Below are 57671 nucleotides of genomic sequence, written 5' to 3'. Positions count from 1 at the left end.
TTTGCAGCCGTTACAAAAACCTGCTCTTCTACTGCCCCTGGCAGTAGTTTTTTCTCGTAGACCAATGTGGTGGCTAGGCCGTCTGTCGATGTTGGACGTTTGGCGATAGACCATTGTTCAAATCCGCCATTTAGGATAGAGACATTACTGTATTTCCAAAACGATAAGATTTCGTAGGCTTCAATGGCCTCGTCTGCGTCGTTAGTGTCAGCGATGATGGTGATCGGCGCTTTTTTGTCGCGAAGGCCTAGCAGCAATCGTTTTGACACGTCAAACTTTTCACTGTTCCACGTCTCGTGCTGATCAGCCAGTTGTTTCACCGGCATGTGGACTGCACCTTGAACGCTTGCAGTCGGATTTTCGCGCACATCTAAGATAACGTGGTGAATGTCTAGGTTGCTTTCAAGCCAAGTTTGATTGACATGGGTTGGGTAGACGTCGCCTTTCCATGCAGGGTAGCCTTCAACGTACGCTTTAACATTGGTATAGCCTTCAGCAGTAGCTATTTTGAGTGCTTTGGGGCTAAGAGGGCAGGTGACTCCACCACAATAGAATACGACTAAAGTATCTTTGTCTTTTGGTAGCCACTGTAAGTTGGCAGCCAACTTGTCGGCAGGCGTCGCAATAGACGTGGGGATATGGCCAACGTCATATACTGAGGTTGGACGGGCATCACCAATAAACACCGTTTCGCCGTCATCGAGTAAATCGGCCAAGGTGTCAGTCTCTATGATTTGTTCATCAGGAAGTTTTACTAACACACGTTTGATTTGGGTGGCGACGTTGTCTTGGTTGAGGATGGCCTTAAACTTAGTATTGACCGTTAGCTCTTTAAACGAACTGGCTTCGAGTAAGGTTGTTTCATCACTGTACTTGAGTACTTGAACCTCTTTAGTAGCGGGGTTCAGGTACTGAATCACTTTGGATGAATAAACGATAGATTGGATCTTACCGGTGATTTCTTCCGCGGCATTACTGACCATAGAAATGGTCAATAGTGACGCTGAAAGCAACACACCGATGGTGCGATTTAGAGTTAACATAGTGATCTTCCTTGTGTTACTAAATGTGGCGCTGTTACTTAGTCACAGGCTGCCAACTCACCACTGTCTGCGGCGTATTTCATGGCGAAATCTGCTATATCTGGCGCTATTTCTTGGAACTGGTCGCTGTTCAAAAATTCTTGTGCTTGTGGGTGTTTGTCACTAAATTTTTTGATAAAACGCTCGGCGTCCTTTTTAAAGAAACGCTTCCACTCAACTTTCAAGTGCAGGCTCGCAAACTCTTGACCGTTGTATCCAAATAGAGGCCTTAAGTACTCAAGATAGGCCTCTTGGCCTTTTGCGGCATCCGCTTGAGCACCAAACGTGCATAGCGTGAGCGCTATTCCAGCTAGTAGCTTTTTCATAAACCTTTCCTCTTATTTCTTTGTGACTAAACTCATTATTCTTTTCCGGTGATCATCGCTTTCATATGGCTTGTGAGTTTTTTACCTAGCGTGATCAAATAGAGATGGACAATCAAAAACGCAATCACGCTGTACGCACAAAAGGTATGCAAAACCGCAATAAACTCGACGCTGCTTAGTATGCCGTTCGCTCTAAGCTCGGGATAAAAGAACAACGCGAGACCGGATAAAATTTGTAATGGCACTAATCCAAACAGCACTAAGATGTAGGCGAGACGCTGCAAAGGGTTGAATTTGTCTTTTGGTGTCATTTGGTGCGGGTGAGGGTCACCTTTAAAAATGCCAAACAGATAGAACTGAATGACAGAATCGATCCCTTGGCGCTTAGGAATAAATTGTCGCCATGCATCTGTGGTAAAGATCCAAGTAAAAATCATCACCACCAGTGCCCCCCATATAAATCCTGCCCAGTGATGGAGCGAAGAAGACTCGCCCCAACCAAACAGAGTTATGGAGCCGTGCAGCTCAAGTCCTGTTACGATAAGCAGCAACACCAACAGTGCTTGCAGCCAATGCCATAAGCGTTCAAAGCGTTTAAAAAGTACGGCTGATTTACTCATGAAATTCCCCTTATAGCCCTATTTCGTTGCGCGCTTTTTTACGGCGTGAAATGGTCACCAAGCGAAGCAAAATATGGATAGCAATACCAAAAAGGCCGCCGCCAATAGCAAGCACACCAAACCACTCCACAAATCCACTTCTATCGCGCCCAACGAGGTAGAAATCATTTAGCCCTTCAAGACGACTTTGCTGGCTATGGCATTGTGCACAGTCAACCGAGTCTTCAGCCGGTGCAACCATGTGTTTGATGGGCCAATACCCTAGGGTTTCGACAAAGTCATAGTGACCACTAAAGTCCACTTGGTTTAACTCAGCACCCGCTTGCAATGCTTTTGGCCAATCAAACTCAGTCCAAAATGCACCGCTTCCTTCTCGGCCATACAGTTTGATTGGGAGCATGGTGTTGTTCTCGGTATCGAACGGCTGTTTACCCTGATGGATCTTAAATGGCCATATACGCGCATCGGGATCGTTGTAATCTCCGCTTGGAGGATTGATCGAGATAGGGGCGTTTGTTGGGTCAAAGGTATCTTGGAAGGTCATTTGCTTGAGTTCACCTTTGTACCAACGGTATTCTGGTACAACATTTTTACCCCAAGTAAATGTGCCTTTTTTGCTGACATATGCATGATGCTCTACGCCATCAAACACTTCATCAATAACATAAGGCTTACCATCTTTTAAATCGCCTGCTGTTGACCAGTCCCAAGATAGCTTGGTCAAGTATGGGCCGCGGGCCATTTCAGGAACGTGACAGGATGTACAAGCGACTTTTGCGGTGTGATTGTCGATGGCTCGAGTATTATGTGGCGTAGGCCCATGACAGCTTTCACATGAGACGTTGTTGCCGATACGTTCTTGTTGACCCATATCCAATTCGTGATCAATAAATGCTGCACGATCGTTATAACGGCCAGAGATTCGATGGTCGTTGGTGGTGTGACAGTCCTGACACGCAAAGTCGAGCTTGTCTGGACTCATGTGTACATCGAGTTCAAAACTAGGATCAATCAAAGATAAATCGGTATCACCATGTTTTACGCCATTACCACCGCCACCAAGAGCGTGACAGGCTAAGCAGTTGTCTCTATTTGGGCTGCCAACATTTTGTGCGACAAAAGCTAAATCGACCGCCTTCTGAACTGTGCCGCCAACAACAGTATCTTCGTAGTACGGGTGACCAGACGATGCTGCCGATTTTTTGTACGTGCCTGTGGTGTCATGGCAAACCAAGCAGTCGACGTTTTCTTCTGCGTCAAACTCAAAGTCGTCATTTCGCCAGCCATAACCGGTATGACATTGAGTGCAGCTTTGATTCCCTCTGGCGGATACGCAGTAGTTGTTAAACGCATTTTCACCTTTACCCACCATCTTGTCGTCGACTTCTTTGGCCCAGTTCCAATGGAATGTCTCATGCATCTGTTTTGAGGCTTCGGTATGGCATTCGAGACAGGCTTCGGTGACATCAGGGGCGTAATCGAACTCTTGACTCAGAGAGTCAAACATCGCGTGATTGGCGGTGCTCGCGATGGTTTGCACATGTTCGCTGACTGGCATTGCATTCGTCGCGTCGTCACTTGCAAGCACATTAACTGTGCACAACGAACTTAGGCCAAGTATCAAAAACACTAATCTATCCATAAAGCATACCTACTAAAGATTTTTCCATTATCAATTTGAGGCAGTGTTGCCGCGACATGTGCGTTTTTCTTATTCATTGCTCAGGCAAACAATGCATGCTTTCTCTATAACTTTGTATTTAAGCATTTGCTAATGTAAATATAGGCTCATTAAATATTGATGATAAGAGCGGATTTTAGCTGACGTTTGATTCATTGATTCACATCAAGGATACCTCTAAAGAGTTAGTGACTGCGGTTGCAAAATCGGTGATTTTTTGTCCATATAAAAACAGTGGATGCCGCGATTCAAATCTGATTTCTGATAGAGCATTAACTTATTCGGCTCTTTGTTTGAGTAGGCGTTATCGTACGGTGATACGCTATTGTTCGCTGAGTAATCTAAGCATTGTCTTTGGGAAAGCCTAATTTGGTAAATAAGCAAACCAATCATAAATTGTGTGGGTTGGGTTTGACTGACGTTGCACGCGAGAATATAAACTCACTGGATAAAGGCATGAGATTTATCCTGTACTGAATTAGCTTTCCACTACAACAAAGCTAGCTTTCCATTTATTCGGCTTAACTGAACAACAGAGTGAAATACATTAGGAAAAACCATCAAATTGGTTCACAATTGGCTTTTTACTACGTCATCTCGCGCAATGTTTAATCTCTGGCAACATCTTCAGCACATAAAACACTACTACTATGTCTCTACACCTGGGCCAGAGTCTGTTATGGGTTGGAAAGGCACGGGAGAAGGAGACGTAACAACAAGTTATCCTCGTGAATCGGAGAATAGTGCGGGTGAAAAGCTTTATTTTCACGAGTCGGGGACCTTTGTGTTGGCCGCAAATCAATATCGCCTCGACACTAACAATGAGTTCATTTGGCAGCGTATCGATGATGGGCGGGTCCGTCTATTTCACAGCCGTTTTGGCAGGGATAATCAAGTCGAGCTGTTTGATCTTATTCCACAACCCTCAACAAATCAGTGGGTGAGTGAAGCCTCTCATCTATGCGGTGATGACCTGTATAGTGGCTCTGTATCGCTCGTTGAAGGCCAGCTTGAGTTTATCTGGCAAATTACCGGTCCGCGTAAGGACGAACATCTACATTATATTTACAAGGAGTAAATGGATTTTGGGTTATTTAGTTTTTACCACCTTACTTTGGTCGCTTTCTTTTAGTTTGATTGGAGTCTATTTAGCGGGTCAGGTGGACTCTTATGTGTCGGTATTGGTGCGTGTCGCCCTTGCCGCGTTGGTGTTTTTACCCTTTTTACGGCCCTCACGCTTGAGCCGCAGTGAGATTACGCAGTTGCTGGTGATTGGTGGCGTACAGCTAGGGCTGATGTACATTTTTTACTATCAGTCTTTTTTACTGCTTACGGTTCCCGAAGTGCTGGTGTTTACGGTGTTTACGCCAATTTACGTGACGTTAATTAACGATGCGTTGAATCGACAGTTTAACCCTTGGTATTTACTCAGTGCGCTGATAGCCGTGTTTGGGGCGCTAGTGATCCGTTATGACAGCCTTAGCCAAAACTTCTTATTAGGCTTTTTAGTCGTTCAGTGCTCCAACCTTTGTTTTGCCTTTGGACAGGTCGCCTATAAGCACTTTAAAAAATCGAGACCCAACTTAAATCAGCGTGACATTTTTGGCTGGTTTTATATTGGTGCCATGATGGTTGCGATAATAGCATGGATGATATGGGGTAAAGCTGAACTGCCTACAGGCTCGGTGCAAATTGGAGTGTTGTTGTGGTTGGGTATTGTGGCTTCTGGGCTTGGGTATTTTTTATGGAATAGAGGTGCAAGCCAAGTAGATGCAGGTTATTTAGCCATTATGAATAACGCTCTGATCCCTGCTGGCTTGATTGTAAATGTCGCTATTTGGAATCGCGAAGAAGATCTGCTTCGACTGAGTATTGGTGGTGTGATTATATTGCTGGCCCTTGTGGTACACGCAAAAGTTAAGCAAAGGTCCTCTCAACAAGCTATTGTACAATAGCTGTTTACGATTTAGCGGCTACGCTTTTGGCCCTATACTATACCTGTAACGCGCTTTGTCTAAAACGCATTATGCCTGTAACTCAATAGTGAGTTACAGGCATAATGAATGCTCTGGATAGAGACCTATCTTAGTTACACATCATTAGCAGTGATTGCCTCAACTGCCTCTTCGTCTTTACGATAAGAATATGTGTCCTCAAATCGAGAAAGTATCCAGTCGCCCGCGGTAATGAGTGGATACCCACCGAGCCCATAGGTTTCTTCTAAACATGATTTTAAGGTGGTGACAGGTGTGTCAAAGTCGGGTTCGACAAAAAACGGCATTGAGAATCGACTAGCACCTGATGTTGGACTGGTTACCCTGTGCTTTGTTGAGCGATAGAGATCGTTGGTCCACCGCTGCATTAAGTCTCCTATGTTCACCACAAAGCTTCCAGCAACGGGCGGCGCGTCCATCCATTCATCTTGTTTATTGAGTACTTGTAAGCCTCCACTGTTGTCTTGATACAATAAGGTAATGCAGCCGTAGTCGCTATGAGCGCCTGCACCATTGGTCGTGTCGGTTTGACTGGGGTAGTGGAGCATACGCAACACCGACACGGGTAGATTAAAATGACGCGTAAAGCGATCTTCAGGCTCATTCAGCGCCAAAGCCATTGCCTTTAGTAATCTAAGCCCAACATCTAAAGTCAGTGAGTAATGCTGGTTCACCGCTTGTGTAAAACCCGAAATATCGGGATATTGATTAGGGCCGTATAACTGTGGGCAGCGAGCAACTTGTGAGTGAAAAGGGGAAAGGTCCAACGCCATATCGAACGATTCTTTGCAGTCAAGCTCACCAGCTGGATCAAGTTTTTCTGCGCTAAGGCGCCCCCAGCCGCGGTGATTATTGCTTAATTCTATGGAGATAGCCTGCTTGTCGTGTATTGGCAAACTAAACAGCGAACTGGCCATTGACTCAATGTGGTCAAATTGCTGCTGAGGAATTCCGTGCCCTGTGACGTAAAAAAATCCGAGCTCTCGACAAGCGTTGTTAATCTGCTCTATAACAGGCTGCCACTGCTTACGATCATCAGAAGACAGGGGGGAGATATCAATAATTGGTAGAGACATTGCAGTTCCTTCGCATCTTTACCAACAGTACAGACGCTCCTCTTTAGCGAGTGTACCGTTGGAATTAGTTGGTGATTGTGTATTGATGGTGCTCAAAATGACGCATTTAATTAAGTGGGTGCCGGTGTTCTACCGGTGCTAAAAATTGGCCGATAGCCGATATCGTAAATATTCTGCCGCTGTCATAGACTCATACTTATCGAGAGCACTTTCTATGAGCTGATCTTTATTTGCCTGACAGAAAAAGGCCATGCTGTAGCGCGCAGGATGTGCGCCTATTTGCTGAGGCATCATGACTCTGTGTAGCGTTGACTTTAGCTTGTCATCGCTCCAGCGCATTAGCATGTCTCCGATGTTACAAGTGATCACGTCATCGTACGCAGGTACCTCTGTCCAGCTTTGTTTGTGGTGGGCGTCTTTACCTGGGCAGACCTGAAGGCCGTCTTGACCGGTGCGCTGAAACACCATGGTCAGACAATCAAAGTCCGAGTGAGCTCCTGCGCGCCAAATCCCCGGTTGTGGTATGTAGCTTTTGTTCAAGGGTAAGTAGTGCAAAAGGCGCAACGTCGATTGATATTCGCCGGAGGCTCTATCATGCGCATCGGTGAAAAAGTCACTAGGTTTGCCTAACTTCTCCGCAAAGCAAGACAGAATAGCCATACCGAGCTGCCAAGCCTGATGCTCCATGTCCAACAGTTGCGCTTTAAAATCAGGGAGCTGCTGTTGGCTTGGCCATAAGCCTTCCATTTTAGGAAGCGTTATTTGGTAAGATTCTTTTTGGTCAGCCGTTCCAGTGGATGGACGAACTTGGTTTTTGTACTCCCAACCGGCATTTTGCCCATCGAGCAGCGAAAACGTTGCTTTCTCGTCACTTGTTAAGGAAAAAAGCCGCTCTGAGTGTGCAAAAGCCGCATCAATTAACGCCATTGGAATTGGGTGGTTATGAATTTGAAAAAAGCCCACCTGTGTGGCCGCATCCCACAGTGCCTCTTTAATTTCTTCGCGTCTATTTTCAAAATCTGAAAAGTCGATGACTGGAATTGCGCGACTGTTGTCCAGTACGCCAGTTTGACCTAGCGTACTTTCTAAGTTGAGTTCGTCGAGTTGGTATGTCATAGGGTCTCCAATTACGGTTGGGTAATGGAGCAATGCCAATCGTTTCGATTTGCCGCTTCTACTCCTGTTAAATAATTTAGGCTATCGGTTCAAACTCCAACTAAAGAAGGTCTTTTGAATGAGTTTGATACTGTGAAATAGCGACAGGCTGATCACCGACAAGACAAACAATGACGCAAATGCCTGCGGGATCTTGAAGTATGAGGTCGAAAACTGAATAAAGTAGCCCAAACCCTCTTCGGCGGCGACAAACTCGGCGATCACCGCGCCAATTATAGCCAGTGTGATGGCGACTTTAAGACCGCTGAAAATGTAGGGAATGGCGTAGGGCAGTCTTATTTGCCAAATCTCGCGACTGGGTTTCGCCCTGAGTGACTGTGACAATTCAATTAACTCCTTAGGTGTGGCTTGCATTCCGGTCGTTGCTGCAACAACCAGCGGGAAAAAAGTAATTAAAAAGGTGATGGCTAAACGAGGTGCATCGCCAGTACCAAGGATCACGATGAGAAGCGGCGCAATAGCGACCACGGGTGTTGATTGGATCACCACTAATGCCGGGTAGATCGTCTTGTTTAGGTATTCGGAACGGATCATCGCGACGGCAATTGGAATGCTGACCACCACCGAAATAATGAATCCAACAATAGCGATGTAAAGCGTAGCCCATAGATGCTTGAGCCAGCGGCTTGCATCGACAGTGAAAAACGCCTCAATGATGTCTGATGGTGCCGGCAGTATATAGGGTGGGATTTTTCCCACTAAACATACTAACTCCCAAAACGGGATGATCATAACTAAGGTGAGTATGGGTAAGAATCGTTTGAACGATAGAATCATAGTTGTTCCTAGGCCACTGTTTTGAGTGCCGCTTTTGAGTCGGTTGCTGCTTTAACAGCCTGCGGCTGATAGATCTGTTTTCTGATGCGATTGGTGTAGTTTGCAAATGTCGGGTGATGAATGGTCTCGATGGTGCGGGGACGAGGCAGTTCAATCGGGATCTCTTCGACAATAGTGCCTGGCCGCTGACTCATAATCAGCACTTTGTCTGCGAGCAGCACCGCTTCAGAGATGGAGTGCGTAATAAACAACACGGTTTTGGGTTTCTTTTGCCAAATGCTTTGTAGCTCGAAGCCCATTTCCTCACGTGTCAGCGCGTCCAACGCAGAGAAAGGCTCGTCCATGATCAATATGTCGGGATCGAGCAGTAGTGCTCGGGCAATACCGATTCGCTGCTGCATCCCTCCCGATAGTTCGTCCGGCCTTTGAGACATAAAGTCCGATAGTCCGACCATGTCGATGAGCGATTCGGCGAGAGCCTTGTCTTTTGCCGACACATAATTGTATTTGTGCTTAAGTGGAAATAGTACGTTATCAATAATACTTAACCACGGCAGTAAAGTGGGTTTTTGAAAAACGATCCCAATGTCGTCTCGCGGCTCGGTAACCGCGTGACCGAAAACCGATACATTTCCAGCTGTAGGCTGTAGTAATCCTGACAGCAACCGAAGCAATGTCGATTTACCGCAGCCGGACGGGCCGACGACAGCAATAAACTGATTCTTTTGAATGGTAAAATTGACCTCTTTGAGGGCTTGGACTTCAGCCCCTTTATCAGTGACGTATGTGTGTGACACGTCGCGTAACTCTACAAAGGTGCTCATTATTTTGCCTCCGGCAAAAAGTCTCTGTTGAGTGCCAATTCTGGGTCGAAACTTGTTGTTTCAATGCCTTGTGCCGCTGAGGTCCATTTCCAGGTGAGTGCTAAGTGATTTTTATCGAACTGACCAACACTGCTCGCCTCGCTCACTGGGTTGTATACCAGGTTGTAAATTGAATTGATGGTGTCGGTAGCTTCTTTCACGTCCACTTCTGGCACGATACTATTAATTGCTTGTGCGCTCTGCGTTGGGTTAGCCCAGGTATACTCAATAGCTTCAGCAAAGGCTTGAATAAAGCGTTTAGCAACCTCTGGTCGCTCAGCCAAGAATTTATCGCTAGCGATCAGTGACGTGGCGTACTGTTCGAGCCCAGCTTCGTGCCATGGCATGACTTTTAAGGTTTTACCTGCTTGTTTTGCTTGTCCTTTTAGACGCTCGGTACTGGTTACCCATGAAATCAACACATCGGTATTCTCGGTGGCTAGCATAGGGCCGAGTGCACCAGGATCCGCTTTAGTCAGTGTGATGTCCTCTTGTGAAAAACCGTTTTGTTCAAGCACCAGTGGAAGGTATAGGTTGGAAGAAGTGAACGGTGATGTTGCTACCCGCTTACCTTTAATTTCGCTTATGGAGTTGATTTCGCCATTGTCCACCACAAAAAACGCGTGTGGCGCTTGGCTGAAAATCGAGTACACCGCAGATACCGGTACATCATCTGATGCCTTAGCAACCAGCAGTGCTGAAATGTCAGCAATACCCACGTCAGAGATGCCAGTCGCCAATTTAGTGATTGCTTCTGTTGAGCCTCTTCCTTGATTAATGGTGACTTCTAGGTCGTATTTTTCAAAAATGCCTGTGGTAATACCCACATAGACTGGGGCTTTATCACCTCCAGGTAGCCAATCGAGTTGAAAGTTTACTTTGTCAGCGGCAAGTGACGAGAAGCTGCAAGTAATTAGAAGCAGAGTTGAGTGAAGTCTTTTAAGCATATTGGAGTTCCTTTCCTATCCGATTACGGTTTGGAAAAGCGTCTTTAAGTGAGCAAAAATGAGCCATAACGCTACTGAGACACCTTTTCCGGATGTAACGAGCAATGTCTCTATCTCTATCTGACTTACGCTGTGTTCAGATAGGACAAACGCTTCTACTCTTTTGACTGATTGTTGTTAGTGTATTGGTGCGCGAATTACCTTTGTAACCTCATGTTGAGGATGGTTTACTGGGTAGTTTTGCAAGTCACATGCCAGTTAGTTTACATTTCGTTTTCATTTCAATAACCATAAGTCCCACCTAGGTTAACCGGCATTAACGCCACCGTTTCACGCTAGTCACAATTGTGTCTTCGTAGTGCATTTCAATAGAATCTGTGCACTCTACTGGTGCGAAAAGCCTCTCCAAAAGCGAAACCGGTGGCACATTTTACGGCGATGAATAGACCACCAATGAACGTAAACCATTGGCTTGATCCTTGCTGTAATCCAAAGAACACAGACATTTAGGAGTAGAAGCGGTTAGGGATTCCCCGGGACATTGCTCTTTAGCCAAAGGAGCACTTAATGAGTTATCTCATCAAAAATTCATACGCCATCGTGGGTCCACATAAAACCAGACAAGGCGACATCCGCATATCAAACGGCGTAATTAGCGAAATAGGCCAAAACCTCGTGGCGAACGGCGAGCAAATCATAGACGCTAAAGGGTGTGTTATTTATCCCGGATTTGTAAACACGCATCACCATTTAGCACAATCAATATTAAAAGGCGTTCCCGCGGGACTTAACAAAGGGCTAGGTGAGTGGTTAGCTGCGGTCCCATATCGGTTTTGGCCCAAAATCCCACCAAAACTGATGTACCTTGCAGCCAAGCTTGGGATCTACGAGTTACAACGCTCGGGCGCTACCACCTGCGCGGATCATCATTACCTGTATCATCAGTCGACCAGTCACGAAATGGAGCTGGCGGTGTGGCAAGCGGCAGAAGAGATGGGTATGCGCTTTGTTTTGTGTCGTGGCAGTGCAACACGCGTAGGCAGTCATAAAGGCATGAAAAGTATGCAGCTTGAGCCAGAGACTCCCGAATTAGTCATGCGTCGTATGGAGCGAAGCCTTCAGTTTCACGATAACAATCCACTGTCGATGAGCCGCTTGTGTATGGCGCCAACCAGTCTCATTCATTCCTGTGAACCGGCGCATCTCAAAGAATTTGCGCAATTTGCACGGCAGCATCAGCTCAAAATGCATTCGCATTTGCTCGAAGTTCAATACGACGAGCAACAAGCGCAGAGCCAATACGCAATGAGTGCCGTTGAATACGCGCAAAGCTGTGATTGGCTTGGCGCCGATGTGTGGTTCGCCCATTTGGTGAAAACCGATCAACAATCGCGAGAGTTGCTTGCTGGCACCGGTACTGGAATAGCGCATTGTCCAACATCAAATTGCCGTTTGGGCAGCGGTATAGCAGCAGCCGTCGAGATGCAAGCTCTGGGAATGCCAGTGACCATAGGGGTTGATGGCTCGGCGTCATCAGAGTCAGGCTCGATGCTCCAAGAGCTAAATCTAGCTTGGTTACTGCAACGTGCACAAAATGGTGCCGATTCATTGCAGCCGCAACAAGTATTGCAATGGGCGAGCCAAAATGGCGCAGAGTTGCTCGGGTTCAAAAGCGGGCAGATTGAAGTAGGATTTGCTGCTGATCTTGTAGCCTATCGCATCGACTCTCCTCGAATGGCAACGGTACACTCTCTTGAGCTTGCTCCATTGCTGTGTGGTGAGCCAGCAGACATTGAATACAGTTTTATTAATGGGCGAATGGTGATAGACAACCAGCGAAGTACAGTGGTCGATGTGGCTGAACTGATGTCACAAATACATCATGAGATGACGGCGTTTATGCGTACAGTTGTGTGATTGTGGACACCGCAATACGACAATAAGAATAACACTTAGACTAACAAAGTTTGGCATGACCGGTTTATCACTACCTAGAAGTCAGTTTCAAATGCTGATTACTACTGAGTGACAACCACTGTATGTCAAAAAGGCACCGCAAAAACGCCACAATTCCTTCAAGTTGGTTGCCGGTACTGTATGCAACAGGTGTAGGACTAGAATTGTCCCTGGTCGCAAGGTTTGAGATGAAGACTGGGGGTCAGAGTCGATTGACTCTACCCCCCCCAGTTTTCATCCTGCAACATAGTTAGTAGAGCAATTAGTGACGCTTAGATATTAGGGTAAATTTATAGTCACTATTAGTGAAATAATTACGACTATACTCAAACACCTTATCACCTTGTAAATACCCGCGAGTACGTTTTTCTATAATGGGCGCAGAGGGGCTAATGCCAAGATGCTGAGCAATCTCTTCTGTTGGAAGTATTGGCACTAACTCTTGTTCACTTCTGTCTATGACCAACCCTTTTTGCTTCTCAATATATTCATACTTCGAACCCTGCATCACCTGATAAGTGAGATCTGGAAACATTTCAACTGGCATCCAAGTCTCTTCAACTGTGATCGGGTGATCATCCAGGAAGCGCACACGCTTTACGTAAAAAATACGCTCGCCTTCGCGGACATCGAGTTGTTCAGCGATGATGAGTGATGCTGCTTGAATCTCAAACGCAATCACGTCGCTATAGGTAACACCCCCTAAATGACTCCACTTTTCTGCAAAGCTACTCTGTTGGTCGATGTCGTAGTTGATCTTGTTTTCTTTTACGTAGGTCCCACTGCCTTGAATACTTTCTAATTCATCATTTTCGACCAGTAGTTTTAGCGCTTGTCGAACGGTCACTCGACTGGCAGAAAATTCTTTGCAAAGTTGAGCCTCGGTAGGGAGTGCTTCTCCCACTTTGTAAACTTTACTGCTAATTTTTTCTCTAATGGCATCAGCTATTTTGCGATACAGGGGCAGTCTTGCCATGAAAACCTCGAAAGTAAACCAGGAACGTTAGATGATACAATTTTGCGGTCACTGATAGAAGTTTGTCGATACGAATTCGAGTGTTGAATACAAAAAAGTGCAAAATTTTGGTCTTAACTATTAGTGCATAAACCACATAATTAGCGCTTCATTTTAAATTTAGAGACTACGAGAATTGTTATCAATTTGAGTTTGAGGTCAATGATACGATAGGCCTTAACATGGCTAGTTTCAGACTTAATACAGATAGCTTATAAGAGTGACATACCGTAGCGCGTAATAACTATCAGTAAAACAGGGTTCATCAAAAAGTCAGGAAGTCTTCTATCTGACTTTTTATTTATTGAATAGGCGCGTTGTCACAGTATTGGTAATACTTTCCATATGTCTGGTTTGAAAATGAGAATCAATCAAAACAGGCCAGTTGATAGCTTGTAGTGTGAGGCGCTTTAGTCATACTTGGGCGACTTAAAATAACAGCTAAATCAAAGGAATGAGGATGTCACTTAAAACTACAACGGTTGCAATGACGGGGTTACTTACACTGACGGCGTGTCAATCAGATTCAATGGATGGGAACGACACTGTACCTACTGCTGGAAGCGAGACACGCCAAGTGTGCCAGCTTGGTGAGGATGGTGAGCTTAGTACTAGTCACACTATAGATGTTTCAACGACGGCAGTTTTAATCCAAAGCGCAACGGCCGCTGCAGGTGATATCGATATTGACTCTTTGCCGCAAGAAAATCAAATTGCAGCGGTTTTCGCTTTAACCGCCTTTCTCGCCCCTTCTTTTGCCGATACGGTTTCAGGGTTTACCATGGTCTACGCTTGTACAGATGAAATGTACGAGCTGAATCAATGTAACTGGCAGGAGGGTTATGGTAGTGATGGTGAAATGGTCGTTGACACAATTATTGGCGCTGGGAACTCCTACACCTCTGTTATAAAAATCAGTGAATCCGCGAGTGCGCAACTACAAACGTCCTATGAAATCCAAGGAACAATTGGCGATTTGGGCAATGTGACTGTCAAATATTATGAGGAAGGGCAGTTATCGGCAACGCGCGTATCCACCTTGTCGGCCAGCGGTGCGGAATCAGTCAGATGGACATCTGAACTGACAAACTGGTTTGCCGAAGAGTCCGCAAATTGTTCAGGTTCGTTAACCTACGAAGATATTCAAGAAGCCCAAACTGTTTCTGCAAACGCCGAGTGGTCGTTTGGAGGCAGCAGCACCGCAGGTGAGCTGACCGTTGTGTTTGACGATGACACTCCTGAAACGGTTACACTTAACTGGTAACTGGTAACTGGTAACTGGTAACTGGTAACTGGTAACTGGTCTAAATCTAGAGCGGTTTTTAATAAAACACTCGCAGTGAAGTGTGGCCAGTTAGTAGCTTTGGTGCTACCGATTGGTTACTGGGGTTAAATCAACGCATAAAAAAAACTCCAAGCGGGGGATACTTGGAGTTTTTGGAGCGTTGTTAGTTTAAGTACGGTTTATGCTTTAGCGGTAGCTAGCTTCTTTTCTTTGTTTTGCGCGACCATTTTTAAACCTATAGTCAGTGCCATCGAGACTGCAATACCAATGACGAAGTACGCAAGCCATGCCATAGGGTTACCAATAACTGGAAGCATGAATACTGCGCCACCTGCGACGGTACCAATAGTGATCTTTGAAGAAAGAATCAAAGCAGCTGCAACACCACCACCAATCATGTGTGCTGGGATGATACGCATAGGATCTTTTACAGCGTAAGGGATTGCGCCTTCAGTAATACCACAGAAACCTAAGATGGCTGTAGAGGGGCCTGCCAAGCGGTCTTCTTCGTCAAAGAAGCGCTTGAAGACTACCGACATAATACCAAGAGACATACCAGGGATACATTTAGCCGCAGTAAAGGCTGCATAGAAGATAGATGCATCGCCTGCGAAATCACCACTTGTACCAACACCAATACAGAATAGGTAAGCGGCTTTGTTGACTGGGCCACCCATATCGAAACACGCCATCGCACCAAGAATGAAACCAAGAACCAGTAGGTTGCCTGTACCCATTGAAGTTAGCCAATCCACTAGGCCAGTGTTCAGCATTGCGAAGAACTTACCAGGACCTGCGTACATGAAGAGTAGAGTTGCAATACCTGCCAATAGTGGGGTAATGATGATCATCTTCACCGATTCAAGCACTTGCGGGACTTTGATTTGTCGCACCAACATGACAAACAGAGCTGCTGCAGCACCTGCGACCAAGCCACCGAGGAAACCGCCAGTTACGATGGAAATTTTACCAAAGCTACCACCGACAGCAACGAAACCACCGACAAAACCAGGGGCCAGTCCAGGCTTACCCACCATACCGTAGGCAGTAAACGCAGCCAGCACACAGATTAGCAATGGATTGAATGCTTTTAACGTACTGTAGTAAAGGAAGTGAGCAATGCCTTGGAACGAAGACTCAAATTGTGCCTTGGCCTCAGGCTCCGCAATGGCGGCATATACTTCGTCTTTGATAGCACTTATTTCACTGTTGGCTAAGCCTTCTGCCGCATTAATAATGCCAAGATCTGCATAGGTTTTACCTGTGTACTCGACCAGTATCGCTTCATCATAAAGGTGGGTGTAATCGTAGCCAAAGAATAGGTTAAGTAGACCTACACAAAGACCGCCAATTATAACAAGAGGGATGATGTGCGATACGCCTGATAGAGCGCCTTTGTACCAAAGTTTTAAAAAGCTAACGATCATGTTGTCGTTGCTTTCTTCTTTTTCTGCAAATTTGTTTGCATTAGCACTCACTTTTGCTTTAGAGCCACCAGCTTTAATTTTCTCTTCTAGGGCATCCAGCATGTCATCAGCAGCCTTAATGCCGTCTTTGACTTTACCTTGTACCGACGTTAAACCTTCAAAACGCTCGGCTTCGACTACGCCAACATCTACCGCATAGATGATGCCATCCGCTTCAGCAACGTCTTGTGCTGTGATTTTTCCATCAAGGCCATTTGCGCCTTGTTTTTCTACTTTAATTTCCCAACCGCGAGCGATTGCTTTTTTCTCTAAATTTTTGGCTGCCATATAGGTGTGGGCTACACCGGCAGTACATGCTGTTATCGCTAAGATTTTCATCTGATGCTCCTTTGCGTCGTCTCTAGTCATTTGAGCACCATATGGTCCGCTCAATGATTATATTCTCGCCCAATTTGTTTTGCTTAGCTGTGACAAAAATCACAAGTTGTATTATTTGTATCTAATTGGTGTTATTTTTTTATAATAACAAATCAATACAAAATTAGACGAGAAGACTAGCTAGTTGAAAATAAATGACTAATTTTGATGACCAATGTATTAAGTTTAGTCGCTATTTTTGGGTTAGATAACCGCTAGTCCCGCTTTGGCGTTTAGACGTGAGCGTAAATCTGTAGTTGTTGGTGGTGAAAAAGTTTCGACTGTATTCAAAAATGGTATCGTCGTGGAGATAACCGCGCGTGCGTTTTTCAATGACTGGCATTTCTGGATCGATGCCAAGTAGTGCAGCGACGTCTTCTGCTGCTAATACCGGAACAATTTCTTGTTCACTTCTATCTATCACCAATCCTTTTTGTTGCTCAATATAGGTGTACTTTGAACCTTGCATGACTTGGTAACTAAGATCAGGAAACAGCCTGGTTGGCATCCAAGTCTCTTCAACCGCAATAGCAATATCGTCAAGAAAGCGAACACGCTTTACATAGAAAACCTGCTCTCCCTCTTTAATGTCTAACTGTTCTGCCATCGTTAACGAAGCGGATTGAATCTGAAACGTCAGTACATCGCTGTGGGTAACGCCTTCTAGGTGCGCCCATTTCTCGGCAAAACTACTTTGTTGGTACATGTTGTAGTTGATTTTGCTTTCTTTAACGTAAGTACCACTCCCTTGAATGCTCTCAAGCTCTTCATTTTCAGTTAACAACTTTATAGCTTGGCGCACGGTAACACGGCTGACCGAAAATTCTGCTCGAAGTTGAGCCTCAGTGGGTAGGGCTTCACCGACCTTATAAATTCCGTTGCTGATCTTTGCTCTGATCGCATCGGCAATTTTTCGATACATGGGTAATCTTGTCATCATATCCTCACCAGGTTACATGGCTTTACTAAGCTAAAAGGGCCGTTATTGCCGAGCATTTGCTCATAAGCATTACAATCGATGATACGAATTTTTACGCAGATAACAATTCAATGAAGATACAAATGGGGTAATTTAACCCCTTTGTAATACATATTGTGATATTTATGAGACATTGATCATGGTTTATTTGTATTTGATTGGTATTATTGGTGGCAACTAAACAGACAATACAGATCAATGTGAACACGGGGCGAACATTATGAATCTTACAACTCTTACAAACGCATCACTCATCAACCTTCAAACAACCTTTGAAAGCCGAGACGCGGCTATCGAAACTCTGGCTGAGCAATTGCATCAACAGGGTAAGCTGCACGACAAGGCGGAGTATCTGCAAGCCGTATTTGCCCGCGAAGAGCATGGCGCTACCGCCCTCGGCGAAGGCCTTGCTGTCCCTCATGGTAAAACCGATGCAGTAAAAGAAGCTGCATTTGCAGTTGCAACGCTTACCAAAGACCTTAAATGGCAAGGTATTGATGAAGAAGAGGATGTAAACCTAATCTTCTTGATCGCGATTCCAAACGCAGAGGCGGGTTCAACTCACATGCAGCTGCTGACCGAACTAACCAGCACCTTAGTTGATGATGACGTACGTGAAGCGGTTCTAAAGGCAACCACGGTTGAAGAAATCTTTGCATTACTGAGTGACGAGCAAGCGCCAGAAGCTCAGCCAGAGCCAGTCGTACAACAACCAGTTGTTGAAGAAACAGCCCCAGAGAAAAAAGGGTTCTTGAGCTCGCTTATGTCCAAAGTATTTGGCTAGCAAACAGCCGGGTTACTACAAAGCACTCAATCAATTTAGCTCGCACAGCCAACCGTCTTTAAAGGTAAAAAATAATGATTACATCACGCGTTCATATCACGCCACATATGCATTGGGATCGTGAATGGTATTTCACAACGGAAGAGTCTCGCATTCTACTTGTAAACAATATGGAAGAGATCATGCAACGTCTGGAGAGCGATCCAGACTACAAATACTACGTTCTTGATGGTCAGACAGCCGTTCTTGAAGATTACTTCGCCATCAAGCCAGAGAATAAAAAGCGCGTACAAGCATTGGCTGAAGCAGGTAAATTGATTGTGGGTCCTTGGTATTCGCAAACGGACACTATGCAAGTGTCCGGTGAGTCTATCGTTCGTAATATGATGTATGGCCTTCGAGACTGTCTTGAGTTAGGTGAACCAATGAAAATTGGCTATCTGCCAGACTCGTTTTCCATGAGCTCGCAACTGCCGATGATTTATAATGGTTTCGGCATCGATACCACGATGTTTTGGCGTGGATGCTCTGAGCGTCATGGAACAGATAAAACCGAATTTGTCTGGCAATCCAATGATGGTTCCGAAGTATTGGCGCAAGTACTGCCTTTAGGTTACGCCATTGGTAAATACTTACCTCAAGATGAAGCAGGATTACGAGCTCGACTCGACAAATATTTCCCCGTATTAGAAAAACCGTCTGTTACCAAAGACATTCTGTTACCCAACGGTCACGATCAGATGCCTATTCAAAAGGACATCTTCGAGGTAATGGATAAGCTACGAGACATTTACCCAGAGCGTGAATTTACTATGAGCCGCTTTGAGGAAGTGTTTGATCGTGTTCGTGAAGAGCGTGACAACCTTGATACGATCAAGGGTGAATTCAATGACGGGAAATACATGCGTGTCCACCGCACCATATCTTCTACACGGATGGACATTAAATTGATCCACGCTGAAGTAGAAAACAAGATAGTAAATATCCTTGAACCGCTGGCATCGATTGCATGGTCATTAGGTTTTGAGTATCACCACGGGCTAATTGAAAAGATGTGGAAAGAGAGCATGAAGAACCATGCTCATGATTCTATCGGCTGCTGCTGTAGCGATAAGGTTCATGCCGAAATACTCAACCGCTATATCCTAGCGGACGATATGGCAACCAACTTGATTAACTTCTACAAACGTAAAATCGTTGACCACATGCCCGCGCGAGAAGGCTGTGACAAACTTGCTTTCTTTAACCTCTCTCCGTATGAGCGTGAAGAGGTTATTAACACCACCATTACGATCCGTGCTGAGCAATTTAACCTGTTTGATGACAACGGCAATGCTGTTGAGTACTTCATCCAAGATCAGCGCATCATCGACCCAGGTAAGATAGACCGTCAAATTGTCCATTATGGTAATTATGACCCGTTCATTGAGTACGACATTCAAATTAAGCGTTCTGTACCGGCAATGGGCTTCACGACATTGCACGTTCAAGGTAATGAAAAAGGCGCTGTTAAAGTGGCCTATCAAAAAGAGTACCTGTTAGAGAACGAGTTCTACCGCATTAATGTCAATGATAACGGCACCCTGACTGTGTTTGATAAAGACACCGAGATGACGTTTGATCAAGTATTGCGAGTTGAAGATGGTTCGGACGATGGTGATGAGTATGACTACTCTCCGTCTCGTCAAGAGTGGCTGCTTTACTCCGATGAGTTTAAAGCGCAGACAGAAATTAAACATGAAGGATTTCAGTCGGTTGCTCATATTTCACTGCGTATGAACGTACCTGCCAACCTGCAAGAGCGCGAAGAACGCTCGGGCCAAAATGGCTTTGTCGATGTAGATTGTCAAGTCGTGCTTAAGCAAGGCTCGCGCCGCATTGAAGTTCGTATGGAGCTCGATAACCAAGCCGACGACCACCGTTTACGTGTTCTGGTACCAACTCCATTCGTGTCTGAAAATGTTGTCGCGGATAACCAGTTTGGTCTAATTACTCGTCCAACTAACGATCCAGCGATGGCCGTTTGGGAAGAGGAAAAATGGAAAGAAGCACCAGTACCTGTGTATCAGCTAATGAACTTTGCTGCGGTTGAAAATCAAACTGGTGGTATGGCATTAATGACCAATGGTTTGCGCGAGTTTGAAGTGATTTCATCAAAGCAAAATGAAGAGCGAGACACTTTTGCTCTTACGCTACTGCGCGGTGTCGGGGTGTTGGGTAAAGAGAATCTGCTTCTTCGTCCGGGTCGTCCGTCGGGTATTAAGATCCCAACGCCAGACTCTCAGACTCGTGGCAAAATTGTCTGTGAATTTGCGTTATTTGGTTTTGCAGGCAATCACATTGACGCCAATATTATGGCTGAGGCACGTGACAATGTAACGCCTATCCAATGCTACAACAAGATCCCGTACAATGCGATGAAGCTCAATGTTGGGGAGCAAAATAAGCCGCTGACTTACTCGCTACTCAAGAAACAGCAAAAAGGCGCTGTACTCAGCGTACTTAAGAAAGCCGAAGATGACGATGCGCTGATCGTACGCGTCTATAATCCGGCAGAGCAGGGCGATATTGAAGATGGCATTGAATTTGCTCAAACAATCACGGCGTGGGAAAAAGTAACGATGGATGAGCGCACTTTAGAAACAGTCGAAAGTTCACAATCCTTTGGTACACTAAAACCTTGCCAAGCAAAATCGTTCCAAATTAAGTTTTAATTAACGTATCCGCCCGCATTGTCGGGCGGTTCAGGTAACTGACGATGAAGATTGTAATAGCGCCCGATTCATTTAAAGAATCACTGTCTGCTAAACAAGTGTGTGAGTGTATTGAGGCCGGTTTTTCGGACGTTTTTCCTCATGCTGATTATGTCCACTTACCCCTTGCTGATGGCGGTGAAGGTACCGTTGACGTCTTGCTACAAGGGCTGGATGGCGAGGTTCGACATTCTCAAGTTACAGGTCCTTTAGGCGAGCCAGTCAACGCTCAGTGGGCGCTGTTGGACGAGGGTCAAACTGCGCTCATCGAATTTGCCGCGGCGTCCGGATTAGATCTCATATCTCCCGAGCAACGTAACCCAGCCATAACCACAAGCTATGGAACGGGCGAGTTGATCAAAGAAGCATTGGACCAGGGCGTCAATAAGGTTCTGCTTGGGCTAGGAGGTAGTGCAACCAATGACGCAGGGGCAGGTATTGCACAAGCTATGGGCGCAAAACTGCTCGACCAGCATGGTAATGAGCTTCCCTTTGGTGGTGCAGCTTTGTCTGATATCGCGCAGATCGATTTGTCGAGTATTCACCCTCGAAGCAAAGAGGTGGAGTTTATCGTTGCGTGCGATGTGGCAAATCCACTTATTGGTGAAAATGGTGCCAGCCATGTTTTTGGACCGCAAAAAGGCGCGTCGCCAGATTTAGTCAAAACACTGGATAACGCCATTGCGCACTTTGCGGCCGTAAGTGCTAAGCAAACCACTATCAATCAAACACTGTCACCAGGATTTGGCGCCGCTGGTGGTACGCCTATGGGGCTGTCACTGATATTTAATATTCACATCAAGCAAGGCATAGAGATGGTGCTAGACGCCCTTAACGCAGACACTGTGTTGGATGGCGCGAACCTTGTGGTAACGGGTGAAGGTCAAATGGATAATCAAACCTTACAAGGTAAAACCCCATTTGGAATAGCCAAAAGAGCGCAATCTAAAGGCATTCCAACCATTGGTATAGCAGGATCGCTAGGTCAAGAAATCGATGAACTGTATGGCACTATCGTCAGTACTTTTGGAACGGTTCGTTCGCCACAACCACTACAACAAGTATTAGAAGAAGCGAATAATAATCTTACTCGCACAGCTCGTAACATCGCTGCCACGCTAAAGCTTGGCGCAAAAATTTTAGATTAAGGTGAGAAATAGCAATGTCTCTTTTTAAGCTCGATAATGTCATTCAAAACTACGCTTGGGGCAGCATAGACTCTATCCAAACACTGTTTGGCATTGCCAACCCTAACAATCAGCCACAAGCTGAGATATGGATGGGTGCACACCCTAATGGATGCTCCAAACTGAGTGAATCGGGAGAGCTGCTTTCGCATTTAATAGACGACAACAAAACTGAAGTTCTGGGCGAGTATACCGCAGCACGGTTTGGTGAATTACCCTTCTTGTTTAAAGTACTGGCTGCCGAAACTCCATTGTCCATTCAAGTTCACCCAAACAAGCAAAACTCAGAGCTGGGCTTTGAACGTGAGAATGCCCAAGGAATTGCGCTAAATGCGTCCAACCGTAATTACAAAGATCCAAATCATAAGCCTGAGTTGGTCTATGCATTGACGTTCTACAAGGCGATGAATGGATTTCGCCCAATTGCTGACATTATTGCGCTGTTTGAAGAAGTTCAAATTTCTTCGTTGGCTAGTGCATTAAGCACGCTTAAAGCTCATGCAGATAGCAACGCGCTTAAAGCTTTTTTCACCACCATTATGTCGTTGGAAGGCGAGCATAAAAAAACGGCTTTGGAAGAGTTATACGCAGCATTTGAGAAGCCAGCCAAAACCGCAATGGGACGAGAAGCCATGCAATACAGCATGGATTTCAAAAAGCACTACCCAGGCGACATCGGCCTTTTTGCACCGTTTCTGCTAAACACTGTTGAACTTGCACCAGGTGAAGCGATGTTTTTGTTTGCGGAAACTCCTCATGCGTATGTGCAAGGCACTGGCCTTGAGATCATGGCCAACTCAGACAATGTGCTTCGGGCAGGACTCACACCAAAACACATTGATGTGCAGGAACTGATCGACAACACAATATTTGAACCAATAAAACCAGAGGATATTCGTCTTAAGCCTGTGCTAAAAGAGGGCAAGAAGAGTTATCCAATTCCTGTTGATGATTTTGGTTTCGATATTTTATCGGCAGCTCAAGAGAGTAAGGCACAATACCTGCGCAGTGCAGAAATCCTTTTTTGTGTTGATGGCGAAGTCACGGTAACCGCTGGCGGCAAAAGCATTATTTTGTCAGCGGGTGAGTCTGTCTTTATCAGTTGTCATTCAGGTCAATACCACTATAAAGGCAACGGCACTGTAGCGCGCGCATACAATTAGTCTCGTAGTGGTGTTGTTAAATCGAGTCGCCCTTTAGCGGGGGCGACTGACCAACAACTTAAAAGTAATGATGAAGTCATCCAAATAGAAGCACTGAATTCAACCATCACGACCAAGTAGCGCTTCGCCCCTTGATCGCTGCGACTGACCCTTGACACGCTTCGCATATCAACACGGTTGCCACCATCTACCACTATCACATCATCCATAAACGCGAACACCACAGTTCGAGCAATGGCTTCAAACCTAAGTTAGATACGACTTTCGCGCATTATCACTGTGATCTTGAGGTGATGGAGGTAAGTTGCGTTCTGTGTTAGAGCGGAAATGACTGCAGGCGACATTTTCAACCGTAGATCGCGCCTGCTGATATCAATAGAACCAAGAACTACCGTCTTCGTTATGCCTGCTGACGAAGTTGGCTTAAATATGTTATCCAGCTTTGCGCATGGGGCGTTGGCTTAATGGTATTAGCAAGCTTTGCCTCAACAATGGCGTTATCGAACTGTCCAAGCTTGTAGAAGGCGCGAGTTTTGGCAAGAGCAACGTGTTCGTCTCTACCTTCGACAAGGTTTAAGGTCGCTAATGCTTCATTGAAGTGTCCTTGCTGAAGTAAAAGTTGCGATACTTCCCAGTGATACGCGGGATCTAGCCGCGCAGCTTTTTGCCAAATATCGATGGCGAACTGCCACTCTTTTGCCATTTGCCAATACGTCGCTTGCTCTACCAGCAAATGAACATCAGTCAGCGCATCGTTAAGCTCACTGATTTGCAGTGCAGCGCGCTCAGGGATCCCACGTTTAACATAGAGCTGCGCCATTAGTCGCTTATCTGACTCGGTGAGAGCTATTTCATTGAGCTTAGCCAACGTAAGAGTATCAAGCGCCTCATCATGACGATTGGTTTGCATTTGTAAGCCAGACAGTTGGCGCCACCATTCCACTTTGTGGGGCTCTTGAACTATTAATTGGTTGAGAGTGTTGATTGCTCCGTCCCAATCTTTCAGGTGCATCTGGGCGCCTAGCGTAAGTGACAACGATGGGGTGAGCTCCAAAGGCGTGGTTGCTAAATGTTTCTTCGATGCTGGGATCACTTTCTCCCACTCAGCAATTTGGTAATGCGCTTGAGCAATTCTAAACCAAATATCACCCACAGTTTGTGTTTCGGGAATGGCCTCTAAGAGCGAGTAATAGTGTTGCGGCGCCTCAGTAAACTGTTGTTTTGATAAGTAGATGTCCGCCAACATGCGCTGAGTAACCCAAGCATTTTCATCTTGTAATAGCCCGCTAGACACGGCGGATTCTAGGTTTTCTGTCGCGAGCGCCACTTGGCCATTTTGCCAATATAGAACGCCCAACATTCTAGCCACAAAGGCTTTGTCGTATGCGTTGCTGGACGATACTGACGTAAGGTTTTGGATTGCTTCGGTGTGTTGCTCATTTTGCATAAGTGATTGCGCTTTTTGCACACGAACAGCGGTGTAGTGGGTGAGCTGCTGCGCAATCGCATTACTTGAGAACAATAATAAGCTGAGAGTGAACCAAGTTTTGATCATTGTGCCATCTTAAATTCTAGTTTTACGGTTTGACCGTATTGGGGAACAGCTTTTCCAGCGTCAGTTTTTGGTTGATATTTCCATTTTGCCAATGCACGCGCAGCCTCTCGGTCAAAGACATTTTTGGGGTTGGACTCTACCAATGTAATGTCAGTGGGCTTGCCCGTAGCATCGATGGTGAAGGTCATAACAACGTAGCCTTCAATACCTCGATCTAATGCGCGAGAAGGATAGCGAGGCTCTACGCGATAAAGCGGCATAACTTGTTGATTAACCTCAAAGTCGCCAAATGAAGGCGTGCTAATGGCTAGCCCATCTATCCCTGTATTTAAGTTGAGACTGGGCAACTCTATCGCCGAAAGTTGCGTTTGAGGCGTGTCCACTTGCGCGGTGGGCATTTGTTCAGGAAGTTGGGGCGTCTTTGGCTGCTCAGGTACGGTTCGTTTTCGGCGCTGAACGTCTTGCTCGTTGTTTGCCATTATCATGTCAAACCGAACTGCATCGCTGGCTTCAGGGGTTCGTCGATGACTGGTATCGACCATCCAAGCCATAAAGCTAAATAGAAGCAGCGCGCACCCCAATGCAAAAGGGGCGGCAACGAATAACCGAATCACCGTGTTTTCTCCGCAGCCAATGCGATATGTTGAACGCCAGCCCCTTTGGCAGCATCCATAACGTTTACCACCGTACCATTGTAAGAGTGCTCATCAGCTTGGATAACCAGTGACGCTTCGGGATTATCCAATAAAAGATGCTCTAACGTGGCTTGAACGCGTTCCACATCAACCATGCGTTTGTCGATGTAAATATCATTAGAAGAGGTGATGGCGATGAATATCCCAGCCTCTTTTTGACTTACAGCGTTAGAAGCCTGAGGGCGATTTACCTCTACCCCTGACTCACGCACAAAAGAGCTCGTGACAATGAAAAAGATCAACATAATGAACACGATGTCTAACATCGATGTTAAATCGACTTGCGCTTCTTCGGTTTTGTGATGACGCCGCCCCAATCTCATTGGTGACTCCTTAACTGTTTTTCGAGTTCAATTTCTTTACCATGACATGCCTTTACTAAACGCGCGTGGAAAAACATGCCGCTAAGTGCCGCGACCATTCCAGCCATAGTGGGAAGGGTTGCGAGCGAAATCCCTGACGCCATTAGCTGGGGATTGCTGCTGCCTTGATTAGCCATTACGTCAAACACCGAGATCATGCCTGTAACTGTGCCGAGCAATCCAAGCATTGGGCATATGGCCACCAGTACTTTGATTAAATTAACGTTTTGGGTGAGTTGGCGCCTTGCATCACTCAGCCACCCATCTCGAATTGCTAGGGCGTACCATGAATGGTGATCAGTCCGATCTTGCCAGGTGTTTGCCCAGCGACTTCGCAGCTTAGGAAAATGCACTAATAAAAAAATCACGCGCTCAATGATGAGTAGCCAAGTGATCGCCACAACAGCCGCTAACCACCACAGAACTTGGCCGCCTTGCTGCATAAAACGTTGTAAGGCAACCAGTCCTTCACTATTGAGTAGGCTACTGGGCAACAGTGCTAGCAAATCGCTCATTAAGCCGCCTGCTCAGTAGGCAAAGCATTATTGTGTTGGTTGTGCGCGCTGGTGTCTTTTTCTGCTTGCTGTGCAACCAATGCAATGCCTTGTTTTTCTAAAATGGTGCGAATGTGTTCGGCTTGTGAACTTAAAATATTGTGCGCAAGCAGCAATGGCATAGCGGCGATCAGCCCCAATACCGTGGTCACTAGAGCCATAGAGATACCGCCGGCCATCACTTTTGGATCGCCATTACCAAATTGGGTAATCACTTGGAATGTTTCAATCATGCCGGTCACTGTACCGAGCAAACCTAGCATTGGTGCCAAGGCCGCGAGTAGTTTAAGCATTGACAAGCCGCGCTCTAAGCTCGCTTGCTCGTCGACAACCGCTTCTAATAAACGAAGCTCTAACGCTTCAACACTGCGCGTTTTTGCTGGGTCGTAAACTGCGAGAATACGGCCTAGTGGATTATGACCAGGCTTTGAAGGCTGTTTTAACTGTGAGCGAATCTTGTGACCTGTAACTAGCAAAGTGACACCGCGAACTAGGGCGATCAATAGACCTATAGCTAACAAACTTAAAATGATTTTACCGACAACCCCACCAGCCTTTATACGATCGCTAAGACTTGGCGTTAGTGCTAGTTGTTCTAGCATTACCCCGCGAGAAGGGTCAACAACGGTTGGTAGAGTTTGACCGTTAAGTAGTGGGGTCAGAGTCGAGTAGGTAGGACCTAGATCCGGCTGTTTTAGGTAAGCTCGGGCTTCTTGTTTCAGCGCATTCCAGCTCAGGTAACCGTGTTCAGAGACAAGTCCGAATGAACCGAGTCGAATTGCCTCAACGTGTTGAGTTTCCCCAGCACCATTAATGAAGGGTACCGTAGTAGGAGATATTTGACCTGACGCTTTGATTTGCTCGTCTAATGCATGCCATAAAGTCGTGAGCTGAGCCATAGAGGGCAGAGCCGTAGCTGCTGTGATGTCTGCTATTGTCTGGTTATAAGACTGCGCTCCCGCTGAGGTCACTGAGTTTTCTAGTTCGCCTTGAAGTTCTTTAGCGTTTTGTCGAACTACGCCAAATACTTCTCCTAAGCTGCCAGTTTCGAGGCGCAATTTTTCTTCTAAATGAGCGAGTGCATCTTCATTGCGACTAAAGGTGCCAGCTAAAGAATCATTGTGCTTTTTCAGTTCGTCACGCTGCTGAGCCAGTGACGCTTTTAAGACTTTTAGCTCGTCTTCTGTTTGAGTAAAACCGGATTCACGAGCCAGGTTGTGGCTGTGTTGAGTTTGGTTTTCATACAGCGCTTTTTCGGTAAGCGCTGTTTGGGCAGCAATTGAGTGCGAAAAGGTCAACATCAACGCTAATAGGGCATGCGGGTATGGGAAATAGTTCATGTTATTGGCCCTGCTCTGTATTTGATACCATCTTGGAGTTCGACACCAGGGACAGGGACAATGGAAGAGTAATCATGCTCGGCGCTATTTGCTGCGACGCAATGCTGTAAGCCTTGTCGATTTCAGTTTTCATTGAGAGATCGAGAGGTTGCCACTCCTTGTTATTGGTATCCCAGGACCAGTAGTTCTGCCCATTAAGACTCCGTGCAACTAATGAAAGTCGTCCAAGGTGCAAAACATCGACTTCAAGTTGCTGGTCGCCCGTGAGGATTTGTCCCTGATACAGGCCCAACTTTACGCCATACTCAAGCTCGATTTGGTACGCTTCTAATATACGGCGATACTTTTCTGCGTCACTGATGTCGGCGCGCGGCATCATGTTTTCCAGTCTGGCAATGCGCTGTTGACGCGCAGTGGGGTTAAGTGGAATATCTTGCTCAAGGTGCTGCTTAAGAGCTGCAATCATTTTATACATTAAAGGAACCACGCCTTGTCGAGTGGCATTAATTTGGTCTAATTGTCCTTCAAGGTTTGCCATCTCTAGAGTCTGGCTTTGTACCAGCGCGTTTAAATAACCTTGATAAACCTGCAAGTTATCGACTTCTTGTTGAAGCAGCTCAATCTCGGCGCTGAGTTGAATAGCTCGCTGAGCACTAGTATCAATACGTTGCTGGCTGGTCGCCGCTGCGGTATTGGTTTTACTCTGAACGAATTTAGCTTCATCGAGATCCGAAGCGCTGCTGGCTGTAGGAAATGCAATTAATAAGCTCAACGCAATCCGTAAGTTCACTGATAAAGGCGTCTTAAACATAAGTCTCTGTCTTGTTTTGGGGTTGTTACTACCCCAGAGTTAAACGATAAAAGCCCACATAATATTCATTGAGTGGGCGATAAGAATTCGTGCGTTTAGAAGTCCGCAGTCATACCGACATAGTAGGTACGAGGCGCTTCAACGTAGCCAAGGTATTCAAGCTTTGATGAAACGGATTCGTCGGTGACGTTGGTGATCCCAGCGCGAATACGTACATCGTCACTGACGTAATACACGGTGCCGATGTCTAACGTGGTGTAAGGGTCTTGCGTGATATCACTATCGATCTTACGCTCGCCACGGTATCGGGCACTGACAAAGGTGTTCAAGTCGTAGGTTGGATTCCAATTTAGCTTCATTAGGCCTGAATGCTTATAGCGTTCTAGAAGCTCTTCACCGGTGGATTTGTCTTCAGTATCTAGGTAGGTATAGTTACCAGACAGGTCCCACTGCTGAGAAATTTGGAATTTACCCGTAAGCTCTACACCTTGAATAATCGCTTCCGAAACGTTTATGTAGGTTTTCTCACCATGGCCACCGGTTGGGTTACCACTTGAGTCTTCACACTGGCGAGCGCTTTCGTTCCAGTCACCACCCATTGGGCAGTATCCATCACTGCGTTCAATCAGATCTTGAACTTCGTTACGGAACAGAGCACCTTCAATATTCCAACGAGGTTGAGAATAGAGCGCAGCTAATTCATAGTTCCAACTTGTTTCAGGTTTCAGGTCAGGGTTGCCTACGAGGTCACAACCACCTTTACAACTTGCCACAACGTAGTCTGGTTGGTTTTGGGTAAGTGTTGGCGCTTTAAACGCTTTACCAACACCGCCTTTGATCACCAGATCATTAGTGGTTTGGTGAACCAAATATACCCTTGGGCTGAACGCTTCACCATACTGTTCGTGCTTATCCAATCGGCCGCCAAGTGTTGCAGTAAGCTTATCGGTCATTACCCACTGGTCTTGAACAAAAATGGCTCCTTGATAAGCAGAGGAGGTGCCATTCACCAAGTTTTCGTGGTTATCCAACTCACTGTACTGGTAATCAACGCCAAAGGTTAATGTATGGCTGTCGCCTAAATATGTGGTGGCAGATGCTTCAAAAATTTGGGTTAACTCTTCGATGTCACGAGACGAGCTACCAAGATCTGCGGCGTTCTTATCGACGACGTTTTCACGTGAATACCGTACTTGTGTATCACCCCATGCCCAAAACCCACTATGAGTAAGAGCTTGACTGTTTCGCTTAACTTTAGAATTTGAGTAGTTTACGCCTGTGGCAAACTCTGCTGCACTGTCACGTTGGTCATCGCTGTAACCAAGGTCAAGATCCAGAGTTTGGTTTTCAGCGGCTTGCCAACTTAGAGTACCAAAAAGGCTGATCGAGTCACGACCTTCAAGGGCTGTAACATCGTCTCGTTCATGACCATTAGGGTGTTCCCCTGTGTAGGGCTGCCATGCATCACGACTGGTTTGGTTAACAGAAAAGCGCGCAAACAGTTCATCTTCAAACAGAGCTCCAGAGGTAGTAAGACCTACGGAGTGTTGTTGACCACCATTACCGTCGTTAGGTGTGGCAATGTCTGTACTTAGGGATGAACGCCACTCATTAGTTGGCGCTTTGGTAATGATATTAATCGTACCACCCATGCCATCAGAGCCATACAACGCTGACATTGGACCGCGAATGATCTCAACGCGCTCTATAGAGTCTGCAGGGATAGTATTGAGGTCAAAATCATTGCCGCGAATGATGGCGCTTGCCGAGCTAAGACGGCGACCATTCACCATAACAAGGGTGTAATCCGAATCCATACCACGGATAGAGATCGTTTGGCGACCTGCGCGTGTACTGTCTAAATTTGATTCAACACTGGTGGCTTGGGCCACGATATCCGCAACGGTAATGCCTGGGCTGTTTTCGATCTCTTGCGCAGTGATAACAGACATTGAAGCTGGGGCTTCTTTGAGTGTTAGTTCAGTACGAGTCGCGGTGACAACCATTTGCTCATCAGTGTTAATGTGAGCGGAATCTGCTTGAACGTGAAAGATTGCAGATGAGCAAATTACCGCAACAGCGGTAACAAGCGGTTTACGAGTGAAGGTGGGAGTCCCTAGCATATCGGTATTCTTAATGTGAATGTTAATGAGAATGGTTTGCATTAGATAGCTAACGACAGGGTAGTTCAAGCTGAGTTTCATTCTCATTTGGCATCATTGCTATTCAATTAATGAATACGTAACCGATTATGTATTTATGTTATGAAATATGGGTGATTGTTCCTGTGAATTAACGAGCAGGTTGTTGTGGATAGAGGCCCTTAAAGACATCGCGTATCCAGCGACACATAGGATCATTGTGAAAGCGCTTGTGCCAGTAAAGGTGAACATCTCTTTCTGGGTGGCGCAAAGGCGCTGGGACGCGTTTGCAAACTAGGTCTCTATGATGACAGGCTTTTGTCGCAAAAGGTGTAGGAAGATGGAAGATTATGTCTGTGGTTTCGGCAATGTCGGGAGCCACGTTAAAATTTGACAACTGCACGGGAACGCTTAGCTTACGTTCTTTACTAAGTAGCCCGAGTTCGACAAAGCGTGACTCAATAGACAGTCGTTTGTCTCCCTGTATTGAGATCTGCCCAAAGTGTGCATTAAGCATATCGTCAACAGTAATTTCTTTGTTTGCCAGAGGGTGATCGTTACGCATTAGCAGTCGATAATCTCTGCTTGTTACCAGCATTCTATACAGGTTTTGCTCTGACGCCGTTGGCTCTTGTGTCGCGAGCACAAAATGGACGTCACCGTTTAATAGGGGCTCGAATGGGCGTTTAGGGATAGAGTCAATGTCGACCACCATATTGGGTGCTTGTTGGCGAATATGACTCATTACAGCAGGCATAAGGTGCGCTATTTGAGGCACCAAACCAAAAAAGCGTACAGTGCTATCACTTTCGGCTGGAGTAAACGCATCACCGTGAACCAACTTTTCAAGCCCTGTGAGCACAGAGTTTAGATCTTGCTTGATAGACTCAGCTTTTGGTGTCAATTCATAGCCGTAGGTAGATTTAACCAGCAGCTCATCATTAAACACGGCACGAAGTTTTTGCAGTGAACGACTCACTGTTGGTTGGCTCATACCGAGCGCAAGTGCGGTGTTAGAGACATGCTTTTCTTCAAGCAGTTGTTTTAAAACGATCAGCAGATTGAGATCGATTTGGCCTAAATTCATTTTGTGAATATTCACTATGTCAAAAGTGCTGTTGACGCATATTGGCTGCATGATAGTGTAAATGCAATTAATAACTATTCTTATTTTGATCTAGATCAAAATAACCAATCACATGGATCCGATAATGCTACGCAAAAATAGTCTTAAGCTGCTGCTTGGCGCAACACTAGTTGCGGTGAGTACTTCACCCGTTTTGGCGAAAACCTACCAACACAGTATGGGTACGGTCGATATTGACGGGGTGCCACAACGGGTTGTCGTACTTGGTTACGGCAGCCTAGACTTTGTCGACGCATTGGGTGTTGACCCAATAGCAATGCCTAAAGCGCTATTACCTGAAAACCTTAAAAAGTTTGATACAGAGGCTTATACCAATAGCGGCAGCATGCAAGAAGTGAATTACGAAACGTTATTTACATTGAAACCCGATTTAATCATTGCCGAAGGTCGCATGGCGACGATCTACGACGATCTCAAGGCGATTGCCCCTGTTTATATGTATCGTATTGATACCACTAACTATTGGGAAACGACGCAACAGCACTGGACCAATTTGAGTGAAATCTTTGATCAGCAAGCTAAAGGTGACGCGTTGATTGCTGATATTCAACAGCAAATTGACGCTTTAAATGATACTAACAGTCTAGTGTCTAAAAAAGCGCTAACAGTGATGAGCAACGGTGGCAATATTACCTCATTCGCACCAGTAAGCCGTTTCTCATTCGTGTATCACGAAGCTGGGTTTGAAGTGTCGACCTCGGTTAATGTTGATGTGGAATCAAATACACATGGAGATTTGATTTCGTTTGAGTACATTGCCGATGCAAAACCGGACGTCCTTTTAATTCTTGATCGTGACCAAGCGATTGGCAACGCAACTGGCAACGCAAAAGAGTTGTTTGCGAATCAGTTGGTAGAGTCAACACCAGCCGCTAAAAATGACCACGTTGTGTATCTAGATGGCGCAGCGTGGTACTTGTCTGCCGGTGGATACCAATCGACACAAGTGATGATTGACGATCTAAATCGCGCCATCCGCTAGCGGAATTATTATTCAAATAGCCTGATGCGCTTATTTCCTAGACCAACGTTTTGGAGTAAGCACATCAGGTTTTCTACTTTATAACGACTATGAAACCTGCACATTTTATTGCTTTTTTTGTCCTGATACTTTTAGCCGCGACATCGCTTTCAGTAGGCGTTGCTAACTTTACTATTTCTGATCTGCTATCAGGTGAAAGCCACGCGACGACCATATTGTTTACTAGCCGCTTACCAAGATTGCTCGCCATTGTATTGGCGGGAGCTGGGCTGAGTATTGCAGGACTGATCATGCAACAGATCGTGCAGAACCGTTTTGCTGCGCCTTCAACCACTGGCACCATCGACTGGGCGATGTTTGGCTATATGATGGCGCTTATTTTGTTTGCGGACATGGGGGGGTGGGTGCACCTGATCACCATTTTTGGTTTTTCTGTGTTTGGTACCGTGGTTTTTGTTCGATTTCTTCAAAGATTAAAATTCAAGAATACGGTGATGGTGCCGCTGATTGGCATTATGTACGGCAATGTTGTATCGGCTATGACGACCTTTATTGCTTACAAGTATGATCTTGTTCAGGCACTTGGATCGTGGACAGTCGCGAATTTTGCGTCGGTGCTTCGAGGTAACTACGAGTTTCTATACATCGCTTTACCAGTATCCATTCTCGCTTATGGCTACGCCAATAAATTTAGCGCAGCTAGTGTCGGTGAGGCCTTTGCTAAAAACATCGGTCTTAATTACCAACGTATTGTCATGATTGGCGTCATTCTGGTAGCGATATTGTCTTCGTCAGTGGTGATGATTGTAGGCATGATCCCTTTTCTTGGCCTAATAGTGCCTAATATTGTCTCACTGTTTTTAGGTGACAATATGCGCCGCAATCTTCCTTGGACTGCCTATACCGGAGTTATTCTGGTACTGCTGTGCGACATCCTTGGCCGTTTGATCATTTTCCCCTATGAAGTCCCCATTTCGATGATTATTAGTATCTTAGGCGGTGCGGTGTTTATTACTTTAATTTTGCGAGATAAGTCGAATGCTTAGTTTAACGCTCCCGCGACCGCTAAAAACGAAAAATGTCAGCAGAGATAATTTATTACTTTTTGCCTTTTCTGTCATTGCGCTAATGATATGCGCACTGTTTATAGGCAAAGGGCTCACTGTCGATAACTACCAATTTTTTCTGTCACGTCGGATCCCTAAGGTATTAGCGATTGTGTTGGCGGCCATCGCTATTGCGTCATCGTCGTTAGTTTTTCAAACCATTACCGCTAATCGAATTCTTACCCCGTCAATTCTCGGGTTTGATTCGCTCTACGTGATGATTCAAGTGATTTTGGTTGCGACGTTTGGTGGTTTTAGTGTGTTGGTCATTGACAGTAAAATCAATTTTGTATTGTCGACGGCAGTCATGATTGCGTGTGCCATGACCTTGTTCCATTTTTACTTTCGAGGCCGGCAGCGCAACATATTTACGCTGCTTCTCATTGGTGTGGTTTTAAGCAGTTTGTTTAGCAGCGTGACTGGATTTTTCACTATGGTCATTGATCCTGACGAGTTCACTTATATTCAGGGATCAATGTTCGCCAGTTTCAACAACATTAATTCTGAGCTGGTGTATTGGTGTACGTTGCCTATGCTGATGTGCTTTGCTGCACTTTTTAGGCTAGCCAATAAGCTCGACGTCATGTGGTTAGGGCAAGAAAACGCAAAAAGCTTAGGTGTCGACACACACAAGCTCACTATGCAGGTGATGTTCATTATTACTTTGATGGTCTCAATGTCGACGGCATTGATTGGTCCAGTGCTGTTTTTTGGACTTATTGTCGTCGCGTTAACGCGTCAGATATTTGCACGCTTCCAACACCGATTTTTGCTATTAGCTTGTGCGGCGATGTCAGTGGTGCTGCTAGCGGGAGGGCAGTGGGCAGTTGAGAACTTATTTGACTTCTCGACCACTCTTAGCGTGATCATCAACTTCCTTGGCGGTGGTTATTTCCTATATCTACTGATGAAACATAAATTCGATTAAAGGTCTGCCCAAGTGATTAAAATTCGTAGCTTAAGCAAAAAATACAATGATAAGTTTGTGGTAAAGGATGCCGATGCGCTTTTTCCACAAGGAAAATTGACCAGCATTATCGGGCCAAATGGTGCAGGGAAGAGCACATTACTGTCAATGGCGAGTCGATTGACTGATAGCGATGCAGGACAAGTGCTGATTGGCGATAAACCTCTCGAGCACTGGGACAGTGCCGAATTGGCAAAACGATTGTCAGTACTTCGCCAGTCAAACAATATCAACATGCGCTTTACGGTTCGCGAGTTAGTCGCATTTGGGCGCTTTCCCTATACTCAGGGTCGTCTCACCGAATACGATAACCAAATTATTGACCGAGCACTGTATCATCTCGATATTGAACATTTGCAAGAACGGTATATAGACCAGTTGTCAGGTGGCCAGCGTCAAATGGCGTTTATTGCGATGGTTGTCGCACAAGATACCGACTACATTTTCCTTGATGAGCCGCTTAACAATCTCGACATTAAGCATTCGGTCGACATTATGGCAACCCTAAAAAAACTGGCCGAAAAACATAACAAGGCGGTAGTCATAGTGATACACGATATTAATTTTGCGTCTTGTTACTCAGACAACATAGTGGCGATGAAACAGGGGGAAGTGATCAAAAGCGGCACGGTTGATGAAGTGATTCAGGAGTCAGTATTAAGTGAAATCTATGAGATCCCATTTAAAGTTCAACATAGCGATGGGCATCGGATTTCACTGTATTACCGCCGTTAGCCCTGTTAGCGTCTAGCACCACTCGCAACAAGCGCCGCGAATCGAATAAAGCCACTATAAATCAATGGCCTATGCGCTGCTGTTTTTGCTTAGGTAAGCAACGTAGGTTGTTTTTCGTTTGGTGTTTTATTTGGTTCAATTTCTCATACGTTAGCGCCCAAAAACTGATTATAGCTTGAGCGCACAATGGCGCAGGATCACGATGTTGATGAAGATCATTTTTGTGAAATGTACAATACCGTGGTGAGGCTTTCACCGTTAACTGAGCCAAAAATAAAGGTAATGTATCATATGGATAGGGCCTTTTTTATATCAGAACAAAGGACTTTAGGAGGCCAGATATATTCATCAACGGTTAGCAGGAGATCTGGTTACGACCATTGTCTTTGGATTGATACAGTAATTTGTCTGCGGCCAAAATTTTGCTTTCTAATTGATCGCCAAGATTAGATACGCCAATACTTATAGTGACCGATATAGATTGACCATTATGGTGAACCGTGAGCGTCTCTATTTTTTGTCGAGCTATCTCCAGCGCTGTGTAAAAGCTGTCTGAGTCGGCCTGATCGTACACACAAAACTCTTCACCACCAAAGCGAACAACGGTTGAATTTGGTAAGCTCTCTGCTAAAACTTCTGCAACAGCAATGAGCACAGCATCACCACCGTCATGGCCATAGGTATCGTTGACCTTCTTAAAAAAATCGATGTCCATCATAGCGATATTGTCATCCGAGGTGCAACGAACGTTATCAAAAAGGTAACGACGATTCCAAAGACCGGTCAACGGGTCTTGATTGGCCAAGTTATATAGCTCTTGTGCCGACTCTTTAAGGTTGAGGGTTTGATGTACACGACAATAAAACTCTTCCTGATTAAACGGCTTATTTAAGAAGTCGTTGGCACCAGCCTTCAAAAATTGAGCGGTTAGGGTAGGGTCATCACTTCCCGACAGCCCAAGAATCGGTGTTGTATCATTAGCAGTATTTGAGCGAATGGACTTAATCATTGCGATGCCATCTTTGATCGGCATATTGTGATCAGTAATAATAAATGTAATGTCGGAATGAAGCGCCAGTTTCTTCAAACCATCTTGGCCATCTTTTGCTTGCGTCGTCGTAATGTATTGGTGCTCAAGCAGACCTGCAATATAGTGACGAATAGCACTGGAGTCATCGACGATCAAGGCGTGGTGATGTTGGTTCTTTAGTAGTCGTTCGACCAACTTAACCGCGTATTTTATTGAGCTGATGCTGTCTTTTAGGATGTAGTCTAGGATCTGTTTTTCAATAAACGACGCCCTAATGTCTTTATCAAAATTACCCGTTATGACGATCACTCGTTGTTGCTTTGAAATTGCAAAGTCGATGGCCTCACCAAAGGGGGCGTCTGGTAGGCAGTAATCTGAGACGACACAAAAGAAGTCTTGTTGGAACTCGAAGATCTCAGTGGTTTCTTCGAGTGATGCCGCGGTGACCACGTCAAACCCTAACCGGCGAAACTCGCGCTCCAAGAATGAGCGAAAAGCCTTGCTGTCTTCAATGACTAAAATACACTTATTCAAACAAATTCTTCTCATGGATGTAACGAATAATTAATAATACCGAATAATTGTAATTTTACGAGTACAACAGAGGCGAAGATATATAACTTCTTTGTTAGCTCCGAGCACAACGTGCATATATGGAACATCGGACACTAAGTTTACGGTTAAAACCGGGTTATTCCTTAATCGCGGCCTCAGTGCTGGTGAGGTTTCTGTTGCAATAAAACATAATATTAAGTTTGAAGAAAATCTGTACAAAAAGACAACGAAACAGTGTCATATCTCACTATTTGGCAAAATCGTGAAATTAACAGAACACCATATTGTTAGTTTTACGGTTTTCTGAGATACTGCAGTTGCTGCAGAGTTCCCCTTTTGGGCTACTCTATTATGTTGTACGGGTACCTACTTTTTCAGGTACCCGTTTTTTTTTATGCCGCTATAATAGATTTTTTCATCGATTCGGACTGGTTTTATGCGAGTGTTTGTAGCGCTTATTCTATGGCTACCATTAATGGCTTTTGGAAATACTGCGCCATGGTTGATTCCGTTTACACAACCCGCAGATAAGGGCTGGCCCGCGAGTGAGTTGGATGTCCAGAGCGATCTGTTTGATTGCAGCTTGGAAGAAGAGTTGGAAGACTTTTGTGCCAGTCACGCAAAATATTACGAAACGCGTGTTGAAGCTGAGATTAAAGTGATCGAAGGTGAGGCAGCTAAAATGGTGCTAACCACTAAGTTCGATATTACCAGTGCCAACAATTTACAACTTGCGCTGCGACGAGATGGCTTTCAGATCGCACACATTTTTGTCGAAGAGCACCATTTAGATGTGGCCAAATCGCTGTCGTTAATGGATGTTGAACAAGTGAATCGCGATGCTTATTTTTTGCTCAATGACCAGCGGTTTAGGCAGAAACCCAAAACCATTAAATGGGTGAAACAGGCATTACAGAATGGAATCGAATACCGATCGGATGTCACCTATACAGCCAACGCAAACGTCATAACCATCGAGTTTGTTCGGTCACAAGAACGATTATTGTAGTCCAAATGATAACCATCATTTAATTTGTTAAAGTCACTTACTAGGTTAAATCGTCTAAATGCTTGCCCGCTACTGATCTCAGGAGCTACTCTAACGTATAACTGTCTTGGTTAGTGAATGAAGGGAACGTATTGAATGGACTCAGTAATAAAGTGGCGCTGGATATGGGTAGCACTATTGGCATTAGCCTTGACGGGCTGTGCGACAAAGCTGTTATACCGTAATCTAGACTGGTTCATTGTCGAATACATAGACGATTATGTATCACTAGATCGTGAACAACAAAAAATCGTTAAGCTGCAATTAAAAAAGCTCATTGATTGGCACCAAAAAAATGAGTTGAGTCAATACATCGCTCAAATAGAAGAGCTCTCCACACTGTCGTTACCCTCGCTTACTGATGAAGACCTTATATACCATGCCGACCAAATGACCAACCACATCTACCGTTTAGCTCAACGTGTTGCTCCAGATATATATGCGCTCAGTCAACTTGCGTCAGATGAGCAGCTGTCCGAGTTTTTAGATAACTACGAGCAAAAAGGAGAAGAGCGACAAAAAGACTATGCAGCGAAAGACGCGCAGCAGCGTTTTGAAGATAGCCTTGAAACCATGACCGAATCCGTCGAACGATGGTTTGGCTCGGTCAATGAGCAGCAGCTTTTAATCCTCGAGGAGTGGGCAATGAACCGCATTGACACGCGTCCTTTGTGGCATCGCCATAGAGTGTCTATGGGAGATAAAATGAAAACGATGTTTGCTCGTCGTTACGATCTGATCAGCTATCAAAACCAAATGATGGCGATGTTGACCGAGCCAGACAGTTTCTATAGCGTCGAATTGGACGACAAATTGGAACAATCCCGTGTTTTGAACCGTGAATACCTGCTTAGACTCGCACACCTCTCCACAGTCAAACAGCAACAGCACTTTAAAGACGAACTCAGTGAATGGACAAGTATCCTCAACAATTTGAGTGAAGAATAGCCAAAACATGTCAAAATTAGAAATAGCAAACACTTAATATTCGCGTGGTGGGTGTTTTGTTACACTTAGGACAACAAGTTGATAATACTCGGACATATTAACCGATTAATATCGTAGCCTGAGCTATCCTTTTTAGACAGACTATCAAGGCAACTCTATTCTGAATTGTAGTGAATGGAAACATGATGAAAAAACGTATATTTTTGCCGTTATTTGTGACGGTTGCTCTCCTTGGTTGTGGCGAAAAGAAAGCTGCTGTACCTCAAATGTTACCTGTAGTAAAAGCCGAGCAAGTGACGTCTACCGCTTTCTATCCTAGCAAAACGTATGTGGGTCGAATCGAAGCGATGGAAGACGCTGCCATTACTTCTCAAGTAACCGGTTATTTAGAATCTAGAGATTTTCGTGAAGGACAGATCGTTGAGCAAGGGCATGTATTGTACCAGATTGATGATTCTACCTACGCAGCACATGTGGCAAGCGCTAATGCCGCTGTTGCACAAGCTGAAGCTCAATTGAAAAAAGCGAACTCAGACTTTGAGCGAGCAGAGAATCTTTTACCGAAAGGGAATATTTCTCAGTCCGAATATGACACGCGCTTTGCCAATAAACTGAGTGCAGAGGCACAGGTTAAGTCGGCTGAAGCAAACCTAATTTCAGCACAAGTCGACTTGTCACGCACTAAAATTGTCGCGCCATTCAAAGGCCGAACAAACAGCACCAAAGTGAGTATGGGAGATCTAGTTTCTCCTTCGTCAGGCGTACTTACGACGTTGGTCAGTCTCGATCCCATTCAAGCTGCATTTCAAATTAGTGAACGAGAGCGTCTGGCGATGGGCGTGGACAAGGCTTCAGGTGACGGATCGAATGAAGAAGTCGAGATTGAAGTAACACTGATATTAGAAAATGGCAAAGAATACAGCCATGCAGGTAAATTGGATTTTGTCGGTAATCGTATCGATCTAGATACCGGTACCATTGCCATACGAGCAGAGCTCCCTAACCCCGACTACGCACTTCTTCCTGGTCAACATGTTGAAGTAATGCTAGCGACCACAGAAGAAGTGGATGTTGTGGCTATTCCTCGTCGTGCAGTGCAAACAGACATCCAGGGTGATTTTGTGATGGTGCTTAGTGAAGGGAATGTTGCCGAGCGTCGTGACGTCGTTCTTGGCCCACAAATCGATGCAGGTATCGTTATTCAAACTGGACTTAAAGATACCGACAAAGTGATTGTTGAAGGATTGCAACGTGTTCGAAACGGGATGCCTGTGCAACTGATGAGTGAGCAGGGTGGCGCATAATGCTAAGTCGTTTTTTTATACAGAGACCTAAATTCGCTCTGGTCATATCCATCATATTGACCCTTGCGGGTTCGATTTCTTTGATGGTGTTGCCCGTGGCTGAATATCCACAGATTAGTCCACCATCGGTCAGCGTTACGGCCTTTTATGCTGGTGCAAGTGCTGAAACTGTTGAAGAAGCTATTGCTGATCCAATCGAAACCTCGGTAAACGGGGTAGAGGACATGATTTACATGTCGTCGAAAAGCGCTAACGATGGTTCGTACAATCTGTCGGTAACCTTTGATGTCGGTGTCGACCCTGACATGGCTCAAGTGAATGTTCAAAACCGTGTATCTCAAATTGAATCAAAACTTCCTCAAGAAGTGAGATCGGTAGGGATAACGGTTAAGAAGCGCTCTCCCGATCTCCTTATGGTGCTAAACTTCTATTCACCGGAAGGGACGTACAATGATCAGTTTTTAATTAACTACATTAACCTAAACGTAAAAGATCAGCTGGCCCGTGTTAAAGGGATCAGTGAAGTCACGGTACTTGGTGGTGGTGAGTTTGCAATGCGTATTTGGTTGAATCCAGATAAATTATCAAGCCTCCACATGACCACATCAGATGTGTATGCTGCGCTGGCGGAGCAGAACGTTCAGGTTGCTGCCGGTAAAGTGGGTGCTGCACCATATAATGACGCGACAGATGTACAATTTAATATTGTGACCAAAGGTCGTTTAGAAAGTTCTGAAGAGTTCGAGAACATTCTTTTACGGTCGAATAGCGATGGGTCGTCAGTGTACTTAAAAGACGTTGCGCGTGTAGAGCTAGGTAAAAAATTCTACGATGGTTCTGGTACATTTAAAGGTCAAGACGCTTCGATAGTGACGTTGTCACTTCAGTCTGGTGCGAATGCGCTAGAAAGTGGTAAAGAAGTCATGGCGATGCTCGAGCGCTTAAGTGTTAACTTCCCTAGTGACTTGGCCTATGAGACCAGTTATGACACGACTATTTTTGTCGCCGAATCGATAAAAGGTGTTGTGGTCACATTGATACAAGCTGTATTACTGGTTATTGCGGTAACCTATCTTTTCCTTGGTAGCGTACGAGCAACATTGATACCTGTTGTGGCGATCCCCGTGTCCTTAGTGGGTACGTTTGCGGTTATGCTTGCCGCGGGCTTTACCATTAATACCGTGACCTTGTTTGGATTGATATTGGCAATTGGTATCGTCGTGGATGATGCGATATTGGTTATCGAAAACGTTGATACCATCATGAAGCGTGATCCAAGCATCAGCCCTCGCAAAGCAACACTTATTGCGATGCAAGAAGTGACGGGGCCAATCATTACTTCAACCATGGTATTGCTTGCGGTATTTATACCGGTTGCCATGCTTCCGGGTATTACCGGCATCATGTATCGCCAGTTCGCGCTTACCATCTGTATCTCGGTTGTCATCTCTTCGATTAATGCCTTAACCTTGTCTCCAGCCCTTTGTTCGTTGGTGCTTAAGCAGGGCCAAGAAAATACCTCGGGATGGTTTAGTGCCTTTAACCGCGCTTTGGACAAAGTGACCCAAAAATACGGAGTCTTGGCAGGCTTCTTAGTTAAGAAGAGTGCGGTATTGGTGGGCTGCTTTGTATTAGCCGTGTCTTTACTGGGTTATTTTGCCAACAACACATCAACCGCGTTTGTTCCTCAAGAAGATAAAGGCGTATTGATGGTTAACGTTCAGCTACCCGATTCTGCCTCGTTGTCTCGAACCGAAACAGCCGCTGAGAAAGTAGTTGCACTGGTTGAGTCTGAGCCCGGCGTTGAAGGTGTGACAATGGCAACCGGTTACGCGTTCTTAACCGGAGCGGCCGCGAGTAACGGTGCGTCGTTATTTATCAAGTTGAAACCTTGGGGAGAGCGATTAGCGTTAGACGGCGACCACTCCTCCTTTGATATTGCGCAGCGCATTAATGGAAAAGCAGCAATGCAAGTCCCTGAAGCGGTCGTTTTCGCTCTTGGTCCACCTGCCGTTCCTGGTATGGGTAGTGCGTCCGGCTTTGAATTTGTTCTTGAAGATACCTTAGGCAGAAGCCGCACCGATCTTGCAATGTTAATGAATGAGGTGATCCAGGAAGCTAACCAGCAACCAGAAATATCTCACACATTTAGTACATTCCGTGCCAATGTACCTCACTACTATTTGGATATTGATCGTAATAAAGCCAAACAATTAGGGGTGAGCCTTGGTGAGATATTCCAGACATTGCAAGGTAACTTAGGGTCCATCTACGTCAATGATTTTACTCTATTTGGTAAAAGTTTCCGTGTAACGATGCAGGCGGATGCCGATTATCGTAATAGCATAGATGACTTAACCAGGTTCCATGTTCGTTCAAGCAATGGTGCAATGGTGCCGCTAAGTACACTGGTTAGTTACGAGCAAGTATTCGAACCGGATGTTGCATGGCGTTATAACATGTATCGTTCTGCGGTCATTCAGGGTCAAGCAGCCCCAGGCTACTCCAGTGGTGATGCGATTGAAGCCATGGAGCGCGTAGCGGAACAACTGCTTCCGCAAGGGTATCAGTACGAATGGACGGGTATGGCCTATCAGGAAATACAAGCTGGTAGTCAAGCGGTGTATGCGTTTGCGCTGGCACTGATCTTCATCTACTTGTTTATGGTTGCCCAGTATGAAAGCTGGAGTATTCCAGTGGCGATTATCTTGGTTGTTCCGGTAGCGACGTTAGGCACATTCTTGGCACTCAACATGGCGGGAATTGCTCTGAACCTTTACGCGCAGATAGGGTTGGTACTGCTTATTGCCTTGGCGGCGAAAAACGCGATTTTGATTGTCGAGTTCGCTAAGATTGAGCGCGAAGATAAAGAGAAGCCTATTGATGAATCTGCTGTGAAAGGCGGCGTACTTCGCTTTAGAGCGGTGAACATGACGTCTTGGTCGTTCATTTTAGGGATATTGCCTTTGGTGTTCGCATCGGGAGCGGGTCATATCAGCCAAAACTCTCTAGGTGTTGCGCTTGTAGGCGGACTTTTGTGCGTGTTAATGGTGGGTACGGTATTTATTCCGGGCTTCTTTGCTGTTATCCAAACCCGTCGTGAAAAAGCTTATGGTGGCAGTACGAAGCTTAAGCCGCTAGACGACGAGTAGACGTAAGTTCGACGAGACAAACGAAAAGCGCCTTCAATTGAAGGCGCTTTTTTTTACTATCTTGATGACATTTTAAGCCGGATGGTTAGAGAACAGTTGGGCTTATTTTGTACCTTTAGACTGCTTGTCTACTTGAGTCAGGTCACGGATCTTACGCGAAATATCGCGACGCGTTTTTGAAATTTCCGCGCCTTTGATGATGTGATCGTCAACACGATCTTCGTAGTCTGATTTCATGTTTTTAACAATAGACATGATTTCGTCGTACGTCATTTCTGGGTGTACATAATCGAGCAAGTTATCCAGCAAGTCGACACGCTTGCGATTATCACGAATTTTCTTTTCGTTATCTAAAATTTCTCGCTTAAGTTTATTCTTTTTACGTGCCAAGCTTACGATTTCTAATACGCTATTCATCTTTGACATTTTCCTTTAAAAGTAATGGTCTATTCATTACAGCATACCCGCAGCATCAACTATAGTACACACATCAATAATTTTGAGTCTGTGACTTTTTTTGGTTACTCTTTGCACACTCAAAACAGCGTCGTACTGCGGTTGATTATTCCTTAGCCGAAAGAATGTGAAAAAGTAGCGAGTTCATTCAGATAGGGATACTCTAGAATGATAACCATAAGTCATTAAAGGGAATCGATATGAGCATTACATTGTCCGCACTAGAGGCGAGAGTCATCGGATGTTTAATGGAAAAAGAAGTGACCACGCCTGATTATTATCCTTTAACGGCAAACAGCCTTTTGGCCGCATGTAATCAAAAAAGTAGCAGAGAGCCAGTAATGAACATTAGCTCGCAACAGCTATCTATCACTTTGGCCCAGCTAGGTGATAGACGTCTTGTCACCGATGAATCAAGTTTTAACTCGCGTGCTTCGAAATACACCCACAGGTTCTGCAATACCGAGTTTGGTGATTTAAAGTTTAACGCAGCAGAAAAAGCGGTAGTGTGCGTGTTATTGCTTAGAGGCGCACAAACACCTGGAGAGTTGCGCAGCCGATGTCAGCGAATGCATGAGTTTGACAATGTTACGCAAGTTGAATCCGTGCTTAATAAACTGGCCACGCAAGAGCCGCCGTTAGTGTCACAACTGCCGAGAGAACCGGGTAAGAGAGAATCTCGATTCCAGCACCTATTTATAAGCGACGATGAAAGAGATCAGCTCGCAACGATGACAACATCAGCACCTGTAAATCCAAGCAACAACAATGAGTTGCAGCAGTTATCTGAAGAAGTTGCGGATCTGAAGGTGCAAGTTCACAAGTTGCAGCAACAGATGGCTCAGCTGTTGGGTACAACAGAATCTGAGGGATAAACAGAACCATGGATTGGCACTGCTACCTAGTTAGACTCAACAACAATGCATTGTATTGTGGCGTTTCTAATAACGTGGCTAAGCGTTTTGAAGCGCATTGTCTCGGTAAAGGTGCCAAGTCATTAAAGGGCAAAGGACCGCTTGAACTAGTTTGGCAAAGCCAGGCAATGGACAAGCGCTCAGCGATGCAGCTTGAGTGGAAAGTCAAACGCTTCCCTAAGTCGAAAAAAGAGCGGCTCGTGACACTGGGCGATGATTACGTGAAGATCTTGGGCGAATCTCACCAATGTGCTTAATGGTTAACTAACAAGCTCGACATTATCGATGTTCATTTTACGAGCAACTCGAAGTGGCTGCGGTTGATCAGAATGATATCTTTCAGTCAGTTTTTCTATTGATAGGGGTTTATCAAACAGATAGCCTTGGCCAATCTGACAAGCATGCTGCGCAAGCCATCGGTGCTGTGGTGTTTCTTCAATACCTTCAGCAACAACGCGCAGCTCTAAAGAGCGGCTCATCGCCAATATAGCGAGTACCAACGATTCGCTCTGACTATCAATGGTCAGCTTTTCGACAAACGCCCGATCAATTTTAAGCTCATTTATGGGTAGTGTATGCAGGTAACGCATTGATGAATAACCTGTACCAAAATCGTCCAGCGCTATATGAAACCCTCGCAGTCGTAATCGGTCGAGAATGGGCTGAACCTGCTGCGTATCTTTGATCAGTATATTTTCAGTAATTTCCAGCGTGACCTTAGAGCAGGGCATTGATGATTGCTCAACAAGATTAGCCAACGAATCGACTACCAGTGGGTTAGAGATCCTTTGTGGTGAGATATTGATCGAAAGCTGAATATGTTTGCCTGTTTGTTTCGTAAACTGTGCAACTTGCCGACACGCTGTTTCTACTATGTAATCGCCAATAGAGTTGATGATGCCTAGCTCTTCTGCTTTTTGAATAAACACAGGGGGTTGGACTTGGCCTAAGACTGGATTTTTCCACCTTCCTAAGGCTTCGACGCCAAACAGTTGCCCTGTGGCTAAGTCAATTTGTGGCTGATATTCAACATAGATTTCATCTCTGGCAATGGCTCGCCTTAACTCTTGCTCTAAGCTGTGTTGGTAGTTTTGCTCTTCTAAAATGTCCAAACAGAATAGATGGAAGGTATTCTTGCCTTTTTGTTTAGCGCGATACAGTGCCATGTCTGAGTTCGAAAGAAGTTTCTCTAAACTTCGGCCATGCTCTGGAAATAAGGTTACGCCACCACTAATGGAGATGTGGTGATGTTTGCCATCTATAACAAATGACGTATTAGCCGCTTTGTTAAAGACGGCAGCGGCTCGCTGTGAGGCTTCCTGTTCATTTTCTAAATTGGCGAAGCAAAATACAAACTCGTCACCCCCAAACCGTGCAACCGTATCGCCTGGTAACATAATGGTCGCAAACAAATTGGACAGCTGCTTAAGCATAGAGTCACCAGCCGCATGTCCGTAGATATCGTTGATGTTTTTAAAATCATCGAGATCAACAAACATGATGGCGAGTTTACTCGAGTGCTTATAGGCGTGGCGGATGTTGACGTTAACTTGTTCTTGAAAATGTTTGCGATTGGGTAATTGAGTCAAGCTGTCATGAGATGCGTTGTACGCGAGTTGATCTTTTAGCTCGTTTAACGCATTGAAATCTTTATCAATCCTTAATCGAAAGCGTTCAAAGTTAAGACGGATTTTACGCGCAAAATAAAGATACAATGCACCCAAAAAGACACTAAGTAAAAGTATGGTCGAGCTTAAGCGTTCTTGCTTGCGATTATTTTGTTGCTCCAGAAGTTGCTGCTGCTCTTCAATGATACCTTGCAAGTCTTCACCATACAGTCCAGTCCCTACAATCCAATCCCATTCAGGTATGTAAGTCACGTAACTGATTTTCTTCGTTTCTAGGATGTGCTCAGGCTTAAATGATGAGTAATACTCGACAAAATCATCACCTTTGATAGCAGTATCTATGATGGATTTGATGTAGTAATGGCCATTTTCATCCTGAAGATTGATTCGATTAGTACCAATGGTGTCGGTGTTTGGATGCAGCAACATCGTCCCATGACTGTTGAGGACAAACAGGTAGTTATTATCATCACTTCTTAGTTGGCCAAGTCGATTGAGCGTTCGCTGGCGTATTTCTGCATCTATGGAGGAAAGGGTATTTCCAGTCCCGATGATCCATTGATAGGGTTCGAATACTTTTAAATAAGAGACCTTTGCACTGTCAATAAATGAGGCGTTATTGAGGTTTACTTGGTTGAAGGTTTTAAACCCTTCATTCTGTTGGGAAACTAACTCAATGGCGTCACGAACAATGTATTGGCCTTGCTTATCTTGAAGGTCCAATAAGTTGGTTTGTTCAAGCTCCGGGCTTAGCGGGCTTAAAACAAGCTCTCCTTGTGTGTCAAAGATATAGTAGTAGCCAGAGTCATTGTCGTAGCGGAGCGCACGCAGTGCCTGCAAGATAAGCTTTTTAACTTCTCCCGGGGGTAGATGCTGATTGTTTTCATAGAGACGCTCGACAATACTGAATGCTTCATAGACGCGAAACTGAATTTGACGTTTCATGCGTTCAATACTTTGGGACTGATCGAAGCGAATATCAGCGACTACGCGATCGATGTCGGTTTTTAGTGCGTTTTTGTTCTGATTTATAAGCTGAACTGACAGCGCCTCTATACTGGATCGAGAGTTTTGCTGAGAAGATTTGATGATCACACCATTCAAAATCACCGTAAATGCGATCAAACTGATGATCGGCATAATGCGGAGGAGATTGAGTAAGTACTTTTCTTCGTTTTTGATCATCGGAGATTAATTGGGCAAAATATCATCATATTATACAGTATGTGAAACTGATACTTCCATATGATGTACGGCAATTAACAAGACCAACCCGACATTTTTGTGACTAGTTACGCTAATGCTGCCTCTTATAACGGCTCACCGAGGAGATAAGTGTCTATACTTAGTTATTGTTTTTCTAAATATTATTCGCTGATGGTCATCGTTAATTCATTTCAGGGAGAGAGAATGAAATCGCCATTACAATCAATATCTCATCAAGCGGTGGATGCCGCGATTAAAATAGGTGCCATAGTTTTATTGCTGTACTGGTGTTTTGAGATATTAAGACCTTTCATTATGATGGTGGTGTGGGCCGCTGTAATTGCTACTGCTTTATACCCAGTTGCCATGGTGCTTTCCAATAAACTAAAGCTATCACCGTCAAAGGCAAGCTACTTATTAGTATTAATAGGGGGGCTATTAATGTTTATTCCGACATACCTTATGTCGGGTGCTGCGATTGAAGAGATGCAAGATCTTTACAATGCGATAGAGCAAGGCATACTCAATATTCCTCCTCCGTCACTATCTGTAAAAGAGTGGCCAGTGGTGGGCGAGAAATTCTTCGCGTTCTTTACCAAGCTATCTCGTGACCTTGAAGCATTTGTATTGCTTTATCAAGAGCCAATTACGGCCTTGGCAACCACGGCGCTGGGTATTATAGGTGGTGTATTCGTTGGTTTACTGAAAATGACACTGTCGCTCATTATTGCCGGTGTGTTTATGAGTAACGCAGCGGCATGCGAAAAAGTCTTTTCAAGAATATCGATTCGCCTTGCAGGAGAGTCAGGTAAGGCAATGACCACACTGACCGTGAGTACCATACGCAGTGTAGTGCAAGGTGTGCTTGGTGTTGCCGTGATTCAATCTGTACTCGCGGGGGGAGGGTTGTACTTTGCTGGAAGTCCAATGGTTGGGCTGTGGATGCTTGCGGTGTTGTTTGTCGCCATCATCCAGTTACCGCCAATCTTGGCGCTTATCCCACCGATTATTATTGCTTATACGGGTGACTCAAGTTTTGTCGCTACGGCTTTATTAGTGTGGTGCCTGTTAGTCAGTGCCTCCGACGCGGTGCTTAAACCGATGTTAATTGGTCGTGGCTCTGATGTACCCATGCTAGTGATATTACTGGGCGCAATTGGCGGTATGGCTATGTCTGGGATTATTGGCTTGTTTGTCGGTGCTGTTGTGTTGGCCGTTACTCATAACCTATTTATGGCTTGGCTTGCTCAAAGTGAGGAACCCACAACGCAACAGGCGGAGACTAAAGACATTGAAACAAGTAAGTAGCGAAGATAATTTTGTATTTTTGTTGGTTGCATTACTGACACTACTGTTCACTGTAGCGGTTGTAGAGCAGTTTTTTATGGGGGGGCAATTGCTGGTAGTGTCTGCGATTATTCTCTGTTTAGCGTTTTCTATTTTGGGTGTGAAACGACAAGCAATTTATACCAAAAGTTGGTTTGGGGTGCTGCTGACTCTATTTCTGGTGACTTATGTGATTTCGATTTTAACCAACTTAAATTTGAGCCTATTGACAATAACCTTAGTGATCGTGTTTTTGATGCATTATATGATCTCCGCATTTAAGCAGGTACTGTTTACCGATCACGTTGGCAGCAATCAAATTATTGGCTCAATTTGTATCTATCTAATGATTGGCTTGGTGTGGTCGTTTGTTTATTTATTCTTGATCGAAAGTTTTAATGGGGGTTTTAGCGGGTTAGACAGCCAGCACTGGTTAGATAACTTGTCGTCGGTGATTTACTACAGCTTTATAACCTTGACTACGGTAGGGTATGGCGAAATCACCCCAACACTGCCTATTACACGCTTTTTTGCCTATATGCAGTCACTTACAGGCAGTTTTTATCTGGCGATATTGGTCGCGAGTTTGGTCAGTACTGGATTGGAACAACGTAAACGCAAAGTGAATTAAAAGACTAGTAAATTGTTAGTTAGCCAGAAACAAAAAAACCAGCGATTGCTGGTTTTTTTTAATTCTCAAATGCACTTAAAATTAAAGTACTTTGATCGCTTCTGCTTGAGGGCCTTTTTGGCCTTGCGCGATTTGGAATTCAACTTTTTGACCTTCGATAAGAGTCTTGAAGCCGTCTCCAGTGATTGCACTAAAGTGAGCAAAAACGTCTGGACCGTTTTCTTGCTGAATAAAACCAAAACCTTTTGTTTCGTTGAACCACTTAACGGTACCAGTCACAGTGTTTGACATTGTGTATTCCTGTATTACTTGTAAAATTCGATGCGTGTTCTTAATGAACTACTTTTAGCCTAAACAAAACATATTGCGATTTAATGACAAACGAAAGTATATAACTCACGTACAACGCTAAACGGTAATAGTCTTTTTGAGCCGACAAACATCATAACGTAAAGTTGTGGCTTTTAAATCAAAATCTTGCACTTTTTCGCGAAAAAACACTATTAACCATACAAATTGTAGTCATGTCTCATTTGTAGTTGCAACTTTTGCTGTATGTTTCATTAATAGTTGACTTATATCGACTTTATTCCATATCACTGGCTGAGTATTGTGCAAAAAAATAGTGCATTTAGTGCACTATTTTTGGTCATCTAGCGAATTATGACTGTGCCTGTTGTTCATCTAGATGGCGTTGATAGTAATCTTGTAATTCGTATTTTTCATCTTTTGAAAATTCACAGTATCCTACTCGGTTGTCACCTTCACTGATACGTATGAATTTCCCTTCTTGCTCAACACAGTACATCGCGGCTGGGTCGGTAAGTGGCTCCCAGCTCTCGACAGTGTATTCCGTTTCTGTGGTGGTACATCCAACAGCAAGCAACGCCGCAAATACGGCAGTAATGTATGCTTTATTCATTACGATCTCCTAGAGCAAGTTGAATTTAACGTTACCAGTGTAATGAATGGTTGTACGCAAGTGCAATCACTTTGTTAGCGTGATAGTGTTGCCCGGTTAAAATTGCTAGAGAAAACATCGTGAGACATCTACGTACAGCGACCCATCCTGATATTGAACATTTAGATCAATGTGTTATTAAACAGCGCACAGCGACGCGAGCCATTTGTATTGACGGTGAGTCTATTTTACTTATGCATACCGAGCGATACGATGATTACACTTTACCAGGAGGAGGGGTTGATGAAGGTGAAGATTTACTGAATGCCTTAGTTCGTGAGCTAGAAGAGGAGACAGGAGCGAACAATATTCGCCGAATAAAGCCATTTGGGCTCTACGAAGAATTTCGACCTTGGTATAAAGACGATGCGGATGTCATGCATATGATCTCGTACTGTTATTCTTGTCATGTCGACAAGGAACTGGGAGAGAATCGTTTAGAGGGCTATGAAAAAACAAATGGGATGGTGCCTAGATGGGTCAATATTCATGACGCCATCGCTCACAACCAAAATACGATTGCCAATAGCGCTAAAAAAGGTTTGAGCATAGAAAGAGAAACCTATTAATTAGAACTTATTGCGAAAGAGTTGCTGTAAGGTAACCTAATTAGTGAAATAGCGACTGAATGTAATCGCTCTCTTCGTCGGTGACCAACTCTTGTTGCTTTGCTTGTGTTTTACGTTGGATTTCATTTTGAATTTGATTCATTTGCTCCAACGACAACATAGAAATCATTGATTTCAGTTCGTCAAACTGTTGTGTGTTCATAAAATTGACCGATCTTATTGGTGACTAGATATACTATAGACCTCCTAAATAAGACCCCAGTCACATAATTGTCAGAGTTTTGTTAATTGGTTGGCTAAAACGAATTTTTAATTCAAAGAGCGTTAATCGCTTCTTTAAATCGCTGCTGAGTCTCTGGATCAGCCTTTTTATACCAAAAATGCAGCATCTCTTCTGTGGTTGTGGGCGTGCTTTGCTGATGCTCTGACGTGTTCGTCATCATACCTCGGGTCCATATTGCAATCCCATTGCCTTGATTGTAGGCCTGTATTTCTGAGATAAAGTCACGCCCAACTTGCATCCCGTGATGAACCAACTTATCTTGTTTGGCCTTTATCACCTCGCCTTCGCTTGTCACCAAATGCCATCGTGGCTGGTCGTTAAATGCTTGTGCTTGTCTGCTTGTGGTAAAAGTTGGTATTTCAATACTGAGCTCGGCCTGAGTGCCGTTAAATGTTCCTATAACGGGTTGACTGGTGAATAGCTCTTTATCATTATTACCTGTAAAACTCTGCGTTACACGTAGCACGACTTGGTGCTGTCCATCATCGAGCGTGGTGGTTGATGTCGAAGAGAAAAAGCCACCATCAATTTTTGGCTTTTCTTCATTGACCACAAGTAACTCGACATTCGATGGAATGTTTATAACGACGTCTGCTAACGACACGCGACTAACCAACGACAGGGCAATGAGTCTAATGACGGTTGATAGGCGCATGTTTATTTCCTATGTTTCTGGTTCAGATGGCGTAATGGGCGCCGTATTAATGGCAGAGGTCAAACTATACATTTCAGGGAGCATACGGTAGATCAAGTGCATTTGCTGCAATATTAATGATACAGACAGATTTGCCGGAAGGTCTTCTACAATGGGCAGCGTTGCTGGATACGTGCCACTAAAGCTCGTTAGAGGCAACTGATCGTTAATATGTTGTGCGACTGTGTCTAAATGCATACGAATTGTCGCGTGTGCATCCAGTATGGCTTTGTGTAAAGATTCGTCATCGAGCCGCTGTCTGTGTGAACCTAATGTTGAAATATAGCTCAATAGGGCGTGGTTCAGAGTCAATAAACGAAAATAATGCTCTTTAGATTGCTGGTACTTTTCAGGTTCCATCATCATGTTACTTATGGCAGTACTCAGTTGTGCATCGGCGAAATGGGCCTCACGGCGTGCAATTCGGTATGCCAATCCATCTTCTTTTCCTAACCGATACTGTGCAATCGTTTGATCTAAATACGCTTTATTGGACAAAAATGCCCTGGCGGTGGTGTTAGGTAAGCGTTTCGCTTGCCAGTCGGGAAGTATAAATACAACCGCTAATGTTGCTAAACTGCCGCCAATTAGAGTATCGATCAGTCTAGGAAGGATAACACCATAGCCTTCTCCTAGTTGAGCAAAGCTAAACAGCACTAATACCGTAATGAATGCTGTGGCGTATCCATAATTATTGAGCCTAAAGCTAAAAAACAGTACTGCACTGATGGTGATGACCATCATTTGACCCAGTTGAGTTGGGAGCAGTGTAAGTAACAGCCCACCCGCCAATAGACCTGCAAATGTGCCAATTAACCGAGAACGCAGCTTCTGTTTTGTGGCACTGAAGTTTGGCTGACACACAAACAAAGTGGTGAGCAATATCCAATAACCATGAGAAATGGAGAACAATTGGATGATGCCGTAGCCGAGGGTTAACGCCAAACTCAAGCGGATGGCGTGCCGACACAGTGGTGAACTTAATGACAAACTCTTCCACACTCGTAGCATCATCGCTTTAATTGAAGTGGGTTGATCGTTATCGAGCTGATTGCTGCCTGTAAATTCGATCGCATCAGGGTTGGAGATGTTGCGCAGCTGCTGCTCTACTGAGCAGAGATTTTTAAAGAGAAAATGCAACTGCGGTAACAATGAACGTTGTTCGTCATTGGCGTGAGCGTCTAGGTGTTCTAGTGAGTGTGTTAACTCTATCAGTGAATGAGAAGGTTGGTATTGAAATGGCTTATTTTCGCTGACCGAGAGTGCTGCATTTTGGCATGCAGCCGCTTGTTCTTCTAGCAGGTGTTGAAAACGGAACAATATGTCTGAACGGCCAAAGGCTTGCGCTAACTCTTGGTATCGATAATGAGTGGAGCTAACGCGTTCATGAATATCTTGAGCAAGAAAATAAAGTCTTAGGAAACGGTCACTAGGGCCGTCAACAACGCCTTTCTTTGAACGGTGAATAAACAGTGCTTTGCACGTTTCTAAGTGGGCTACCGTTACGGCGTTTAGCTCGGCTTCTTTAAGCCGAAAAGGCTGAGGAACAAGAGTCTCTGACGCTTTAAACAGCTGGCTCTTGCTGTGTAAATAGGCCCCTAAATTGTCAAAGACATTGCTTACGGCTTGCTGGACGGGTTGCATTGGCAAAACACTGCTCCAGATCATCGAGAGTAAGTAGTACCAAAAAGCACCCGCTAGCAATAAAAATGTTTGGTCAGGACCAACACCAGTCGTGTCCATTCCCAACATGGTATAAATGGCTATAAGAAGCGAGCCAAAGGCGATACTGCTGTATCGAGGACCTATTGCTCCTAGCATGACAAACCCAAAGCTACTGGTGAGCAAGCCAATTGAGAAAAGGACTGGGTAGGGGAACAAAATAGCCGTGGACCAAGAGGCAAAAGCAAAACAGAAGAAGGTTAATAGGATCGCTCTGATACGGCCCCAAAAACTGTCATCCGTTTCCGCAAGTGCCGCGGCAATTATGCCTAGCGACAAAGGTGTAATGAGAGTGCCGTCTTGTAGGTAATATGAGACGCTCAGCGCGCCCAACATCGCCGCAGCAATGAGCAACGCATAATTAAGGGTATTCTTAGCCCACATAGGCTTTACTTTTGACTGAGAGTTCACGTAGTGCAACAATTCGATTTACAGAGGCTAAGAGTATGATATCTCGTCTCAATTTGTCCACTAGAGTCTGGTGTTTTGATTGATGTTAGGTGTACACTTTGCAAAGAATGACCATTATTAGGGCCTCGACAGGCAATGCAGATCCAAGCCACTCCTTTTGCGCAGTTTTTTATTCACAGTGAATTCGCCAGCGTCGCAGTTAAAGCCGATCAGTTTGAACTCGCGAGTAATACGCAAAGCGTGATACTGCCGTTTACCCATTTGTGCGGCAAAATTACCGTAAAACGGGGAATTCGTTGGGCACAACTGTCTATTCTTGGCCTCGAAAGTGACGGTCACCAAGAGGTGTGGACGATCTGTGGTTTAGATTGGAATGAAGCGCAGAAGTTTGCAGCAAAATCGACCCTTTCATACGAAAAATGGCACCGTATCCAATGTAGGAAATTAGCATTATACCTACCTAAGTGGCATGACTCTCTTAATCAAATCATAAAGTTACCTGCTTATGTTAAGCAGAGCCGGTTAAATCACTGGCGTGAAATGATTGGTGAGGATCTCACCGAAATTGGTTATGGAATGAAAGAGGCGACTCAACGTATGCCAACTGGGGTGTCGCCGTTGTTACCTTGGCAACAATCGGACGAATTACTCGATGAAAGAAACCAAAATTGGTTAGACATTGAGCTCCAAAATTGGCATGTATTTTTTTCGCAGATAGAACGTGCTCCGCTTAATCATTCACAACAGGTCGCAGTGCTGATCGATGAAGACAATACCTTGGTATTGGCCGGAGCAGGGACTGGAAAAACCAGTGTAATTACCGCCAAAATTGCCTATTTGCTGCAAAGCCATCAGTTACAGGCAGAAAATATGGTGGTGTTAGCATTTGGCAATGAAGCGTCAAAAGAGATGCGCCGGCGTTTGGATTCCCGAATTGGCAGCTCGGCGATTAACGTTAGAGTTAATACCTTTCATAAATTGGCAATGCACATCGTTCATACCGTTGAACACCAAACACCAAGTTTTTCGAGCATGGCAACCAATCTGAAACAAAAACAAGCCTGGTGCTCTCAATGGCTTCGGGAACATTGGGGTAACCCCGCTCACTTTAGACGTTGGCAAAAACACCTTTCTCAATGGCCCATTGCTTATTTGAGTGGTGATGAAACGTTAATCGAACAAGTCGAGAACCCTCGGCTCATTGCGTGGTTGGAACAACAAGTGAGTGGTTTAAGTGGCGAAAATCTAGATAAGAAAAGCATTCAGCAACAGCTTATCGACCATGTAGATTATTCTCGGCTTAATAGCGAGTTGCAGCTGTGTTGGCCAGCCTATGTAGCTTGGAAAAAGTATCTGAACGCACAGGGTGAGTACGACTTTGATTCGGTGATCATTAAGGCGACACAGTATCTCAATAAAGGGAAGTTTAAAGGCGACTGGCAGTTTTTAGCGGTCGATGAGTTCCAAGATATCTCGCCAATGAGATTGGCGTTTTTGGAGTCGTTAAAACTTAATAACCCAGATATGTCACTGTTTGCGGTAGGAGATGATTGGCAATCTATCTATCGTTTTTCTGGCAGTGATATAGCGCTAACGACTCAGTTTTCAAATCGTTTTTATCCTGCAAAAATCCATCATTTGGATCGCAGCTATCGGTGCAACAGTCAAATTGCCGCTGTTGCAGAGCGGTTTATTGGCCAAAACCCATCGCAGTTGGCCAAATCGATTGTGGCGCAACGCTCTGCGGATGAGGCGTCAGTGACGGTGTTTTCTCAAGCACACCTGTTTGCTCGACTTAAGCAGCTAGACGATAGTTTAACTCACACCCATAGCGTACTGGTATTGGGTCGAAACCACCGGCATCAACCCGCAGATGTTAAAGAATGGAGTTCTACCTTTTCGCATCTAGAGTTTCAGTTCATGACTTGTCATGCAAGTAAAGGGCAGGAAAGCGATTACGTTGTGGTTGTGGGGGTGAATAACAACGAGTTCCCGGCAAAGGAACGAACGTCTCACCTTGTCGAAGCGCTACGCGACAGAGATGAAGGCATAGAACACGCCGAAGAGCGTCGACTAATGTACACAGCAATGACCCGAGCAAAAGAGCATGTCTTTATCTGTTATGACACTGCTGCGTCCCCGTTTATTGATGAGTTAAGCGATTATGAAGGTGTGAATCTCGCCTAGGGACGGAAAAGCGCAATAAAAAGCGGTACCCAAAATGGGTACCGCTTTTTTATGTCAGCTTTAATCGCGTAGAGTTAAATTCTGGCGTCTAAATAGGCTTGATAGTCTGGGATCTCGATGTCGACTTCTTGCTCGATCAACGCAGATTCGAACAAAAACTTTGCGGTTGCGCGGTTTGTTGCAACTGGAATGTTCCAAACACTGGCGATACGCAATAGTGCTTTAACATCTGGGTCGTGAGGCACGGCATTGAGTGGATCCCAGAAAAACACCATCATGTCGATTTTGCCTTCCGAAATCAGCGCACCCAGCTGTTGATCGCCTCCCATTGGACCACTGATTAGGCTTTTAATCGCGAGACCGGTTTCCTTACTCAGAATATGACCTGTTGTCCCGGTGGCATACAGAAAATGACCTTGAAGCTTGTGTAGGTTTTCTTTAACCCATCTGACGAGATCTTGTTTGCGATTGTCGTGTGCTACAAGTGCGATGTGTTTGTGAGCGGGCATGGTGCGCACCGTCGTTTCCATGGATAGTTCCTCGTATTTAGTTAATCTAGCCATGTTGCCACAGTGCGGGCAGTAAAAAAAAGCGAATCTGAACAAAGTTTTGAGCTATACACTGCAATTGCTGGTCAGATTCGCGTTTTCAGTAATGCTAGTACGATTCTGTATCCCATTTGCTTTCTGTTGCGTAAGGATCATCGAGAAGTGAGGTACTTAGATTGGCTTTGAGCTGCTCTA

At 44.9% G+C, this 57671-nt stretch carries 52 protein-coding genes and 1 pseudogene (2 of these 53 running past the window's edge); 22 read left to right on the top strand and 31 right to left on the bottom strand.

Annotated elements, in window-relative coordinates; all coding sequences use genetic code 11:
- The 4 genes in view from ST37_RS02350 to ST37_RS02335 are tightly spaced (at most 38 nt apart) and all read right to left on the bottom strand, a layout consistent with a single transcriptional unit that may run on beyond the window.
- Nucleotides 1-1043, bottom strand: the 5' portion of a protein-coding gene (locus ST37_RS02350) for a rhodanese-like domain-containing protein (RefSeq protein ID WP_084883387.1). The gene continues 268 nt to the left of window position 1, outside the view; 1043 of the gene's 1311 nt are visible here — the first part of the coding sequence; it begins with the start codon at nt 1041-1043; the stop codon falls past the left edge of the window.
- Nucleotides 1044-1081: 38 nt separating this feature from the next.
- A complete protein-coding gene (locus ST37_RS02345; RefSeq protein WP_084883385.1) occupies nt 1082-1408 on the bottom strand; it encodes a hypothetical protein in 327 nt (108 codons plus the stop codon).
- A 35-nt stretch (nt 1409-1443) separates the two neighbouring features.
- Nucleotides 1444-2028 carry a cytochrome b/b6 domain-containing protein gene (locus ST37_RS02340; protein WP_084883382.1) on the bottom strand — a complete coding sequence of 195 codons (585 nt, stop codon included), beginning with the start codon at nt 2026-2028 and terminating at the stop codon, nt 1444-1446.
- A 10-nt stretch (nt 2029-2038) separates the two neighbouring features.
- On the bottom strand, nt 2039-3670 hold the full coding sequence (locus ST37_RS02335) for a tetrathionate reductase family octaheme c-type cytochrome (RefSeq protein ID WP_084883379.1): 1632 nt from the start codon (nt 3668-3670) through the stop codon (nt 2039-2041).
- Between the two features lie 643 nt (nt 3671-4313).
- On the opposite strand from ST37_RS02335, the gene ST37_RS02330 reads away from it, so the two are divergent.
- Entirely contained in the window at nt 4314-4787 is a 474-nt protein-coding gene (locus tag ST37_RS02330) for a DUF6314 family protein (protein WP_084883486.1), read from the top strand.
- Between the two features lie 7 nt (nt 4788-4794).
- A complete protein-coding gene (locus tag ST37_RS02325) occupies nt 4795-5664 on the top strand; it encodes a carboxylate/amino acid/amine transporter (protein WP_242426187.1) in 870 nt (289 codons plus the stop codon).
- Nucleotides 5665-5798: 134 nt separating this feature from the next.
- Here the strand turns inward: ST37_RS02325 and ST37_RS02320 are convergent, their stop codons facing one another.
- The 5 genes from ST37_RS02320 to ST37_RS02300 all read right to left on the bottom strand — a co-directional run bounded on the left by ST37_RS02320 (nt 5799) and on the right by ST37_RS02300 (nt 10542).
- Nucleotides 5799-6779 carry a 2OG-Fe(II) oxygenase family protein gene (locus tag ST37_RS02320; RefSeq protein WP_084883373.1) on the bottom strand — a complete coding sequence of 327 codons (981 nt, stop codon included), beginning with the start codon at nt 6777-6779 and terminating at the stop codon, nt 5799-5801.
- Nucleotides 6780-6917: 138 nt separating this feature from the next.
- Entirely contained in the window at nt 6918-7895 is a 978-nt protein-coding gene (locus ST37_RS02315) for a 2-oxoglutarate and iron-dependent oxygenase domain-containing protein (RefSeq protein ID WP_084883370.1), read from the bottom strand.
- An 81-nt stretch (nt 7896-7976) separates the two neighbouring features.
- Nucleotides 7977-8732 (bottom strand): ABC transporter permease, encoded by a 756-nt coding sequence (locus tag ST37_RS02310; protein WP_084883367.1) that lies wholly within the window; start codon nt 8730-8732, stop codon nt 7977-7979.
- Nucleotides 8733-8740: 8 nt separating this feature from the next.
- Entirely contained in the window at nt 8741-9556 is an 816-nt protein-coding gene (locus tag ST37_RS02305) for an ABC transporter ATP-binding protein (protein WP_084883364.1), read from the bottom strand.
- Nucleotides 9556-10542: an ABC transporter substrate-binding protein gene (locus ST37_RS02300; RefSeq protein ID WP_084883361.1), complete on the bottom strand. Its 987-nt coding sequence runs from the start codon at nt 10540-10542 to the stop codon at nt 9556-9558. Before ST37_RS02300 ends, ST37_RS02305 begins: the two co-directional genes overlap by 1 nt.
- A gap of 567 nt (nt 10543-11109) precedes the next feature.
- Here ST37_RS02300 and ST37_RS02295 point away from each other — a divergent pair.
- Complete coding sequence (locus ST37_RS02295) at nt 11110-12459, top strand: amidohydrolase family protein (protein WP_084883358.1); 1350 nt, start codon at nt 11110-11112, stop codon at nt 12457-12459.
- A 301-nt stretch (nt 12460-12760) separates the two neighbouring features.
- On the opposite strand, the gene ST37_RS02290 is transcribed toward ST37_RS02295, so the two are convergent.
- Nucleotides 12761-13474 carry a GntR family transcriptional regulator gene (locus ST37_RS02290; protein WP_084883356.1) on the bottom strand — a complete coding sequence of 238 codons (714 nt, stop codon included), beginning with the start codon at nt 13472-13474 and terminating at the stop codon, nt 12761-12763.
- A 499-nt stretch (nt 13475-13973) separates the two neighbouring features.
- On the opposite strand from ST37_RS02290, the gene ST37_RS02285 reads away from it, so the two are divergent.
- Nucleotides 13974-14777, top strand: coding sequence for a hypothetical protein (locus ST37_RS02285; RefSeq protein ID WP_084883353.1), 804 nt, complete (start codon nt 13974-13976; stop codon nt 14775-14777).
- A 200-nt stretch (nt 14778-14977) separates the two neighbouring features.
- On the opposite strand, the gene ST37_RS02280 is transcribed toward ST37_RS02285, so the two are convergent.
- Together ST37_RS02280 and ST37_RS02275 are read right to left on the bottom strand one after the other, a co-directional pair.
- Nucleotides 14978-16603, bottom strand: a complete 1626-nt coding sequence (locus ST37_RS02280; protein ID WP_172400916.1) for a fructose-specific PTS transporter subunit EIIC — start codon at nt 16601-16603, stop codon at nt 14978-14980.
- A 232-nt stretch (nt 16604-16835) separates the two neighbouring features.
- The gene (locus ST37_RS02275; RefSeq protein ID WP_084883483.1) at nt 16836-17579 is read right to left on the bottom strand and encodes a GntR family transcriptional regulator; all 744 of its coding nucleotides are present in this window, start codon (nt 17577-17579) and stop codon (nt 16836-16838) included.
- Between the two features lie 262 nt (nt 17580-17841).
- Here ST37_RS02275 and ST37_RS02270 point away from each other — a divergent pair.
- The 4 genes and pseudogenes from ST37_RS02270 to manA all read left to right on the top strand — a co-directional run.
- Nucleotides 17842-18285 (top strand): annotated as a pseudogene (locus ST37_RS02270) (fructose PTS transporter subunit IIA); the annotation flags it as partial.
- 194 nt (nt 18286-18479) lie between these two features.
- Entirely contained in the window at nt 18480-21119 is a 2640-nt protein-coding gene (gene mngB / locus ST37_RS02265; RefSeq protein ID WP_084883348.1) for a mannosylglycerate hydrolase, read from the top strand.
- 44 nt (nt 21120-21163) lie between these two features.
- Nucleotides 21164-22306, top strand: a complete 1143-nt coding sequence (locus ST37_RS02260) for a glycerate kinase (protein ID WP_084883345.1) — start codon at nt 21164-21166, stop codon at nt 22304-22306.
- Between the two features lie 14 nt (nt 22307-22320).
- Complete coding sequence (manA, locus tag ST37_RS02255) at nt 22321-23508, top strand: mannose-6-phosphate isomerase, class I (RefSeq protein ID WP_084883342.1); 1188 nt, start codon at nt 22321-22323, stop codon at nt 23506-23508.
- Here manA and ST37_RS02250 read toward each other — a convergent pair.
- From ST37_RS02250 to ST37_RS02210, 9 genes are all read right to left on the bottom strand, one after another.
- On the bottom strand, nt 23505-23744 hold the full coding sequence (locus ST37_RS02250) for a DUF1499 domain-containing protein (protein ID WP_143698098.1): 240 nt from the start codon (nt 23742-23744) through the stop codon (nt 23505-23507). The two genes, manA and ST37_RS02250, sit on opposite strands and share 4 nt — an antisense overlap.
- Before the next feature lie 164 nt (nt 23745-23908).
- The gene (locus ST37_RS02245; protein ID WP_084883339.1) at nt 23909-25063 is read right to left on the bottom strand and encodes a hypothetical protein; all 1155 of its coding nucleotides are present in this window, start codon (nt 25061-25063) and stop codon (nt 23909-23911) included.
- Complete coding sequence (locus ST37_RS02240) at nt 25060-25677, bottom strand: energy transducer TonB (protein WP_084883337.1); 618 nt, start codon at nt 25675-25677, stop codon at nt 25060-25062. Before ST37_RS02240 ends, ST37_RS02245 begins: the two co-directional genes overlap by 4 nt.
- Nucleotides 25674-26081, bottom strand: coding sequence for a biopolymer transporter ExbD (locus ST37_RS02235; RefSeq protein ID WP_084883335.1), 408 nt, complete (start codon nt 26079-26081; stop codon nt 25674-25676). Before ST37_RS02235 ends, ST37_RS02240 begins: the two co-directional genes overlap by 4 nt.
- Nucleotides 26078-26635: a MotA/TolQ/ExbB proton channel family protein gene (locus tag ST37_RS02230; protein ID WP_084883332.1), complete on the bottom strand. Its 558-nt coding sequence runs from the start codon at nt 26633-26635 to the stop codon at nt 26078-26080. Before ST37_RS02230 ends, ST37_RS02235 begins: the two co-directional genes overlap by 4 nt.
- Nucleotides 26635-27975 (bottom strand): MotA/TolQ/ExbB proton channel family protein, encoded by a 1341-nt coding sequence (locus tag ST37_RS02225; protein WP_143698106.1) that lies wholly within the window; start codon nt 27973-27975, stop codon nt 26635-26637. The genes ST37_RS02230 and ST37_RS02225 overlap by 1 nt, the downstream gene beginning before the upstream one ends.
- A 40-nt stretch (nt 27976-28015) precedes the next feature.
- Nucleotides 28016-28825 (bottom strand): DUF3450 domain-containing protein, encoded by an 810-nt coding sequence (locus ST37_RS02220; protein WP_084883327.1) that lies wholly within the window; start codon nt 28823-28825, stop codon nt 28016-28018.
- Between the two features lie 95 nt (nt 28826-28920).
- Complete coding sequence (locus ST37_RS02215; protein ID WP_084883480.1) at nt 28921-30948, bottom strand: TonB-dependent receptor; 2028 nt, start codon at nt 30946-30948, stop codon at nt 28921-28923.
- Between the two features lie 169 nt (nt 30949-31117).
- Complete coding sequence (locus ST37_RS02210) at nt 31118-32053, bottom strand: LysR family transcriptional regulator (protein ID WP_084883478.1); 936 nt, start codon at nt 32051-32053, stop codon at nt 31118-31120.
- A gap of 124 nt (nt 32054-32177) precedes the next feature.
- On the opposite strand from ST37_RS02210, the gene ST37_RS02205 reads away from it, so the two are divergent.
- The 4 genes from ST37_RS02205 (at nt 32178) to ST37_RS02190 (ending at nt 35903) form a co-directional block, all read left to right on the top strand.
- Nucleotides 32178-33095, top strand: coding sequence for a siderophore ABC transporter substrate-binding protein (locus ST37_RS02205; RefSeq protein WP_084883323.1), 918 nt, complete (start codon nt 32178-32180; stop codon nt 33093-33095).
- A gap of 89 nt (nt 33096-33184) precedes the next feature.
- Nucleotides 33185-34141: an iron chelate uptake ABC transporter family permease subunit gene (locus ST37_RS02200; RefSeq protein ID WP_084883320.1), complete on the top strand. Its 957-nt coding sequence runs from the start codon at nt 33185-33187 to the stop codon at nt 34139-34141.
- Between the two features lie 82 nt (nt 34142-34223).
- Nucleotides 34224-35129, top strand: a complete 906-nt coding sequence (locus ST37_RS02195; RefSeq protein ID WP_242426195.1) for an iron chelate uptake ABC transporter family permease subunit — start codon at nt 34224-34226, stop codon at nt 35127-35129.
- A gap of 12 nt (nt 35130-35141) precedes the next feature.
- Nucleotides 35142-35903 carry an ATP-binding cassette domain-containing protein gene (locus ST37_RS02190; RefSeq protein ID WP_084883314.1) on the top strand — a complete coding sequence of 254 codons (762 nt, stop codon included), beginning with the start codon at nt 35142-35144 and terminating at the stop codon, nt 35901-35903.
- Between the two features lie 355 nt (nt 35904-36258).
- On the opposite strand, the gene ST37_RS02185 is transcribed toward ST37_RS02190, so the two are convergent.
- A complete protein-coding gene (locus ST37_RS02185; protein ID WP_084883312.1) occupies nt 36259-37467 on the bottom strand; it encodes a diguanylate cyclase in 1209 nt (402 codons plus the stop codon).
- A 457-nt stretch (nt 37468-37924) separates the two neighbouring features.
- Between ST37_RS02185 and ST37_RS02180 the strand changes: the two genes are divergently transcribed.
- From ST37_RS02180 to ST37_RS02165, 4 genes are all read left to right on the top strand, one after another.
- Nucleotides 37925-38497 carry a hypothetical protein gene (locus ST37_RS02180; RefSeq protein ID WP_084883310.1) on the top strand — a complete coding sequence of 191 codons (573 nt, stop codon included), beginning with the start codon at nt 37925-37927 and terminating at the stop codon, nt 38495-38497.
- A gap of 135 nt (nt 38498-38632) precedes the next feature.
- Nucleotides 38633-39484, top strand: a complete 852-nt coding sequence (locus tag ST37_RS02175) for a DUF6279 family lipoprotein (RefSeq protein ID WP_084883307.1) — start codon at nt 38633-38635, stop codon at nt 39482-39484.
- A 182-nt stretch (nt 39485-39666) separates the two neighbouring features.
- The gene (locus ST37_RS02170) at nt 39667-40788 is read left to right on the top strand and encodes an efflux RND transporter periplasmic adaptor subunit (protein WP_084883304.1); all 1122 of its coding nucleotides are present in this window, start codon (nt 39667-39669) and stop codon (nt 40786-40788) included.
- On the top strand, nt 40788-43940 hold the full coding sequence (locus ST37_RS02165) for a multidrug efflux RND transporter permease subunit (protein WP_084883302.1): 3153 nt from the start codon (nt 40788-40790) through the stop codon (nt 43938-43940). Before ST37_RS02170 ends, ST37_RS02165 begins: the two co-directional genes overlap by 1 nt.
- 102 nt (nt 43941-44042) lie before the next feature.
- Here the strand turns inward: ST37_RS02165 and ST37_RS02160 are convergent, their stop codons facing one another.
- The gene (locus ST37_RS02160; protein WP_084883299.1) at nt 44043-44357 is read right to left on the bottom strand and encodes a DUF496 family protein; all 315 of its coding nucleotides are present in this window, start codon (nt 44355-44357) and stop codon (nt 44043-44045) included.
- Between the two features lie 239 nt (nt 44358-44596).
- Here ST37_RS02160 and ST37_RS02155 point away from each other — a divergent pair, with 239 nt between their 5' ends.
- Complete coding sequence (locus ST37_RS02155) at nt 44597-45271, top strand: DUF480 domain-containing protein (RefSeq protein ID WP_084883296.1); 675 nt, start codon at nt 44597-44599, stop codon at nt 45269-45271.
- 8 nt (nt 45272-45279) lie between these two features.
- On the top strand, nt 45280-45567 hold the full coding sequence (locus tag ST37_RS02150; RefSeq protein WP_084883293.1) for a GIY-YIG nuclease family protein: 288 nt from the start codon (nt 45280-45282) through the stop codon (nt 45565-45567).
- A gap of 3 nt (nt 45568-45570) precedes the next feature.
- On the opposite strand, the gene ST37_RS02145 is transcribed toward ST37_RS02150, so the two are convergent.
- On the bottom strand, nt 45571-48123 hold the full coding sequence (locus ST37_RS02145) for a cache domain-containing protein (protein ID WP_084883291.1): 2553 nt from the start codon (nt 48121-48123) through the stop codon (nt 45571-45573).
- Between the two features lie 225 nt (nt 48124-48348).
- Between ST37_RS02145 and ST37_RS02140 the strand changes: the two genes are divergently transcribed.
- Together ST37_RS02140 and ST37_RS02135 are read left to right on the top strand one after the other, a co-directional pair.
- Complete coding sequence (locus tag ST37_RS02140) at nt 48349-49452, top strand: AI-2E family transporter (protein WP_084883289.1); 1104 nt, start codon at nt 48349-48351, stop codon at nt 49450-49452.
- On the top strand, nt 49436-50101 hold the full coding sequence (locus ST37_RS02135; RefSeq protein ID WP_084883286.1) for a potassium channel family protein: 666 nt from the start codon (nt 49436-49438) through the stop codon (nt 50099-50101). Before ST37_RS02140 ends, ST37_RS02135 begins: the two co-directional genes overlap by 17 nt.
- An 81-nt stretch (nt 50102-50182) precedes the next feature.
- Here the strand turns inward: ST37_RS02135 and ST37_RS02130 are convergent, their stop codons facing one another.
- Together ST37_RS02130 and ST37_RS02125 are read right to left on the bottom strand one after the other, a co-directional pair.
- A complete protein-coding gene (locus tag ST37_RS02130; protein ID WP_084883283.1) occupies nt 50183-50392 on the bottom strand; it encodes a cold-shock protein in 210 nt (69 codons plus the stop codon).
- Nucleotides 50393-50762: 370 nt separating this feature from the next.
- Entirely contained in the window at nt 50763-51023 is a 261-nt protein-coding gene (locus tag ST37_RS02125) for a DUF333 domain-containing protein (protein ID WP_084883280.1), read from the bottom strand.
- Between the two features lie 119 nt (nt 51024-51142).
- On the opposite strand from ST37_RS02125, the gene ST37_RS02120 reads away from it, so the two are divergent.
- Entirely contained in the window at nt 51143-51631 is a 489-nt protein-coding gene (locus tag ST37_RS02120) for an NUDIX hydrolase (protein ID WP_084883277.1), read from the top strand.
- 40 nt (nt 51632-51671) lie between these two features.
- Here ST37_RS02120 and ST37_RS19915 read toward each other — a convergent pair whose 3' ends face one another.
- The 3 genes from ST37_RS19915 to yccS all read right to left on the bottom strand — a co-directional run bounded on the left by ST37_RS19915 (nt 51672) and on the right by yccS (nt 54741).
- Complete coding sequence (locus ST37_RS19915; RefSeq protein WP_172400915.1) at nt 51672-51833, bottom strand: hypothetical protein; 162 nt, start codon at nt 51831-51833, stop codon at nt 51672-51674.
- Nucleotides 51834-51945: 112 nt separating this feature from the next.
- Nucleotides 51946-52569: a DUF2057 family protein gene (locus tag ST37_RS02115; RefSeq protein WP_084883274.1), complete on the bottom strand. Its 624-nt coding sequence runs from the start codon at nt 52567-52569 to the stop codon at nt 51946-51948.
- A 9-nt stretch (nt 52570-52578) separates the two neighbouring features.
- Nucleotides 52579-54741, bottom strand: a complete 2163-nt coding sequence (gene yccS / locus ST37_RS02110) for a YccS family putative transporter (protein ID WP_143698097.1) — start codon at nt 54739-54741, stop codon at nt 52579-52581.
- A 135-nt stretch (nt 54742-54876) separates the two neighbouring features.
- Here yccS and helD point away from each other — a divergent pair, with 135 nt between their 5' ends.
- Nucleotides 54877-56928, top strand: a complete 2052-nt coding sequence (gene helD / locus ST37_RS02105) for a DNA helicase IV (RefSeq protein ID WP_084883269.1) — start codon at nt 54877-54879, stop codon at nt 56926-56928.
- A gap of 74 nt (nt 56929-57002) precedes the next feature.
- Here the strand turns inward: helD and ST37_RS02100 are convergent, their stop codons facing one another.
- Nucleotides 57003-57458: a methylglyoxal synthase gene (locus ST37_RS02100; RefSeq protein WP_084883267.1), complete on the bottom strand. Its 456-nt coding sequence runs from the start codon at nt 57456-57458 to the stop codon at nt 57003-57005.
- A 127-nt stretch (nt 57459-57585) separates the two neighbouring features.
- Nucleotides 57586-57671 carry the end of a hypothetical protein gene (locus ST37_RS02095; RefSeq protein ID WP_084883264.1) on the bottom strand. It continues 97 nt past the right edge of the window, so the window shows 86 of its 183 coding nt (coding positions 98-183); the start codon falls outside the window, past its right edge — the gene reads right to left on this strand; its stop codon occupies nt 57586-57588.

This window comes from Vibrio sp. qd031, from assembly GCF_002100145.1.
GTDB lineage: Bacteria > Pseudomonadota > Gammaproteobacteria > Enterobacterales > Vibrionaceae > Vibrio.
Note: the sequence above shows the minus strand (reverse complement) of the source record. Positions and strands in the feature narration are given on the sequence as shown.

Bases quoted from the DNA above. Each gene is read 5' to 3' on its own strand.
- ST37_RS02340 (WP_084883382.1), bottom strand. From the start codon at position 2,028: ATGAGTAAATCAGCCGTACTTTTTAAACGCTTTGAACGCTTATGGCAT.
- mngB (WP_084883348.1), top strand. From the start codon at position 18,480: ATGATTACATCACGCGTTCATATCACGCCACATATGCATTGGGATCGT.
- ST37_RS02175 (WP_084883307.1), top strand. From the start codon at position 38,633: ATGGACTCAGTAATAAAGTGGCGCTGGATATGGGTAGCACTATTGGCA.
- helD (WP_084883269.1), top strand. From the start codon at position 54,877: ATGCAGATCCAAGCCACTCCTTTTGCGCAGTTTTTTATTCACAGTGAA.
- ST37_RS02160 (WP_084883299.1), bottom strand. From the start codon at position 44,357: ATGAATAGCGTATTAGAAATCGTAAGCTTGGCACGTAAAAAGAATAAA.
- ST37_RS02330 (WP_084883486.1), top strand. From the start codon at position 4,314: ATGTTTAATCTCTGGCAACATCTTCAGCACATAAAACACTACTACTAT.
- ST37_RS02230 (WP_084883332.1), bottom strand. From the start codon at position 26,635: ATGAGCGATTTGCTAGCACTGTTGCCCAGTAGCCTACTCAATAGTGAA.
- ST37_RS02295 (WP_084883358.1), top strand. From the start codon at position 11,110: ATGAGTTATCTCATCAAAAATTCATACGCCATCGTGGGTCCACATAAA.
- ST37_RS02345 (WP_084883385.1), bottom strand. From the start codon at position 1,408: ATGAAAAAGCTACTAGCTGGAATAGCGCTCACGCTATGCACGTTTGGT.
- ST37_RS02170 (WP_084883304.1), top strand. From the start codon at position 39,667: ATGATGAAAAAACGTATATTTTTGCCGTTATTTGTGACGGTTGCTCTC.
- ST37_RS02130 (WP_084883283.1), bottom strand. From the start codon at position 50,392: ATGTCAAACACTGTGACTGGTACCGTTAAGTGGTTCAACGAAACAAAA.
- ST37_RS02215 (WP_084883480.1), bottom strand. From the start codon at position 30,948: ATGCTAGGGACTCCCACCTTCACTCGTAAACCGCTTGTTACCGCTGTT.
- ST37_RS02205 (WP_084883323.1), top strand. From the start codon at position 32,178: ATGCTACGCAAAAATAGTCTTAAGCTGCTGCTTGGCGCAACACTAGTT.
- ST37_RS02290 (WP_084883356.1), bottom strand. From the start codon at position 13,474: ATGGCAAGACTGCCCCTGTATCGCAAAATAGCTGATGCCATTAGAGAA.
- ST37_RS02300 (WP_084883361.1), bottom strand. From the start codon at position 10,542: ATGCTTAAAAGACTTCACTCAACTCTGCTTCTAATTACTTGCAGCTTC.
- ST37_RS02320 (WP_084883373.1), bottom strand. From the start codon at position 6,779: ATGTCTCTACCAATTATTGATATCTCCCCCCTGTCTTCTGATGATCGT.
- ST37_RS02285 (WP_084883353.1), top strand. From the start codon at position 13,974: ATGTCACTTAAAACTACAACGGTTGCAATGACGGGGTTACTTACACTG.
- ST37_RS02245 (WP_084883339.1), bottom strand. From the start codon at position 25,063: ATGATCAAAACTTGGTTCACTCTCAGCTTATTATTGTTCTCAAGTAAT.
- ST37_RS19915 (WP_172400915.1), bottom strand. From the start codon at position 51,833: ATGAACACACAACAGTTTGACGAACTGAAATCAATGATTTCTATGTTG.
- ST37_RS02210 (WP_084883478.1), bottom strand. From the start codon at position 32,053: ATGAATTTAGGCCAAATCGATCTCAATCTGCTGATCGTTTTAAAACAA.
- ST37_RS02275 (WP_084883483.1), bottom strand. From the start codon at position 17,579: ATGACAAGATTACCCATGTATCGAAAAATTGCCGATGCGATCAGAGCA.
- ST37_RS02310 (WP_084883367.1), bottom strand. From the start codon at position 8,732: ATGATTCTATCGTTCAAACGATTCTTACCCATACTCACCTTAGTTATG.
- ST37_RS02235 (WP_084883335.1), bottom strand. From the start codon at position 26,081: ATGAGATTGGGGCGGCGTCATCACAAAACCGAAGAAGCGCAAGTCGAT.
- ST37_RS02225 (WP_143698106.1), bottom strand. From the start codon at position 27,975: ATGTTGACCTTTTCGCACTCAATTGCTGCCCAAACAGCGCTTACCGAA.
- ST37_RS02315 (WP_084883370.1), bottom strand. From the start codon at position 7,895: ATGACATACCAACTCGACGAACTCAACTTAGAAAGTACGCTAGGTCAA.
- ST37_RS02140 (WP_084883289.1), top strand. From the start codon at position 48,349: ATGAAATCGCCATTACAATCAATATCTCATCAAGCGGTGGATGCCGCG.
- ST37_RS02260 (WP_084883345.1), top strand. From the start codon at position 21,164: ATGAAGATTGTAATAGCGCCCGATTCATTTAAAGAATCACTGTCTGCT.
- ST37_RS02280 (WP_172400916.1), bottom strand. From the start codon at position 16,603: ATGAAAATCTTAGCGATAACAGCATGTACTGCCGGTGTAGCCCACACC.
- ST37_RS02100 (WP_084883267.1), bottom strand. From the start codon at position 57,458: ATGGAAACGACGGTGCGCACCATGCCCGCTCACAAACACATCGCACTT.
- ST37_RS02125 (WP_084883280.1), bottom strand. From the start codon at position 51,023: ATGAATAAAGCATACATTACTGCCGTATTTGCGGCGTTGCTTGCTGTT.
- ST37_RS02220 (WP_084883327.1), bottom strand. From the start codon at position 28,825: ATGTTTAAGACGCCTTTATCAGTGAACTTACGGATTGCGTTGAGCTTA.
- ST37_RS02155 (WP_084883296.1), top strand. From the start codon at position 44,597: ATGAGCATTACATTGTCCGCACTAGAGGCGAGAGTCATCGGATGTTTA.
- ST37_RS02335 (WP_084883379.1), bottom strand. From the start codon at position 3,670: ATGGATAGATTAGTGTTTTTGATACTTGGCCTAAGTTCGTTGTGCACA.
- ST37_RS02195 (WP_242426195.1), top strand. From the start codon at position 34,224: ATGATATGCGCACTGTTTATAGGCAAAGGGCTCACTGTCGATAACTAC.
- ST37_RS02150 (WP_084883293.1), top strand. From the start codon at position 45,280: ATGGATTGGCACTGCTACCTAGTTAGACTCAACAACAATGCATTGTAT.
- ST37_RS02180 (WP_084883310.1), top strand. From the start codon at position 37,925: ATGCGAGTGTTTGTAGCGCTTATTCTATGGCTACCATTAATGGCTTTT.
- manA (WP_084883342.1), top strand. From the start codon at position 22,321: ATGTCTCTTTTTAAGCTCGATAATGTCATTCAAAACTACGCTTGGGGC.
- ST37_RS02115 (WP_084883274.1), bottom strand. From the start codon at position 52,569: ATGCGCCTATCAACCGTCATTAGACTCATTGCCCTGTCGTTGGTTAGT.
- ST37_RS02145 (WP_084883291.1), bottom strand. From the start codon at position 48,123: ATGATCAAAAACGAAGAAAAGTACTTACTCAATCTCCTCCGCATTATG.
- ST37_RS02200 (WP_084883320.1), top strand. From the start codon at position 33,185: ATGAAACCTGCACATTTTATTGCTTTTTTTGTCCTGATACTTTTAGCC.
- ST37_RS02305 (WP_084883364.1), bottom strand. From the start codon at position 9,556: ATGAGCACCTTTGTAGAGTTACGCGACGTGTCACACACATACGTCACT.
- ST37_RS02165 (WP_084883302.1), top strand. From the start codon at position 40,788: ATGCTAAGTCGTTTTTTTATACAGAGACCTAAATTCGCTCTGGTCATA.